Annotated in this window: 54 protein-coding genes, 1 pseudogene, 1 riboswitch and 2 other annotated features (2 of these 58 only partly in view); of the genes and pseudogenes, 46 read left to right on the top strand and 9 right to left on the bottom strand. The window is 27.3% G+C overall.

What is annotated here, in order from left to right; all coding sequences use genetic code 11:
• The 11 genes and pseudogenes from ACH36K_RS14645 to ACH36K_RS14595 form a co-directional block, all read left to right on the top strand.
• On the top strand, positions 1-991 hold the 3' portion of the coding sequence (locus ACH36K_RS14645) for a cation:proton antiporter (RefSeq protein WP_411168347.1). Its footprint begins 257 nt before the window's first position; 991 of the gene's 1,248 nt are visible here — the last part of the coding sequence; its start codon lies off the left edge, out of view; its stop codon occupies positions 989-991.
• 312 nt (positions 992-1,303) lie between these two features.
• Positions 1,304-1,726: a HutP family protein gene (locus tag ACH36K_RS14640; protein ID WP_411168346.1), complete on the top strand. Its 423-nt coding sequence runs from the start codon at positions 1,304-1,306 to the stop codon at positions 1,724-1,726.
• A gap of 300 nt (positions 1,727-2,026) precedes the next feature.
• Positions 2,027-3,028: an ABC transporter substrate-binding protein gene (locus tag ACH36K_RS14635; protein ID WP_411168345.1), complete on the top strand. Its 1,002-nt coding sequence runs from the start codon at positions 2,027-2,029 to the stop codon at positions 3,026-3,028.
• On the top strand, positions 3,028-3,924 hold the full coding sequence (locus tag ACH36K_RS14630; RefSeq protein ID WP_411168344.1) for an ABC transporter permease: 897 nt from the start codon (positions 3,028-3,030) through the stop codon (positions 3,922-3,924). Before ACH36K_RS14635 ends, ACH36K_RS14630 begins: the two co-directional genes overlap by 1 nt.
• Entirely contained in the window at positions 3,899-4,693 is a 795-nt protein-coding gene (locus ACH36K_RS14625; protein WP_411168343.1) for an ABC transporter ATP-binding protein, read from the top strand. Before ACH36K_RS14630 ends, ACH36K_RS14625 begins: the two co-directional genes overlap by 26 nt.
• Before the next feature lie 251 nt (positions 4,694-4,944).
• A pseudogene (locus ACH36K_RS14620) lies at positions 4,945-5,175 on the top strand (ATP-binding protein); the annotation flags it as partial.
• Between the two features lie 342 nt (positions 5,176-5,517).
• On the top strand, positions 5,518-6,309 hold the full coding sequence (locus tag ACH36K_RS14615; RefSeq protein ID WP_411168342.1) for a Tim44 domain-containing protein: 792 nt from the start codon (positions 5,518-5,520) through the stop codon (positions 6,307-6,309).
• Positions 6,310-6,434: 125 nt separating this feature from the next.
• A complete protein-coding gene (locus ACH36K_RS14610) occupies positions 6,435-6,599 on the top strand; it encodes an NAD-binding protein (RefSeq protein WP_411168341.1) in 165 nt (54 codons plus the stop codon).
• A 171-nt stretch (positions 6,600-6,770) separates the two neighbouring features.
• Entirely contained in the window at positions 6,771-7,538 is a 768-nt protein-coding gene (locus ACH36K_RS14605) for an SDR family NAD(P)-dependent oxidoreductase (protein WP_411168340.1), read from the top strand.
• Between the two features lie 140 nt (positions 7,539-7,678).
• A complete protein-coding gene (locus tag ACH36K_RS14600; protein ID WP_411168339.1) occupies positions 7,679-8,230 on the top strand; it encodes a cysteine hydrolase family protein in 552 nt (183 codons plus the stop codon).
• Between the two features lie 131 nt (positions 8,231-8,361).
• A complete protein-coding gene (locus ACH36K_RS14595; RefSeq protein WP_411168338.1) occupies positions 8,362-8,721 on the top strand; it encodes a hypothetical protein in 360 nt (119 codons plus the stop codon).
• A 274-nt stretch (positions 8,722-8,995) separates the two neighbouring features.
• Here the strand turns inward: ACH36K_RS14595 and ACH36K_RS14590 are convergent, their stop codons facing one another.
• Complete coding sequence (locus tag ACH36K_RS14590) at positions 8,996-9,874, bottom strand: LysR family transcriptional regulator (RefSeq protein WP_411168337.1); 879 nt, start codon at positions 9,872-9,874, stop codon at positions 8,996-8,998.
• Positions 9,875-10,096: 222 nt separating this feature from the next.
• On the opposite strand from ACH36K_RS14590, the gene ACH36K_RS14585 reads away from it, so the two are divergent.
• Both ACH36K_RS14585 and ACH36K_RS14580 read left to right on the top strand, forming a co-directional pair.
• A complete protein-coding gene (locus ACH36K_RS14585; RefSeq protein WP_411168336.1) occupies positions 10,097-10,639 on the top strand; it encodes a DUF4865 family protein in 543 nt (180 codons plus the stop codon).
• Between the two features lie 276 nt (positions 10,640-10,915).
• Positions 10,916-11,359: a hypothetical protein gene (locus ACH36K_RS14580; RefSeq protein WP_411168335.1), complete on the top strand. Its 444-nt coding sequence runs from the start codon at positions 10,916-10,918 to the stop codon at positions 11,357-11,359.
• Positions 11,360-11,519: 160 nt separating this feature from the next.
• Here the strand turns inward: ACH36K_RS14580 and ACH36K_RS14575 are convergent, their stop codons facing one another.
• The gene (locus tag ACH36K_RS14575) at positions 11,520-12,161 is read right to left on the bottom strand and encodes an undecaprenyl diphosphate synthase family protein (protein WP_411168334.1); all 642 of its coding nucleotides are present in this window, start codon (positions 12,159-12,161) and stop codon (positions 11,520-11,522) included.
• A 232-nt stretch (positions 12,162-12,393) separates the two neighbouring features.
• Between ACH36K_RS14575 and ACH36K_RS14570 the strand changes: the two genes are divergently transcribed.
• The 7 genes from ACH36K_RS14570 (at position 12,394) to ACH36K_RS14540 (ending at position 25,212) form a co-directional block, all read left to right on the top strand.
• Complete coding sequence (locus ACH36K_RS14570) at positions 12,394-15,276, top strand: ABC transporter substrate binding protein (protein ID WP_411168333.1); 2,883 nt, start codon at positions 12,394-12,396, stop codon at positions 15,274-15,276.
• Between the two features lie 542 nt (positions 15,277-15,818).
• Positions 15,819-20,444 carry a phosphodiester glycosidase family protein gene (locus ACH36K_RS14565; protein WP_411168332.1) on the top strand — a complete coding sequence of 1,542 codons (4,626 nt, stop codon included), beginning with the start codon at positions 15,819-15,821 and terminating at the stop codon, positions 20,442-20,444.
• 352 nt (positions 20,445-20,796) lie between these two features.
• Positions 20,797-21,138 (top strand): zinc ribbon domain-containing protein YjdM, encoded by a 342-nt coding sequence (locus ACH36K_RS14560; protein ID WP_322545785.1) that lies wholly within the window; start codon positions 20,797-20,799, stop codon positions 21,136-21,138.
• A 119-nt stretch (positions 21,139-21,257) separates the two neighbouring features.
• Positions 21,258-21,516: a binding site (T-box leader), on the top strand.
• Between the two features lie 110 nt (positions 21,517-21,626).
• Positions 21,627-22,973, top strand: coding sequence for a branched-chain amino acid transport system II carrier protein (brnQ, locus tag ACH36K_RS14555; RefSeq protein ID WP_411168331.1), 1,347 nt, complete (start codon positions 21,627-21,629; stop codon positions 22,971-22,973).
• A gap of 238 nt (positions 22,974-23,211) precedes the next feature.
• A complete protein-coding gene (gene tlp, locus ACH36K_RS14550; RefSeq protein WP_411168330.1) occupies positions 23,212-23,442 on the top strand; it encodes a small acid-soluble spore protein Tlp in 231 nt (76 codons plus the stop codon).
• Positions 23,443-23,902: 460 nt separating this feature from the next.
• On the top strand, positions 23,903-24,355 hold the full coding sequence (locus tag ACH36K_RS14545; protein WP_411170712.1) for a GNAT family N-acetyltransferase: 453 nt from the start codon (positions 23,903-23,905) through the stop codon (positions 24,353-24,355).
• Positions 24,356-24,600: 245 nt separating this feature from the next.
• Positions 24,601-25,212 (top strand): cyclase family protein, encoded by a 612-nt coding sequence (locus ACH36K_RS14540; protein ID WP_411168329.1) that lies wholly within the window; start codon positions 24,601-24,603, stop codon positions 25,210-25,212.
• A gap of 66 nt (positions 25,213-25,278) precedes the next feature.
• Here the strand turns inward: ACH36K_RS14540 and ACH36K_RS14535 are convergent, their stop codons facing one another.
• Entirely contained in the window at positions 25,279-26,013 is a 735-nt protein-coding gene (locus tag ACH36K_RS14535; protein ID WP_411168328.1) for a GntR family transcriptional regulator, read from the bottom strand.
• 362 nt (positions 26,014-26,375) lie between these two features.
• Between ACH36K_RS14535 and ACH36K_RS14530 the strand changes: the two genes are divergently transcribed.
• Both ACH36K_RS14530 and ACH36K_RS14525 read left to right on the top strand, forming a co-directional pair.
• The gene (locus tag ACH36K_RS14530; RefSeq protein WP_411168327.1) at positions 26,376-27,566 is read left to right on the top strand and encodes a phosphopentomutase; all 1,191 of its coding nucleotides are present in this window, start codon (positions 26,376-26,378) and stop codon (positions 27,564-27,566) included.
• 93 nt (positions 27,567-27,659) lie between these two features.
• Positions 27,660-28,265 (top strand): YczE/YyaS/YitT family protein, encoded by a 606-nt coding sequence (locus ACH36K_RS14525; RefSeq protein WP_411168326.1) that lies wholly within the window; start codon positions 27,660-27,662, stop codon positions 28,263-28,265.
• Between the two features lie 111 nt (positions 28,266-28,376).
• Here ACH36K_RS14525 and ACH36K_RS14520 read toward each other — a convergent pair whose 3' ends face one another.
• Positions 28,377-28,889 carry a flavin reductase gene (locus ACH36K_RS14520; RefSeq protein WP_411168325.1) on the bottom strand — a complete coding sequence of 171 codons (513 nt, stop codon included), beginning with the start codon at positions 28,887-28,889 and terminating at the stop codon, positions 28,377-28,379.
• Between the two features lie 126 nt (positions 28,890-29,015).
• Between ACH36K_RS14520 and ACH36K_RS14515 the strand changes: the two genes are divergently transcribed.
• Entirely contained in the window at positions 29,016-29,378 is a 363-nt protein-coding gene (locus ACH36K_RS14515; protein WP_411168324.1) for a winged helix-turn-helix transcriptional regulator, read from the top strand.
• A 26-nt stretch (positions 29,379-29,404) separates the two neighbouring features.
• On the opposite strand, the gene dusA is transcribed toward ACH36K_RS14515, so the two are convergent.
• Positions 29,405-30,454: a tRNA dihydrouridine(20/20a) synthase DusA gene (gene dusA / locus ACH36K_RS14510; protein ID WP_411168323.1), complete on the bottom strand. Its 1,050-nt coding sequence runs from the start codon at positions 30,452-30,454 to the stop codon at positions 29,405-29,407.
• Positions 30,455-30,612: 158 nt separating this feature from the next.
• On the opposite strand from dusA, the gene ACH36K_RS14505 reads away from it, so the two are divergent.
• The 9 genes from ACH36K_RS14505 to ACH36K_RS14465 all read left to right on the top strand — a co-directional run bounded on the left by ACH36K_RS14505 (position 30,613) and on the right by ACH36K_RS14465 (position 41,825).
• On the top strand, positions 30,613-31,314 hold the full coding sequence (locus tag ACH36K_RS14505) for a DNA alkylation repair protein (protein ID WP_411168322.1): 702 nt from the start codon (positions 30,613-30,615) through the stop codon (positions 31,312-31,314).
• 166 nt (positions 31,315-31,480) lie between these two features.
• Positions 31,481-32,122 (top strand): ABC transporter permease, encoded by a 642-nt coding sequence (locus tag ACH36K_RS14500; protein ID WP_411168321.1) that lies wholly within the window; start codon positions 31,481-31,483, stop codon positions 32,120-32,122.
• On the top strand, positions 32,122-33,027 hold the full coding sequence (locus tag ACH36K_RS14495; protein WP_411168320.1) for a glycine betaine ABC transporter substrate-binding protein: 906 nt from the start codon (positions 32,122-32,124) through the stop codon (positions 33,025-33,027). Before ACH36K_RS14500 ends, ACH36K_RS14495 begins: the two co-directional genes overlap by 1 nt.
• Before the next feature lie 17 nt (positions 33,028-33,044).
• Complete coding sequence (locus ACH36K_RS14490) at positions 33,045-33,773, top strand: ABC transporter ATP-binding protein (protein WP_411168319.1); 729 nt, start codon at positions 33,045-33,047, stop codon at positions 33,771-33,773.
• 483 nt (positions 33,774-34,256) lie between these two features.
• Positions 34,257-35,681: a 6-phospho-beta-glucosidase gene (locus tag ACH36K_RS14485; RefSeq protein ID WP_411168318.1), complete on the top strand. Its 1,425-nt coding sequence runs from the start codon at positions 34,257-34,259 to the stop codon at positions 35,679-35,681.
• A 286-nt stretch (positions 35,682-35,967) separates the two neighbouring features.
• The gene (locus tag ACH36K_RS14480; RefSeq protein WP_411168317.1) at positions 35,968-37,680 is read left to right on the top strand and encodes a methyl-accepting chemotaxis protein; all 1,713 of its coding nucleotides are present in this window, start codon (positions 35,968-35,970) and stop codon (positions 37,678-37,680) included.
• Positions 37,681-37,906: 226 nt separating this feature from the next.
• Entirely contained in the window at positions 37,907-39,277 is a 1,371-nt protein-coding gene (locus ACH36K_RS14475) for an MATE family efflux transporter (RefSeq protein WP_411168316.1), read from the top strand.
• A gap of 91 nt (positions 39,278-39,368) precedes the next feature.
• The gene (locus tag ACH36K_RS14470) at positions 39,369-40,115 is read left to right on the top strand and encodes a YoaK family protein (protein ID WP_411170711.1); all 747 of its coding nucleotides are present in this window, start codon (positions 39,369-39,371) and stop codon (positions 40,113-40,115) included.
• 146 nt (positions 40,116-40,261) lie between these two features.
• Positions 40,262-40,363: riboswitch (purine riboswitch) on the top strand.
• Between the two features lie 112 nt (positions 40,364-40,475).
• On the top strand, positions 40,476-41,825 hold the full coding sequence (locus tag ACH36K_RS14465; RefSeq protein WP_411168315.1) for a uracil-xanthine permease family protein: 1,350 nt from the start codon (positions 40,476-40,478) through the stop codon (positions 41,823-41,825).
• A gap of 86 nt (positions 41,826-41,911) precedes the next feature.
• Here ACH36K_RS14465 and ACH36K_RS14460 read toward each other — a convergent pair whose 3' ends face one another.
• Positions 41,912-42,148, bottom strand: coding sequence for a hypothetical protein (locus tag ACH36K_RS14460; protein ID WP_411168314.1), 237 nt, complete (start codon positions 42,146-42,148; stop codon positions 41,912-41,914).
• Between the two features lie 225 nt (positions 42,149-42,373).
• Here ACH36K_RS14460 and ACH36K_RS14455 point away from each other — a divergent pair, with 225 nt between their 5' ends.
• From ACH36K_RS14455 to ACH36K_RS14415, 9 genes are all read left to right on the top strand, one after another.
• The gene (locus tag ACH36K_RS14455; RefSeq protein WP_411168313.1) at positions 42,374-43,261 is read left to right on the top strand and encodes a hypothetical protein; all 888 of its coding nucleotides are present in this window, start codon (positions 42,374-42,376) and stop codon (positions 43,259-43,261) included.
• 1 nt (position 43,262) lies between these two features.
• Positions 43,263-43,820, top strand: coding sequence for a hypothetical protein (locus ACH36K_RS14450; protein ID WP_411168312.1), 558 nt, complete (start codon positions 43,263-43,265; stop codon positions 43,818-43,820).
• Positions 43,821-43,872: 52 nt separating this feature from the next.
• Positions 43,873-44,157, top strand: coding sequence for a hypothetical protein (locus ACH36K_RS14445; protein ID WP_411168311.1), 285 nt, complete (start codon positions 43,873-43,875; stop codon positions 44,155-44,157).
• A gap of 218 nt (positions 44,158-44,375) precedes the next feature.
• Positions 44,376-44,702, top strand: coding sequence for a PadR family transcriptional regulator (locus ACH36K_RS14440; protein WP_411168310.1), 327 nt, complete (start codon positions 44,376-44,378; stop codon positions 44,700-44,702).
• Complete coding sequence (locus tag ACH36K_RS14435) at positions 44,692-45,993, top strand: DUF2812 domain-containing protein (protein ID WP_411168309.1); 1,302 nt, start codon at positions 44,692-44,694, stop codon at positions 45,991-45,993. The genes ACH36K_RS14440 and ACH36K_RS14435 overlap by 11 nt, the downstream gene beginning before the upstream one ends.
• Positions 45,994-46,194: 201 nt before the next feature.
• Positions 46,195-47,031, top strand: coding sequence for a PhzF family phenazine biosynthesis protein (locus ACH36K_RS14430; protein ID WP_411168308.1), 837 nt, complete (start codon positions 46,195-46,197; stop codon positions 47,029-47,031).
• Between the two features lie 151 nt (positions 47,032-47,182).
• Complete coding sequence (locus ACH36K_RS14425; protein WP_411168307.1) at positions 47,183-47,758, top strand: hypothetical protein; 576 nt, start codon at positions 47,183-47,185, stop codon at positions 47,756-47,758.
• A 211-nt stretch (positions 47,759-47,969) separates the two neighbouring features.
• Positions 47,970-48,530: a hypothetical protein gene (locus ACH36K_RS14420; protein WP_411168306.1), complete on the top strand. Its 561-nt coding sequence runs from the start codon at positions 47,970-47,972 to the stop codon at positions 48,528-48,530.
• A 135-nt stretch (positions 48,531-48,665) separates the two neighbouring features.
• Positions 48,666-50,663 carry a fructose-1,6-bisphosphatase gene (locus ACH36K_RS14415; RefSeq protein ID WP_411168305.1) on the top strand — a complete coding sequence of 666 codons (1,998 nt, stop codon included), beginning with the start codon at positions 48,666-48,668 and terminating at the stop codon, positions 50,661-50,663.
• A 152-nt stretch (positions 50,664-50,815) separates the two neighbouring features.
• On the opposite strand, the gene ACH36K_RS14410 is transcribed toward ACH36K_RS14415, so the two are convergent.
• Positions 50,816-51,295: a hypothetical protein gene (locus ACH36K_RS14410; protein WP_411168304.1), complete on the bottom strand. Its 480-nt coding sequence runs from the start codon at positions 51,293-51,295 to the stop codon at positions 50,816-50,818.
• A 443-nt stretch (positions 51,296-51,738) separates the two neighbouring features.
• Between ACH36K_RS14410 and ACH36K_RS14405 the strand changes: the two genes are divergently transcribed.
• From ACH36K_RS14405 to tyrS, 3 genes are all read left to right on the top strand, one after another.
• A complete protein-coding gene (locus ACH36K_RS14405; RefSeq protein WP_411168303.1) occupies positions 51,739-52,350 on the top strand; it encodes a C40 family peptidase in 612 nt (203 codons plus the stop codon).
• A 90-nt stretch (positions 52,351-52,440) separates the two neighbouring features.
• Positions 52,441-52,821 carry a hypothetical protein gene (locus ACH36K_RS14400; protein ID WP_411168302.1) on the top strand — a complete coding sequence of 127 codons (381 nt, stop codon included), beginning with the start codon at positions 52,441-52,443 and terminating at the stop codon, positions 52,819-52,821.
• A 113-nt stretch (positions 52,822-52,934) separates the two neighbouring features.
• Positions 52,935-53,203, top strand: a binding site (T-box leader).
• Positions 53,204-53,334: 131 nt separating this feature from the next.
• Complete coding sequence (gene tyrS / locus ACH36K_RS14395) at positions 53,335-54,540, top strand: tyrosine--tRNA ligase (protein ID WP_411168301.1); 1,206 nt, start codon at positions 53,335-53,337, stop codon at positions 54,538-54,540.
• Positions 54,541-54,635: 95 nt separating this feature from the next.
• Here the strand turns inward: tyrS and ACH36K_RS14390 are convergent, their stop codons facing one another.
• Both ACH36K_RS14390 and ACH36K_RS14385 read right to left on the bottom strand, forming a co-directional pair.
• Positions 54,636-54,806: a hypothetical protein gene (locus ACH36K_RS14390; RefSeq protein WP_411168300.1), complete on the bottom strand. Its 171-nt coding sequence runs from the start codon at positions 54,804-54,806 to the stop codon at positions 54,636-54,638.
• Positions 54,807-54,923: 117 nt separating this feature from the next.
• Positions 54,924-56,108, bottom strand: a complete 1,185-nt coding sequence (locus ACH36K_RS14385; RefSeq protein ID WP_411168299.1) for a YibE/F family protein — start codon at positions 56,106-56,108, stop codon at positions 54,924-54,926.
• Positions 56,109-56,285: 177 nt separating this feature from the next.
• Between ACH36K_RS14385 and ACH36K_RS14380 the strand changes: the two genes are divergently transcribed.
• Together ACH36K_RS14380 and ACH36K_RS14375 are read left to right on the top strand one after the other, a co-directional pair.
• Entirely contained in the window at positions 56,286-56,975 is a 690-nt protein-coding gene (locus ACH36K_RS14380) for a response regulator transcription factor (RefSeq protein ID WP_411168298.1), read from the top strand.
• Between the two features lie 70 nt (positions 56,976-57,045).
• A protein-coding gene (locus ACH36K_RS14375) for a sensor histidine kinase (protein WP_411168297.1) crosses the window boundary here: on the top strand, positions 57,046-57,671 show its beginning. 709 nt of this gene lie beyond the right edge of the window; 626 of the gene's 1,335 nt are visible here — the first part of the coding sequence; it begins with the start codon at positions 57,046-57,048; the stop codon falls past the right edge of the window.

Genomic DNA, 57,671 nt, shown 5'->3' with positions numbered 1-57,671 from the left:
TAAACAACTTATAATAACAACTTTAACTCAATCCTTAGGAACATTTTTTATAGTTAGTTTAGTTTTTGCAGTTGTATTTTACTTTGCAGGTATCCCATTATATCTTGCGTTTATTTTTGGAGGTATTGCTCTTGCAACAGCTCCAGCACCAGCATTATCAATTGTAAGAGAGTTTAAAACAGATGGGCCTGTAACTAGAACACTAATTCCTATGGCAGCACTTGATGATATGGTGGGAGTCGTTGTTTTCTTTTCAACTATTGGAATTATATCTGCTAATATTTCGGAACAAAAGGTTCCTATATATATAGTTTTATTTGTTGTTTTATTACCAATCATCATTGGAGTAGCTACAGGATTCTTGGCAGGATTGTTACTTAAAAAAGAGAATACATTACAAAAAACTATGTTTATTTTAATAGTAACTATATTGATATCTGCAGGTATAGGATTTATATTTAATAATATAATTTTACCTAAGCCAGTATTAAACTTTATGTTAATCGGAATGGCTTTTTCAGCTACATTTGCTAATATGATTTCAGAAGAGAGATTAAAGGAAGTAATGAGTGCAGTTAGTCCTATTTTAGATATATCTATGATTATAGTAATATTAAATTTAGGTGCACCACTTGATTATCATTTAATATTAGGCGCAGGTTTATTTACTGCAATTTATATTATTTCAAGAGCGATAGGAAAGTATAGCGGAGCATTTTTGGGAGCATCTATTACTAATTCACCACAAACTGTAAAGAAGTATTTAGGATTTACATTATTACCACATTCAGGAGTATCATTAGTATTTACAGGAATAGCAGTTTCAACTTTAGCAGGTCCAGCTCCAGAATGTGCAAAAATTGTGCAAGGTACAATAGCAGCAGCAGCAGTAATCAATGAAGTAATTGCAGTAATTATTGCTAAGAAAGCCTTTGAATGGTCAGGAGAATTTAATAAGAGAGATGATATTGAGCTTTGTGAAAGTAATTAATATAAATATAAAAGGCAATTAGTTTATTAATAATAAATTTTTAAGTATAAGGATTTTAAGTTGTAAGTGAATTAGATTTGCTTACAACTTTTTTTGTTTATATTTATTTTCGTGTTAGCGATACTAGAAAATATATTATTTAGTAAAGGTTATGATTGAGAAAATAAAACAAAAACATAATTATAAATTAAGTAAAATTCAAGACGTAATTTTTGAATAATTAAAAAAGTTATATAGTAAATATGTTTATTATATATTATGATATAATGAAACATAAAAAATAATTTTATGATTGAACGGAGTGTGAAATTGATGGAAAACAAAAGTACAGATGTTGCAAAAGCATCTATTATGATGGCTATATCAACAAGAGAATCTGAGGAGGTATTAATAAAAGATTTTAAAAATAAAGAAATATTAGCTACAGCTGTAGATATAGGTGGTGATTTTTCTAAGTCAACAGCTAAAATAATAGAAAGAACTTTGGTTGCGGCTAAAAGAAGTGGATTAATTTATGATTGCCATCTTCATGATGGAGCAGTAGCAGGAGCTACTAAAGAAGTGCTTATGCAAATAGCACCTAAGGCATATGGATTAAATGTTGGAGGGAAAATAGGAATTGCACGTTCACATGAACATATAAGTGTATCCATATTTTTAAGTGGTGGATTACTTCATTTAAATGAGGTAATTATGGGAGTTGCTCATAGGTCTATTCCTGAATTACATATATAATTTAGTTTAAATTAGCATTAAAAATAGAGATATAGATAAACATTTATTGTATAATATTTTCAAAATAAAACAAAAAAATTCAATAATTATTTATTGACAATGATTATAAATTGATATATTATAAGTCTAACAAAAATACATCAATATTTATTATTGAGATTAATAATTACTGATGTAAATAGAAAAGTAGTTTTGTAGTATAGAAGAAATGTAGTTTTGTAGCATATTGTGTTTAAAAAGTTGTCTTTTTCAAGATAGCTTTAATTTTATAAAAAAATTATATATATGGAGGATGGTAGTATGGTAGGAAAGAAAATTCTTACATCAATTTTGGGTGCTGTAATTAGTACCTCTATTCTAGTTGGCTGCAGCAATGATAACGCAGCAAAATCAAAAAAAATTGCAAATATAGGAGTTCTTCAGTTTGTTGAACACTCAGCTTTGGATTTATCCTTAGAAGGTTTTAAAGCTGGACTTGAATCAAAGGGGCTTAAAGAAGATGTTGACTTTACAATAGATCTTCAAAATGCTCAAGGTGATATACCTACAGCTCAAACTATGGCAAACAATTTTGTGTCAAATAAAAAAGATTTAATATTTGCAATAGCTACTCCAGCTGCACAAGCAGCTTATAATCTAACAAAACAAATTCCAATATTATTTACAGCTGTTACAGATCCTGTTAAGGCAGAACTGGTAGAATCAATGGAAAAATCTAATACTAACGTTACTGGGACAAGCGATGAGTTACCTTTAGATAAGCAGTTTGATTTAATAAAAAAACTAATACCTAATGCAAAAAAAATAGGAATATTATATAACACAAGTGAAATAAACTCTGAGCTTCAAGTAAAAAAAGCTACAGATTTAGCTAAGGAGAAAGGGTTTGAAATAATTTCTTTAGGTGTTAATAGTTCTAATGATATGTCTCAAGGATTGGCTAATATATTGCAAAAAGTAGATGTATTATATACTCCAACTGATAATTTAATAGCTTCATCTATGCCACTTATAAGTGAAAAGGCTATAGAAAAGGGTATTCCAGTTATAGGTGCTGAAAAAGCTCATGTAGATGGTGGAGCTTTAGCTGCAGAAGGAATTGATTATTACAACTTAGGATTCCAAACAGGTATAATGGCTTCTGAGATTATTGCAAATGGAAAGAATCCTAAAGATATGTCTGTAGAAACTTTAAAGGAAACAACTTTAGTTATAAATGAATCTACAGCTAAAAAATTAAATATTGAAATACCTGAAGACTTAGCAGCAAAAGCCAAGTTTGTAAAGGATGGTGAGAATTAATGCAAGATATTCTTATAAACATCCTTGAACAAGGTTTAATTTTTGGAATGCTTTCTATTGGAGTATATATAACTTATAAAATTTTAGATTTTCCTGATCTATCTGTAGATGGAACTTTTGTTTTAGGAGGCGCTGTAAGTGCAGCAGCATTACTAAAGGGTTTAAATCCATATTTATCTCTATTATTAGCATTACTTTCTGGGATAATAGCAGGTGGGGTAACTGGATTTTTAAATGTAAAGTTAAAGATAACTAATATTTTATCAGGAATTTTAGTTATGATAGGATTATACTCTATTAGTTTAAGAATAATGGGTAAGGCAAATATAGCTTTATTTTCTAAAGACAATATATTTGAAGGTTCAAACTCTAAAATTATAATTATTTTAATAATGGCAATAGTAGTAAAATTAAGCATGGATTTATTTTTAAAGACTAAATCAGGTTTTTTACTAATAGGAGCAGGAGATAACCCTCAAATGGTAACATCTTTAGGGGTTGATGTTGGAATGATAAAAATTTGGGGACTTATGATTTCCAATGGAATAGTTGCTTTTTCGGGAGGGCTAATGGCCCAATATCAAAAATTTTCCGATATATCAATGGGAACAGGAACAATAATTATAGGGCTTGCTTCAATAATATTAGGTGAATCATTATTTAAAAATGTTAAAATTTTAAAAAATACTTCTATTATTGTATTAGGTGCTATTTTGTATAAATCAACAATATCAATAGCTTTAGCTCTTGGATTACCACCAACGGATTTAAAACTTATAACAGCTTTAATAGTAGTAATTGCACTTAGTTTTAATAAAAATGCAATTAAAATTAATATAAGAAAGCTATTTACAAAAGGAGGTGAGGATCTTGCTGAAGTTAACGAATATAACTAAAGTAGTTAATAAAGGAACTGTAAATGAAAAAACAATTTATAAGAACCTTTCATTAGAGATAAATTCTGGTGATTTCGTAACTATAATAGGTAGCAACGGAGCTGGTAAATCTACACTTTTAAATATTATCTCAGGATTAACTAATCATGATAACGGCAATATATTTTTAGAGAATAAGTCTATAGGAAGTTTACCAGAGTTTAAAAGAACAAAGAAAATGGGTAGAGTTTTTCAAAATCCTGAGCTTGGAACAATACCATCTATGACAATATTAGAAAATATGTCTATGGCATTTAATAAGAGTAATCCATTTGGATTTTCATTTGGGTTAAGAAGTGATAAAATTGAATTTTTTAAAGACCTTTTAAAAACCTTAGATCTAGGACTAGAAAATTCTTTAAATACTAAAGTATCATTTTTATCAGGTGGGCAAAGACAAGCTCTTACTTTATTGATGGTAAGTTTATCTGAACCTAAGCTTTTGCTTTTAGATGAACACACAGCAGCATTAGATCCTAAAACTTCTGAAATTATAATGAGACTTACTGATAAAATAGTTTCAAAAAATAATACTACAACCCTTATGGTAACACATAATTTAAGTCATGCTATAAATTATGGCAATAGAATTATAATGTTCCATAATGGGGAAATTATATTAGATTTATCTGGTGATGAAAAAAAGCTTTTAACTAAAGAAAAGATTTTAGAAATATTTAATTCTGAAGAAAATAATAAAATCTTAAATGATGAAATTGTGTTAAACTAATATACTAGTGAAATAAGGCTAATGGGCTTTTTCTAAGGGAAATTAATACTAAATTAGTAGGATTTAATAATATAATTAAAGAATAGTATAAAAATTTAAAAGATGATTTCTATATTTTTAGAAGTCAACTCAGAGTGTCGACAAAGTCGACACTCTTTTGTTTTGATGTAAAATACTGATAAAGAAAAACAATGAAGGAAGAAATAAAATAGTATTGTAAGTTAACTACATAGATAGCTTTTAATCAATAGGCATTAGTTCAAATTATTAACTATGACCAATCCATACCACAAGTGGATTTACCATATATATTTGATAGATTTTATAGAATAGAAAAATCAAGAAATAGTAATATAGGAGGTTCTGGATTAGGCCTATCAATAACCAAAAATATTATAGAGCTCCATAATGGAACTATATCTGCTTATAGTGATAATGATAAAACTATATTCGAAGTTAGATTGCCAATAGAACTAATTTAAAATAATATTTATTTAATCAATTAAGGTATTTCGAGGTTATCATTTTAAATACCTTTCATATTTAAATAAATTTGTATTTTAATATTTATATAAGAGAAAGAAAAAAACTAAATATTGAATATAGTAGATTCAAATATAATAATTAAATATAAATATTTAATTATTATATAAGTAAGCTATTTTGTAAAAAAATAGTATGTGATAAAATATACATAAGTTACAATAAATATTTTATATGTTATTAAGACATATAACTAATTAATAGTGTTCAAGTAAAATTAGTGTTTTAAAAACTTATGTAAAGTAAATAGTAAAGTTTATACATTTAAAGGGATGAGAATAATGAACAATTTTAAGGTTAGTGATTTTCTAAAAAGGGTTTCAGTAATAATACTAGTAATTTTATTTGTTAATGGACCACTAGTTGCTTATGCTAGAGCTGGCGGTGGAGGCGGCGGAGGTGGTGGAGGAGGTGGCGGAAACAGCAGCTCATCTCACGTTGGTTCACCAGGTGGAAGTTATAGAGGAAGAAGTAATCCAATAGCTTCAATAATTAATATTAGTATGTTTGTTATTATTGGATCAGCAGGAACAATTGTTTTAAAAGTAAGGCTTAGTAAAAAGAAAGTAAAAAGTATTTCTGCTATAAAGAGTTTAGCTAAGAATGATCATAATTGGGATTATGATAATATAAAGAATGACATAGAAGAAGCTTTTTATAAGGTTCAAATTGCTTGGATGGAGAGAAATCAAGATTTAGCTAAAGAGTATATGAGCGAAAAATTATACATAAGACATAAATCAAAAACAGGATGGATGAAAGTAAGAAAAGAAAAAAATATTTTAGAAAAAATGAAATTATTGAGTGCTACTCCTATTGCATTAAAAGATCAGGATGGAACTAGTAGTGATTGTTTATGGATTCATATAAGAGCAAAATCAATTGATTACACAATAAATGAGGAAACAAATGAAATAATAGAAGGTAATAAGTATAGAGCTACTCATTTTGAAGAATATTGGAAATTTATAAAAAGCGAAAAAAGATGGGTATTAGATGAAATAAAACAAATTGATGATATTAATGATTTGGATTTCTTTGATATAAATATGAAAGATAAAGAATCTAAGTGATAGTAAAATATTTATAAAAAGAAGTTTAAGTTAATAAAAAGAGATTTAAAGTAGTTGCTTTAAATCTCTTTTTAAATATTTCTAGTAAATTTAATGACTAAGATCAGTTAACAAGGAGAATTAAAATGAACATTATTATAGTCGGTGTAGGTAAAGTGGGATATACTTTGGCTAAATATCTATCCATAGAAAGAGATAATATAACTGTTATAGATAATAAAGATAAAGCTTTAGAACATATTAATAATAATTTGGGTGTAGTGTGCATTAAGGGAATTGCATTATTTTAAAAGTGTTTGATGAAGCTATTTATATGTCCTTATATTGCAATATCCATAGTTGTATTTGATGGTTTTGACTTAATAACAATATTTTACAAGACTTTTTTTCTATTTTGATATATAATAGACTAAATGGTAAAAAGTGTAAAATGGTATGACGAGGGTATGGGAGGTATAATTATGTTTGATTTAAAAGGTAAAATAGCAGTTGTTACAGGTTCATCAAGTGGATTGGGAAAGGATGCAGCAATTGCATATGCTAAAGAAGGTGCTAATGTATGTTTATTGGCAAGAAGAGCTGAGAAAATAGGAGAATTAGCTAAAGAAATTGAAAGTTTAGGAGTAAAGGCTATCGCTGTTAAATGTGATGTTACAGATGAAGAAGAAGTAAAATCAGCAGTAGAAACTATAGTCAATAAGTTTGGTAGAATTGACATTTTATTAAATAATGCAGGTATAGCAGTTCGTGGTGGTGTAGATACTCTTAGCGAAGAAGATTGGAATAAGAGCATGGATACTAATGTAAAAGGTATTTATTTAATGAGTAAGTATATTATTCCAGTTATGAAGAAACAAAATTATGGTAAGGTAGTTAATGTAAGTTCAATTAATGCATTATTAGCAGATAAAAATGATGTGTTTATTAGACATTCTTATAATGCTTCCAAGGCGGCAGTTTTAGGGCTATCAAGAGGTATGGCAGCATCTTATGCTCAATTTGGTATAACAGTAAATTCTGTTTGTCCAGGATTATTTGAATCTGAAATGACTGAAGATACATTATTTAAATCTCAAGAATTTTTAGCTAAGTATAATTTACTTTGTCCAACATCTAGACCAGCTAAAAAAGGTGAGTTAAATGGAACTATTTTATATTTTTCTTCTAATGCATCAAGTTATGTAACAGGACAACATATTGTAGTAGATGGTGGATTATCAATAGTATAATATAATAAATATTAAAGGGTGAAATATCACCTTTTAATTTTTTACTTAAAATGTATAAAATATTAACAGAGAACTTCGATAGAAATATGAATGAGAAATAAGATAAAAAATAAAGGTGTTAGAATCTAGGGGGGATTACATTGAGAAAATTATTAGTAGTTATTGATTATCAAAAGGATTTTGTTGATGGAACATTAGGGTTTGAAAAAGCTATAACTTTAGAAGCAGGAATATATGATAAAGTAAATAAATATTTAAATAATAATGATAAGGTGTTATTTACTTATGACACACATTTTGAAGATTATTTAAAAACTAGAGAGGGAAAAAACTTACCGGTTATGCATTGTATAGAAGGTACAGAAGGTCATAAACTATATGGAAAGTTAAAAGAGTTTTGGGGTAGAGAAAATACGATACATTATAAAAAACATTGTTTCGGAATGTCTCCAAGTGATATGCTAAAGTTAGCTGATGAAATAGGAGAAGATATTGAAGAAATTGAGATTGTCGGAGTAGTTACTAATATATGTGTAATAAGTAATGTTGTAATGTTTCAATCACAATACAAAAATGCTAATGTTATAGTTGATGGAAGTCTTTGTGCTAGTTTCAATGAATCCTTACATGAGAAAACTTTAGATGTAATTGAAGGATTACAAGGAAAGGTAGTAAACAGAGAGAAACAATAACAATAAATTAAATAAGAAAACATCTTTTTAATGTTAATGCCTTCTGACAAAGTGCCAGAGGGCTTCATTTTATTTAAAAGAATATTTATTAACTTTATGGCACATTTTTTATGTAAGAGAATAGCATATTATTGGAAGGGAGGAATTCAAAAATGAATTTAGAAGGAAATAATTATTATAGGGACCTACAGTCTTTACATGATGAATGCAAAAGATGTTTACACTTTCATGTTGTTGTAACAATGGTAGACGGAAGTACGCTTGATGGAATTATCCAAGATATGGATAAGGATCGTGTTATAATATTAGTTGGTGAGGATGTAATGGAGCAAGATGATGGAATGCAGTTTGATCCACAACGACAAGGTGGACGTCAGCAAAGAAGATTTAGGCGTTTTAGACCTAGAGCGTTTCCATTTAACTCGATAGCTGGATTAGCTCTATTAGGATATCCTTTCTTTGCACCACCATTTTTCTTTCCTGTTTGGTAATTATTAACAAGTGATATTGTAAATAAATGCGTAGTAGCATTTTTCGTTATATGTAATTTACCAAGTTGTTTTTTTAATAACGAGGTTTCTAAAATAATAACTGGAAGTGAATTTTAAATAAAATAATCACTTCCAGTTATTATTTTTATGGTGATAATTAGAATTATTTAAGTTTATAGTTAGTAAGTTATATAAAATTCAATTATATTAAAAGTAATAGATATTATCCAAATGCATTTTATAGTTCAAGAATATAAACCTAAAAACATAAAAATTATTGAAAAAAATTTGTTATATATTTATTAGATATAGCAATAAAGCTTTTAAGAGAATCATTAATTTGTATATTTTTATTTACTACAAATTTAATTGTTAGTTCATTAAAATAATCTTTTAAATCATAAACATTAAAATTGTGTTTTTTAGGTAGAATACTTTTAGGCAAAAGTGATACCCCCAGTCCCTCAGATATACCTTTAAGAATAGCTTCTAAAGTATCAAACTCAATTATATTAGTAGGCTTAGCATTATTAATAGTAAACCACTTTTTTAGAATGTTACGATAGGGACAATTACCATCCGTAGCTACTATTATTGGTGCTGTAATATTACTAGTGTCATCAATATTTATAGAGGATATTAGAGCAAATTCTTCTTTGAAACTAAAGACTTCCATAACTTGTGCAGATGTATAATTATCATATATAAAAGCACCATCTAGATCACCTTTTATAAGATTATCTAGAAGAGCCTCTTTTTTTTCTGTTTTTAATTCTAAAGATATTGTAGGATTTTCTTCGTGAAATAAAGTAAATAATTTAGGTAATTGAGATGCAGAAATAGTCTGGGTAGCACCGATTTTAAGTTTACAATTAATTTTAGGAATGATGAATTCTTCATAAGCTTCATCTACTAAATTAATGATTTTATCTGCATATTTAAGTAGCTTTTCTCCTTGGGAAGTAATAATGGCACCTTTATTGTTCCTTATAAATAAAGTAGTTTTCAATTCACTTTCAAGCAATTTAATTCTCATCGTAATATTTGATTGTGCATATCCAAGATTTAAAGCCGCTTTTGATATAGATTTTTCATAAGCAACCATTTGGAATATTCTTAAATCGTTAATCTCCATACTATAAATACCTTTCAAAATAGTAATTTATATATTTAATATCACTAATAATGATATTAAATATTATTTATAAGTATTATACAATTTTTATATAGCGAGTTAAACTATAAGTGTCAAAACTAATAAATAAATTATTAAATCATTAAATCATATAATTAAAATTATTAGCAATTGATTTGAAAATCAAGTTTTAGTTGAAGTATACAAGTGAAATAGAAAGCAAAGGGAGGATATAGTTAAATGATAGCAACTCAATATAATATTGTATTACCAAGTAATTATGATATGAAGATAATAAAGGATAGAGTAAAGAATAATGGATATAAAACAGATGGATTTGATGATTTGAAATTTAAACTATATTTAATAACTGAAAAAGGAAAAAATAAAAACTTACAGAATAGTTATTGTCCTTTATATCTTTGGAAAGATAGCAATGGATTAAATAAGTTTTTGTTTAATGGATTTTATGATAATATAATAAGTTCTTTTGGATGGCAGCAAGCAAATATAGGAGTACCATTAATTGATACAACAACATATAAAATTAAAGATATTAAATATTTATTTGAAATAACAAGAGAAATATCACCACAAGAAAGTTTAAGGAATATAAAATATGAAATAGAAAAAGAAATGCCTAAGATTGAAAATGTTGAATATGTAGTCATTTATAACCCAGATAAATGGAAATATAATATTTTTTATTTTATAGATGATCTAAGTAAGGTAAAAACAGAAAAAGGGATAGTTTATAATATACTTCATGTATCACAAGAATAACACCATGATTTTTATATCGATTTAAAGACTTATTAAATAGATTATAAAAATTTTATTTTTATAAATTAAAAGGATATTTAAAGTAATTTGCTTTAGATATCCTTTTTTTACCAAAGTTATTTAAATTATTAAGAGAAATATATATCAAAAATAAAGAAAAGTGTGATGAATTATGAACTAATTGATTATTGGTGGAATAAAATAATATATATATAATATTTTTTTACGTCTATAGTTAGATTATTATAAACAAAAGATAGAAATGAGTGATAAATTATGTTCAATATGAGACAAGGGAACTATAGATATATTGGTTCAGGTTCATCACGAAATGTATTTGACTTAAGAAATGGATATGTTATGAAAGTGGCAAAAAATAGAGCTGGAATTGCACAGAATAAGACTGAATATAGAATCTCATCAATAGATTCCTCTCATTTATTTGCAAAAGTTATAAAAGCTTCAGAAGATTTTAGTATCGTAATAATGAAGAAAGCATATAAGATAAATGATTTTGATGAGGTACTTGATTATTTTAGAGTTAGAAGCATTGAAGAACTCTTTAGTTTAAGGAAATTTAAGAATATTAAATACAAATATAATTTATTATCTGGTGATTTACGTAGAGCCAGTAGTTGGGGCATAATTAATGGAAGACCAATAATTATTGATTACGGTTTTACAAGGAAAGTTAGACAAAAGTATTATGATGATTTTTAAAAGTAGAGTAGTATTCTATTAAGAATGTAAAATAGTCTGTGAATATTTTATAATAATAATTTATTATAGCATCTTCTGAAGCTTACACAGGCTATTTTACACTACCTAAAAGTGGTTAAATTCTAATAAAAATTAATTACATTTTCATAAAGTTAGTTTTTTAACCGCCAAGAGTAACATCTTGTTCGTTATACCACTCTAAAGCATTATAGAAATCCTTAGAAGTGAAATCAGGCCAATAAGAGTCTATTACATAAAAGTCAGAGTAAACAGACTGAACTGGTAAAAATCCACTAAGCCTTCTTCTACCTCCCCATCTTACAATAAGGTCAATTCTAGAAATGTCCTCTGAATGTATATAAGGTAAAATGTGCTTTTTGGAGGAATGAGATTCTTTTAATAAATTCAAATCCCATTCCCAACCATAGTGAATTAAGAAGTTTACTTTAATACCACCAGATCCAAACTTTTGCCTAGTAGTAAATAAAAGCAACTCTTTTGGAAAATTTTTTGATTCAGTATTTCCAATTACTAATATTTCACAATCTTCTTTTGTCAAAAGCATGACAGAGTCAATACAAGCTTTGATAAATGCAAGCTTCTGCTCAGAAGGTCGTTTAGTATTATCTACAGTAAAACCATAGAATGTTATTTCTTTTATATTTTCTTTCTGACAAAGTTTAAATAATTCTAGGCCAGGATTTATCCCATACTCATATCCTCTATCTTTTGTTAGATTATTTGATAAAGCCCAACGTCTATTACCGTCAGGAATTATTCCAACATGTTCTGGTACTCTCATATTTCCTCCATAAAAGTTAAAATTTATAATAGTAGTTTATCCAGAAGAATGTGAAATAAACGTAAATTTATGTTTTTTATTGTAGAAAAGAATGGATATTTTAAGTATAATTAAAATGATTAGTTATGGTAAAAAATGTATTAAAATGGAAAAGTGATTTACAATTTAATAAAAATAAATAGAAATTATAATTTAAATAATTAAAATCTATATCTTTATAGGGAGGGATATTTTGGAGGGGAAATTTAAAAAAGTTTTTATTTTCACTATAATATTTTGCGGGATATTATTCAGTTTTAAATTACCTGTAAAAGCTGAGGAAAATAAAAAGGTATTAATTTTAAATTCTTATAGCGAAGAACTTCAGTGGACTAGGGATATTCAAAGGGGTATAGAAAGCGAATTAGACACTAATAATAGTGTACTTTTATATTATGAATTTATGGACTTAAAAAACAATAGAAGTGACAAATATATAAATATGTTATATAAACTTTATAAAAATAAATATAAAGATACTAAATTTGATGTAATTATATGCTCAGATAACGATGCATTAAATTTTATGGTGAGTTATGGAGAAGATATATTTCGAGATTCACCTATAGTTTTTTGTGGGATAAATGATTTTAATGAAGATATGCTTAAAGGTAAAGCTAATTTTACTGGAATAGTTGAAGAAATAGATGTTAAATCCACTATAGACAGTATATTATATATGCAGCCATATATAGAAAATATAGCTATTATATGTGATAGTACAACCACTGGAAAAATTAATGAAGAACTAGCTAAGAAGGTTATATCTAAATTTAGTCATAATGTTAAATTTTATTTTTATAAAGATTTAGAAGTAACAGAAGCTTTAAAAGAAATAGATAACTTAGGCGAAAAAACAGCAGTATTAAATATTGGACAGTTAAAAGAAGAAGATGGAGAATATATAGCATATGAAAGACTTCAAAATTCATTAGAAGGATTTAATAAGCCTATTTACGTTTGTTGGGATGTTTTGTTAACCGATAAAATAATGGGTGGAAAAGTTATAGATGGATATAGTCAAGGTAAAGTAGCAGCGCAAATGACAGCTGAAATTTTAAAAGGAGAAAAAGTAGAAAACATACCAATTATTAAAAAATCTCCAAGTGAATTTATTTTTAATTATAATGAATTAAATAAGTATAAAATAAATATAGATAAATTACCAAGCAATTATAAAATAATAAATAAGCCATTTTCTGTTTATGAGGATTATAAGCTAGAAATACATATAATAATAGGATTAATTATTTTTCTTTTAATAGTAATAATATTATTAATTTCAAATATTAGAAAAAGAATTTTAACAGAAAAAGAGTTAAATAGAAATTATGAGGAACTAAATGCAGTTTATGAAGAACTTGCAGCTACAGAGGAGTCTCTTGAAAATCAATACAATGAACTTCAAATAATTGAGGAAAGATATAAACTTGCTATTGACGGTTCAAATGGTATTATATGGGAATATAGTTTTAAAAATAAGGAATATTATGTATCAGATAAATTTGAAAGTTTAATTGGCTATAAAATTGATTATAGTGATGATATAAGTTTTATACTAAAAAAATTAGTAATTAAAGAGGATATATCAAAAGTAGTAAACTTATTTTATGAGCATTTAAATAAAGAGGCTCAATATTTTAAAGTGGAGTGTAGGATATTAGATAACTTAGGTGGAATAAAGTGGGTTTTTGTAAGGGGAAAGGCTTTAATAGATAGTATGGGAAAACCTGTGAAAATGTCTGGCTCTATATCTGATATTACTGAAAGAAAAAAAACAGAAGAGAAAAACAGATTTTTAGCATTCTATGATCAATTAACAGGTTTGCCTAATAAGCATATGTTTTTAGAGACCATTGATAATGAATTGTTAAAATGCGTAGAAGGTGGTAATGAAGGGGCAGTATTTCTAATAGATATTGATAATTTTAAAAATATAAATGATACATTAGGACATGACTATGGAGATGAATTTTTAAAAAATGTTTCAAGAAGACTTTCGGAAAGTTTAAAACATAATGAGTTTATATGTAAGCTTGCTGGAGATGAATTTCTTATATTAAAATTAGGAATTAAAGACAAAATAGAAATAGAAAAGGTTGCTATAGAAATATTAGATTTGTTTAAAAAGCCATTTTATATAGGAGATAAAAAGGTATTTACAACAGCAAGTATTGGAATAAGCATGTTTCCAAAGGATGCTTTAACCAAAAATGAGTTGCTTAAAAATTCAGATATAGCAATGTATAAAGCAAAAGAAAAAGGGAAAAACAGACATTTGTTTTATAGTGAAGAAATGTCTAAAGATATAATAAGAAAATCACAATTAATAGATGGGCTTAGAAATTCTATTGTTAGATCTGAGCTTAACTTATTATACCAACCGCAAGTAGATTTAACTGATGGTAAAGTTAAAGGAGCCGAGGTTTTACTTAGATGGGCAAATGCTAAATTTGGAAGTATATCTCCAGTTGAGTTTATTCCATTAGCAGAACAAACAGAGCTTATAGTTCCAATAGGGGAATGGGTTCTTAAAAATGCATGTATAAAAACTAAGTATTGGATTGATAAGGGCATTAATTCTGTACACATATCTGTTAATGTTTCTGTCACTCAACTTTATCAGAAAGATTTTCTAAATACAATAAAGGAAATATTAAATGAAACTAAATTGCCACCTGAATATTTAGAGATAGAAATAACAGAAAGTATACTTATGAACAATATAGAAGAAAACTTGAAAATTCTTAAAGATATAAGAGATTTAGGAATTAAGATTGCTTTAGACGATTTTGGAACAGGATATTCTTCATTAAACTATTTAAGATTGCTTCCAATTAATAAATTAAAACTAGACAAATCCTTTATAGATAATATACATACAAATAAAAATGATAAGGATATAGTTGAATGTATAATTAAACTTGCACATGAAATGAATATTACTGTAGTTGCTGAAGGAGTAGAATTAAAAGAGCAACTAGATATATTAAATGAAATTGAATGTGATAAAATACAAGGTTACTATTTTAGTAAACCAATTTCTCCAGGAGAATTTGAATTACTTATAAAATAAAGGGCGTTAGTTTACGTCCTTTATTTTTTGTCCTTATTTAGTAGGATTAAAAGTGATTTAAATTAGGTTAATGCTAAGTAACACTTATGTATTTAATATATTTTTGAATGATATTAAAGTATACAATATAGAATGAAATAATTTTTAGGTAAAAAACTGTGGAAAATATTTACAAATGAGAACAGTATATGATAAACTAATATATGTAATTACATTTCATTAAAAAAATAAAATTATGAAATACAAAAACGGAAATTTTTAAAAATATAATATATCAAAGAAATTTAAAATAAGTTTCAATTTATATAAATTTTCAAAAAAACTAGCAATAATTTAGCATATATTTAATTATCTGTTAAGTTCAAAATAGTATCGTAAAATATAAGTTATTCTCTTTTTTTAGATGATTTATTTTATATTTAATTAATGTATTCCACATTGAGTGATGAAAATGATGTATTTAAAAGTATTTAAAGCTCTATATCGTTAATTATATAGAGTTTTGAAATAGATTAATAAATATTTTTATAGGGGGATGTTTTATGAACAAAAAAATAAAAATGAGAATTGCTAGTTTATTAGTTTCTCTTTCTGTTTTAATTAACTTTATACCACCAACTAGTGTAAAAGCATTAGGTGATTTTGGAATATCATCACCAGCAATTTCTAAGCCAATAAATAATTATAGTGTAAAGTTGGCACCAGGAGTAACTGAAAAGGGGTATACCTTTGAAGATATAACTGGTAAAAGAGTTGAAAGCTTTATAATAGAAGTAGATATAAATAATAAAAATGTGAGTATAGAAGCAGCAACTCCGAATGATGAAAGTGCATATGGTTTACAACCGGTAAGAAAACAAGCAGAGGCTCTTCTAGCAAAGGGAGAGCAAGTAGTTGCAGGAGTAAATGCTGACTTTTATAATATGGCAACAGGAGAGCCTGTTGGGATTTTTGTAAAGGATGGAGTTGTAATTAAAGAACAAGCACCTGGATGGAAATTTTTCGGAATATTAAAAGATGGAACCCCAGTAATTGGAGATAGTAATAAATTTAATGAAGTAAAAGGAAATCTAGAAGAAGCTCTAGGTGGAAATGCTATTTTAGTCAAAAATGGACAGGTTTTTGAAACTACTGATACTGGAGCAAATAAGGAGCCTAGAACAGCAGTAGGTATAAAATCTAATGGAAACGTATTCTTCTTAACTCTGGATGGAAGACAAGAACCATATTCAGCAGGAGCATCAATGAAAGATTTGGCAGAATTGATGATTTCTATGGGAGCTGTTGAAGCACTTAATTTAGATGGTGGAGGTTCAACAACGCATTTATCTAGAATACCAGGAACAGATACTTTAGATGTTAAAAATAGACCATCTGATAATTCAGAAAGAAGTGTTGCTAACTCGTGGATGATAGTATCTAAAGAAGCTGTAACACATGAGTTTAATTCAGCTTATATTGAACCAAATGAAAAGAGCTTTACTCCAAATTCTACTATACAATTTACTGCTAAGGGAATGGATTTTGCTGGGACTTCAGCAACATTACCACAAGAAGGGTTATCATGGAAGGTTTCTGATAATTCCTTTGGGGAGGTAGATTCTGCTACAGGCTTATTTACATCAACTGGAAAAGAGGGACAAGCTAAAATATTATTAAACTATAATGGAAACGTAGTAGGAGAAACAAATTTTGAAATATCTAAACCAGATGAAATTTGCTTTTATAGTAAAGAACTAAGTATTGATAAAAATCAAAGTAAGAATCTGGGGTTAAATACTTTATTTAATAAAAGAAATGTTAAATGTGATGAAGATGATATAATTTGGGAAATTCCAGAAGGAATGGGTACTGTAGATAAAGATGGTGTACTACACTCATCAGACAAGAATTCTTCAGGTGAAATTAAAGCTATATTAAAAGGAACAAATTTATCTGCCAGTATAAATGTCACTGTAGGACAATTGCCAATAATGTTAGAGGATTTTGAAAAAGGTTTAGGTGAGTGGAAAACGTCTACAGCTAATCGTGGGGAAAGTGCTTCACTTGGACTAACAACATATCCAAATGAACCTACAAGATTTGATACTCATTCATTAAAACTAAATTATGATTTTACTAATGCACAAACAGGAACTACTCTTGGAGTTTATGCAGGTCCAGGAAAAAATATTGAAATTCAAGGTAGTCCAAAGTCTATTGGAATGTGGGTTCATGCTACAAAAGAAGCTAATGGCTATTGGCTAAGAATGAACTTAATAGCTGGTGATGGTAAAAGTAAAACTATAGATTTAGTAGATCAAAGGCCAGGGATAGATTGGGAGGGTTGGAAGTATATAGAGGCTGAAATACCAGAGACATATATAGGACCATTTTCTATACATTCTACTCAAGCAATAAGATTGATGTCATTAAAGTCTGGACTTCCAGGAGAAGGACCTATGACAAAGGGAACAATTTATGTAGATAACATTAGAGCTGTGTACGGAAATAAAGTGGATGATTTATATTCACCAGTAATAGAGTCAATTAATATAGCAAATAAAGATTATACTAATAATGCTGTTAATATTACAGCTAAGCTATATGATTATGAAAATGATCAATATAAGAGCGGTATTAATTGGGATAGAGTAAGAGTAAAAGTTGATGGGATTGATTATACAGAAAAAGAAGGACATTTTTCTTATGATAAGGATGGAACAGTTTCTTTATCAGGATATAAGTGGGCAGATGGTACTCATAGAGTAGATGTAATAGCTCAAGATAATTTTGGAAATGAAACTACAAAAACAGAATATTTTACTGTAAATACAAATTCACCAAAGATTATTATTGAAGCTAAAGACAATAAGGCAGTATTAGGTGGAAGTCTTAATTTGGTTTTAAAATCAAATTGGGGGAAGGATATAAAGAAGCTAAATACAAAAATTAAGATAGATAATAAGTTTCCTGTAGAAGAAGTTAATTTCTCAAGCTTAACACAAAATGGAGGCTGGAAATATAATAAAGATACTGGAGAATTAGAACTATATTGTGAAAATATATCAATGATAAATAAGGAAGATATAATAGCAGATATAAAAGTAAATATATCCAATACAGTTCAAATTCCTTCAGATGTAAGTTTTGAAGTTATTAATTCCACAATAGAATATGTTACAGAAAAGGATAATAATTTTGTAGGAACATCATCTTCTAAGATAACAAGCATACCAGTAATTAGTCCTTTTAATATATTTATAGAAGAAATATTAGTAGGAAAACCAGGTATTATTAAGGTTGCAGATACAGATGGAAATGCAGTAAAAGATGCAAATTTAGTAATGGAAAAAGAAGATGGAACTAAAGTTGATTTAGGAAAAACTAATGTTGAAGGTATAGTTGAAAGTAGTGAACTGACAGATGTTGTTAAGAAAATTTCTATATATGCTGAAAAGGATGGCTTAAGCTCTACAAAGATAAAAACACAATCTTATGCACCATTAAAAGATAAAAATCCATCAAATATATTATTTGGAACTAGTGAAGATGCAAAAACAGAAAAATCAATTTCATGGATGTCAAATCCCTTAACATCAGAAGATAAAGTAGTGGTTGAATATATATTAAAGTCTAAATATAATTCTAAAGGGTTATTCAATAAAATAAATACAAAAGAAGTTGAAGGTGAATATAAAAATCTTACTTTTGCTGGTAATAGCAATATTGATTTAAATGGTATAGTAAGATCAAATACAGCAAAAATAACAGGACTTGAGCCAGGTACAACCTATATGTGTAGAGTTGGTGATGGCAAGAATTGGTCCGGATTTATGGAGTTTACTACATTAGAAGATAAAGAAAATATGAAGTTTATTATTCTTGGCGATACTCAATCACCATCAGAACAAGGTTTATCAGAATTAGATAAAATCCTTAATGTTCTTGAAACAGAGCATAGTGATGCGGATGCAATGATACATTTAGGAGACTTTATTGACGATTCATCAATATTTCAACAATGGGACTGGGTAACATCACTTTTCCAAAAGTACAGTAATATTAATTCAATTGATACAATACATCTTTTAGGAAACCATGAATATATGGGGGATCCTAATGGAGATAAAGGAAAAGCAATATTTAATAACCCAACTAATGGAGTAGATGAGAATATTGGTGGTGTATATTCGGTGGATTATAATGATGTTCATTTTAGTGTAATTAGTTTTACATCAGACAAGGAACTCTTAAAGAAAGAATTAGAGTGGCTAAAAGAAGATGTTAAAAATTCAGATAAAAAGCTAAAAGTTTTATTAACACATCAGCCACCATATTATACTAACCCAGATGGGGGAAATGCTTTGATTAAAGAAATGTTACCTCCAGTAGTGGATGAGCTAGGAATAGACTTAGTATTCTCAGGACATGATCATGCTTATGGAAGAACAAAGAAGTTAAAAAATGGGGTAGAAGATAATGAAGGAGCAATATATATAGTTGGTGGTACAACAGGGCAAAAACATTATCAAGCTGTTAACGATGGAAGCTTTGAAGTGTATAACGATGAAAACACAGGAATATACACTACTTTAGAATTTAACAATGGTGAAGCTAGAATAGTAGCAAAGAAAGCTGATGGAACAATAATAGATGATTTTAGTTTAGATAAAAAAGCTCCTGAAATAACTATAAATGGTGTAGAGGATAATAAAGTATATACCGACTCTAAGGTTAAAATTCAAGTATCTGTTGATGAAGAAGCAGAAGTATCAATGACTTTAAACGGAGAAGTATATAATGGAGAAGAAATATCTAAAGAGGGTAAATATGAACTTACTGTAGTTGCAACTGATAAATTTGGAAATAAATCTACTAAAACAGTTAATTTCACAATTTCAAAGTCAGAAGAAAATGGTTCTGGCAATGGGGAAAATAATAACGGGAACAATGGTAATGAAAATAATAATAACGGTAATGAAAACAATAATAACAATAATAACAATAATGGAAATAATAATGAATCGATAGAGAATAATACAAATAACTCAGAAGGAGAATTAGGAAAAGGAGAGTTGGTTCAAACAGGAACACCATATAGCTCAAATACATTAGTTATAATAGCTGTAATATTAGTAGTGTTAGGAGCCTCTTTAAGTAAGAAGGTTAAGAAGGATATAATATAAAAATTACTTTTCTCATTTTAATTCAATTATTATATTATAAATTTGAGTTGTAGACTGTAGGAAGAAATTCTTCTTACAGTCTTTTTTGATTCCAATAGTATTTAAAAGAGAATAAATGTAGTTGTAGCTGTAGTTATTCTGATAAAAACAAGTGTAATAAATTATAATTGGTACTATTAGTAAAGTATTTGTCAATATAAAGGGACTATGATAGTATATAACCATATAAGGAATTCCTTATATATTTTTTTGCAAATTTTAAGATATTAATTGTATTATTATAAAATTGCAAAAAAATTTAAAGTAATTCTTATAATTAGAATTATTAACAATGAATGGAGGAAATGAAAATATGGCTGATTTACCAAATTGTCCAAAATGTAGTTCAGAATACACTTATGAAGATGGAAGCCTTTTAATTTGTCCAGAATGCGCTTATGAGTGGACTTTAGATTCAGGAAATGAAAATAGTGAAGATAAAAATATTGCAAAAGATTCAAATGGAAATATTTTAAATGATGGGGATTCTGTAACAATAATTAAAGATCTTAAAGTAAAAGGAAGCTCAGCACCATTAAAACAAGGTACAAAAGTAAAAAATATACGTTTAGTTGATGGAGATCATAATATTGACTGTAAGATTGATGGTTTTGGTGCTATGAAACTAAAATCAGAGTTTGTTAAGAAGATATAAAAGATGTAATTAACTAATTCAATAAAATATCTAAAAATAAATGTTAAAATTTTATTAATAAAAGTATTGACATGAAATATAAACAGGTATAGTATATTAAGAAATAAATGGAAAATAAAATAAATTCTATGAAGAGAAAAAGTAGGTTATTATTTTGTTCAACAGAGAGTTGGTGTTTTGCTGAAAGCCAATGTTCAAGATTTAACTGAATATCATCTCTGAGAAGCAGTGCTGAATTTTTAGTAAGTATTGCCGGAGTCTTTCACCGTTAAAAGATAAGCGTATTGATAGATACGTAACTAAGAGCTATAAAGGACTTATTTATATAAGTTTAATTTATAGAATTAGGGTGGTAACGCGGATAATTCCGTCCCTTGTTTTTCAAGGGACGGTTTTTTTATTTTTAAAAGGGGGCTTTATATGGATATCGAAGGTGAGATTATTAATTAAAAAATGAAAGTAAACTATTAATTAGGAGGAAATTTAATATGAAAAATTTATCAAGAAAAGATTTATTACTTATAGGACTTATGCTTTTTTCTTTATTTTTTGGGGCTGGAAACTTAATATTCCCTCCATTTGTAGGTCAAGCAGCAGGTGAAAAAACATGGATAGTTATGAGCTCATTTTTTATAACAGCAGTAGGCTTTCCAGTGCTTGGAGTAGTTGCCGTTGCTAAATCAGGAGGTTTAACTAACTTAGCTAAAAGAGTAAATCCTGTATTTGCAACTATATTTACTATATTAATATATTTATCAATAGGACCTTGCTTAGGGATTCCAAGAGCAGGAAGCTTACCCTTTGAAATGGCGGTAGCACCATATTTACCAAGTAGTATATCAAATACCGTAGCTTTATTATTATATACATTAGTATTTTTTATAGTGGCATATTGGCTTTCTTTATCACCAAATAAATTAGTAGATCGTATGGGAAAGGTATTAACTCCTGCTTTGCTACTTTTAATTTTAGTTATGGTAGTTGGTTCTTTCTTTAAGCCTTTAGGAGGTTATGGAGCTGCTACAGGAGAATATGCTACATCTTCCTTCATTAAAGGGTTTTTAGATGGATATTTAACTATGGATACAATAGCAGCTTTAAATTTTGGTATAGTTATTGCATTAGCAATAAAATCAAAAGGAGTTACTGATGAAAAATTAGTAGTATCTTCATCAATAAAGGCAGGAGTAATTGCGGGGATTTTATTAGCAGTTATATATGCTTTACTAGCACATTTAGGGGCAGCTAGTGGAGGTAGATTCGCAATGGCTGAAAATGGGGCACAAACTTTAACCAATGTTACAACTTATATATTTGGAAAGCCAGGTGCTTTATTATTAGCTCTCATATTTACTTTAGCGTGTTTAACAACTTGTGTTGGACTTATAACTTCATGTAGTCAATATTTTGCAACATTAAGTAATAAAATATCATATAAAAATTGGGTTAGAATATTGACTATTTCTAGTATGCTTCTTGCTAATATGGGATTAACAAAAATTCTTATTGTATCAGTACCTGTATTAAATGCTATTTATCCAATATCAATAATGCTTATAGTACTTTCAATGTTAGATGTTGTCTTTAAAGAAAGTCATACAGTTTATGGACTAACTATATTATTTACTGGAACTGTAAGTGTAATTGATGCATTAGGACAAGTTGGGATAAAATTAAGTTTTGTTACAGGACTTGTTAGTGAACTACCTTTTTATAGTGAAGGTTTAGCATGGTTTGTTCCAGCATTAATAGGAATGGGGTTAGGACTAACTATTAAGCTTGCACAAGATGCTTTTAAGAGAAACAAAGTTTTAAGTGAGGAAAGAAGTATTTAATATATATTATAGAAAAATCTCTTTAGCTATAGAATAAATATATCTAAGGAGATTTTTCGCTTTGAAGAAAATTATAAAAAATTTAAGAGCCTTTTAGGGCTCTTTTAAATTTCTTAATTAAGTAAAAGTATATAAATAATTAAATATTTGCTAAAAGTTTTAGTAGACTAACTGCGAATAAATAGATGGACATTGAACAAAATATTAATGAAATTTAATTATGTAAGGAGGAATTAAAATGAAGCACAACCCAGATGATAGAAGAGATAATGTAGATAGAATTCAACATAATATTAGCAATACAATAAGAAATATTGAGTTAGCTAATGAAATGATTGAAAAAACAGATGATTCTAAAACTAGGGAAAATTTAGAAGAAAGAAATGAAAGAAGAGAAAAATCTCTAAAAGGTCTTCGTAAGGAAATTAAAGATGAAGCAATAGCTAATGAGGTTAAAGAAGGTTTATAATTAAATAAAAATTCTTAAAAATAGCATTATTCATCAGATTATTAGATAATAGTTATAGTAGTAAAAGCTGTACCATAAAGGTTCCTTAAAAATTTATATTAACTTAGAACTTCTTGTAAGATATAAGATTTTAAGCTTTAGTTATATAGGTACAGCTTTTACAGTATCTTTATACGTTTTATAAATGTATAGCAAAACTAACTTAAGCACATTAGTACTATTAATACAGTATAAATAGCAATGAAAAAAATATATTATTTCTATATAATAAAAGCATACAGTTAATAAAATTTCTGTATGGGAGGTAATAAATATGGAAAAGAATAATATAAAAATTAGAAAAGGAACATATCAAGATGTTGATGCAATAGCTAATCTTATTTATTGCACAGAAGTTCACCCTGATTATGTTTGAGGGGGAGAATCTAAACAGGAAAGTTTAGATAACTTAAAAACTTTAATAAAAACAAAAGGTTCAAGATATAGCACAGAGTATATAACAGTGGCTGAAGTGGATGAAAAAATATTAGGTGCTATGATACTAATACCTTATGATGAACTAGATAGATTAAGTATAAAAACTGACTTTAAGCAACTTAAGAAAATGGAAGGTTTTAGCGAAAAATTCTATTATATAGTTACTAGAATAAAATACATGCTATTTAGAGAGTGCAGAAGAGGAAATCTATATATTTCAAACATAGCTACAGATGAAAAAGCAAGAGGCCTTGGAATAGGAAAAATGCTAATGAAATATGCAGAACAAGTTGCTAAAAAAGAAGATTATGATGGAATATCGTTACTAGCTAAAAATGAAAATGTAAGTAAATTCTATGAAAAGCTAGATTATGATAAAGTATTTGATAAAGTACTTTTAGGTGAAAGAATAATAAAAATGGCAAAATGCTTTTAATATATATGTTTTTAGTTCTTTAGAATATTTCTAAGGAACTTTAAAATTAGCGGCTGATGATTTAATAAATAGCATATTTATAAATGATGCTAAATTTTCAGTATTACAAAGATAGTTATTATAAAGTCAAGAATATAACATAAATATTCTTGACTTTATTTTTATGGTAAAATTAAGATAATAATGAAAAGTATGATTTTTTATTAATATTTATTTTATAATAATTAACTAAAGGAGAGGTATATATGATAGTTGATATTACACAAACAACAAAAATAGGAAGAGTTTATAGAGATGGATCAGAACCTTTAAAAGTCGAAACTGTTAAAAGATATTCAAAAAGTGGTAGTGAGTATAAAACAATATCATTTTCATGTGATACACATAATATGGGAACTCATATAGATGTAATGGGAGTAGATGTTTTTATTGAAAATGAAAGGTTAATATCAGAAGGGATAAAATTTGATGTTTCTAGTATAACAGATAGAGAAATTAAATTAATAGATCTAGATCTTTCTCTTGTGAAAGAAGGAGTATATGTATTTTTTCAAACTAACTATGATAAGTATTTTGAAGATGAAGATAAATATAATAATCATCCTGAAATATCTATGGAGGTAATAGAATACTTAGTAGATAAAAAAGTAAATATGGTAGGAATAGATGCTTTAGGATTAGGAAGAGGAAGAAATCACGGATTAATAGATGTATACTTAGGAAAGCATAAGTCTTATACTATAGAAAATTTAGCTAATCTTGATAAAATACCAGAAGAAGGATTTAAAGTGTATTGTTTACCGATGAAAATAGAAGGAATTGATGGATTACCAGCTAGAATATTAGTTGATTTTTAGACAAAAAATGAACTATCATTACATTGCTTTGTTTTGTAATGATAGTTCATTAATTATTGTATAGATTTATTTTGATGTATGAATTTTAATTGATGTATTTAATAAAGGTAAATAATGCTTATTAAAAGCAATTGGATGTTCACTATTTTTATATATAGATTCTTCAATTAAATAATATTGCTTTTCAGATGAAATAGAATATTTTTTAGTTGCAAACTTACCTGAGGATGAAAATTTAATATCTATAGAGCTATGGCTACATTGAGTATAAATATCATTTTCTATAAATTTAAGAAACTCATCATTATTATTTAAATCTATGTTAAAGGCGGAGATAGTTTCAATAGGTATAACTGTATAGGTGTATGCAAGAGCGTTTCCATTAGACATATACCATCTATCAATATTTACTGCTGCAACAGGCTTTCTACCTAAAACCTTTATAAAATAATCAGATGGAGGCTCTATATGAAAATCCATTTCTACATAATCTATTTTATCTTCTAAAGATTTGTATACAATATGTCCTACTTTCTCAAGTCCAACACTTTCATTTTTTTGATTTTTAATAATAAAATTTCCTTTTCCACGAATATTTTTTATTAACCCATCATCTTGTAATAATGATAATGATTGACGCAGGGTTGTTCTACTGACCCCTAAATCTTTTGCTAAATCAGGCTCAGAAGGTAGTCTACAATTATCAGGAAAGGTTCCCTCATTTATCATCTTAAATAATTTATTATAGACTTCAACATATCTTAATTTTTTTGATTTTTCAATAATATTGATTTTATTCATAATGTAACCTCTTTCTATATAAATAAACAAGTTTAATACAAGTTTGAATTGATATTTATTATAATATAATTATAGAATAGTTTATCAAATTTATCTAATAAAACCGCAAGAAATTTCAATAAAATCACAAGAAATTTCAATATGAAAACGTTGACCGGAATGTGTAGGATGTAGTATTATAAATATATAGAAAATAGACAAGTTAATAGACAAGTTTGATGGTGTATTATACATTCTAGTATGGTATAATTTAGTTAATTAAAAGTTTCAGATTAATTAATTTAATTAAAACAAATACTAATATAAAATAATATTATTAACTTATAGTATTAAATGAAGTCACATTTGAAAGGAGTAATAACATGAAAAAATATAAAAGAATTTTTACAGTTGTAATAGACTCATTAGGTGTTGGAGAAATGGAGGACGCAAAGAAGTATGGAGATGTAAATGTTGATACTATTGGACATATTGCAGAATCAGTAGAATCCTTCAATATTCCTAACCTTGAAAAATTAGGAATTGCAAATTTACGTCCAATAAAGCATTTACAAAAACAAGAAAAACCATTAGGATATCAAATGAAAATGAAGGAAGCAAGTACAGGTAAAGATACTATGACAGGCCATTGGGAGATGGTTGGGCTGCATATTACAAAGCCATTTCAAACATTTACTGATACAGGATTCCCTCAAGAATTATTAGAGGAATTAACTAAAAGAACAGGCCACAATATAGTTGGAAATAAAAGTGCTAGTGGTACAGAGATTTTAGACGAGTTTGGAGAACATCAAATGAAAACTGGAGATATGATTGTATATACTTCAGCAGACTCAGTATTACAAATATGTGGACATGAAGAAACTTTTGGATTAGATGAATTATATAGATGTTGTGAAATTGCAAGAGAAATAACCTTAAAGGATGAATGGAAGGTTGGTAGAATAATTGCAAGACCATATGTTGGAGAGAAAAAGGGCGAATTTAAAAGAACTAGTAACAGACATGATTATGCATTAAAGCCATTTGGAAAAACAGTATTAAATGTATTAAAAGATAATAATTATGATGTTATTTCTGTAGGAAAAATTAATGATATTTTTGATGGTGAAGGAATAACAGAATCAAATAAGTCAAAAAGCTCAGTACATGGTATGGAGCAAACATTAGAAATTATGGATAAAGACTTTGAAGGATTATGCTTTGTGAATTTAGTTGATTTTGATTCATTATGGGGACACAGAAGAAACCCACAAGGTTATGCTAAAGAGTTAGAAAATTTTGATGTTAAGTTAGACAATTTATTAAACAAGCTTAGAGAAGATGATTTATTAATTATTACTGCAGATCACGGAAATGATCCAACATATACTGGAACAGATCATACAAGAGAATACGTACCATTTTTAGCTTACTCACCTTCAATGAAAGGTAATGGGGTATTAGATGTATGTAATAGTTTTGCTTCAATAGGAGCTACAATAGCAGAAAACTTTGAAGTGAAAATGCCACAAAATACTATTGGAGAATCCGTTTTACAAAAATTAAATTAGATTAAATAAAATTAAATAGATTAGTTTCATTCGTTACCTAAATAATGCTTTTAAATCAATTTTACAAAAGATAAATCAAAGGAGAGTATACCTATGAAGGGATTTAAATTGTTAATGGTTGTTTTAGGTTCTATATTAGTAAGTCTTGGTGTATCAATTGCAGTAAATTCAGGTTTAGGAGTAGATCCAATTACCTTATTATGGACTGGAATATCACAGGTGTTGAATATAACTTTAGGTCAAGCATCAATGTTGACCTCAGCTATTATGTTAGCTATTGTATTAGTAATGGATCGTAGTCAAATAAATATCGGTACAATAGTAAATCCTTTTATAGTTGGTGTAGCAACAGATTACTTTATTGCTCATGGATTTAGAAGTAATAATATGGCTGTTAATATAGCGTTACTTTTAATTGGTTTAATTTGTTTAGGGGTGGGACTAGGAGTATATACTTATGCTAATTTTGGAAGAGGACCTTATGAGGCTTTAGTTTTAGCTTTAGTTAATAAGTTTAATATTAAATTAGTATATGTAAGATATATGTTTGATTTATCATTTTTAGTTATAGGAATTCTATTAGGGGCTAAGCTTAGTATTGGACCAATAATAGCTTTAATGATAATGGGATATATAATTCAAGAAACTATGAAATCTCTTGGAAGAATAGAAAAATTAAGATTAATAAATGAATATTAATTTAAGTAAAAATAATATTTTTAGAGATAAATCCGATAGATATTAAACACATTTTATATAAAAACAAACTATTACTATATTAAACTTTTATAGTAATAGTTTGTTTTTTATCTACTCTTCTTTTATAAATATTTTTTCAACTTCAGCTATATAAAGAGTATGATAGTCTTTTTGAGGATACCATTTTTTATCTAGTTCTTTTTCTATAAAACACTCAGGTTCAAGATTTTGAGCATATAACTTCTTACATATAATAGTCAGTTTAGCTTCTTCAAAGTAAGGCGTGTCCTCTAAGTAGCTTACTGTTAAATTAGTTTTAGAAAGCTTATCTTCATCTCGTCCAGATACAGTTCCTAAGTAGTTTAGATCTTTTCTAAAGCTATTATCAAAGAATGTAAGTGAAAATGTAGAAGAAGCATCTATAAACTCTTTAGTAAAGCGTTGAGGTCTTAGAACTATAGAAACAACGTTTTTCCCCCACATAATGCCAAAACTACCCCAGGAAGCAGTCATTGTATTAACTTTACCTTCCTTTTCAGCTGTAATAAGCATCCAGTCATTACCTATTAATTGAAATGCACTTTCATTTAAATCTTCAGGTCTAATTTCTTTAATAGTATTCATAATATGTTCCCCCTTAGTGACTTATTTTATTTTGAAAATATTGTCTATATACATTATTATATAGATATAGTAAAAAAAATAGTATGCACTTTAAAGTAAGATACTTACCAAAAGGAGAGTAATGAAATGGATAAAAAAATAGAAGTTAACACAGAACCTTTTGAATATACATTATCTATAATTGGTGGCAAATGGAAAATGGTTATAATGTTTTGGCTATCTAAATGCGAAGTTATGAGATATGGAGAGCTAAAGAAGTCCATTAAAGGTATTACACATAAGATGCTAAGTAGTCAATTAAAGGAACTTGAAAATGACAATATAATAATACGTAAAGAGTATAGTCAAATTCCTCCTAAAGTAGAATACTTCTTATCAGAAAGAGGATGGTCTCTTATGCCAATTCTAAATGAAATGTGCCATTGGGGAGGAGAAAATTTTAAAAGTAGATCTTCAAATCAAATAAATAAAAAAGAGAGTATGATATAAAATCCACTCTCATCTAATAAGATACTTTAATTATTTTCCCATAAAATTGATTGAGGCATTATTTCAAGAATATTATTAAGTATTTCTGCTATATTTTCTTTTTTTACATTAGAAGAAGATAATAGCTGCTTATATTTTTTACTTCCTTTTTGACCTTGAAATAAACTTTGAAGTGGAGCAATTAAAGCATGAACACTACTACCTTTCTCAAGTTCTTCTAAAATATATGGAGTATAAGCTTTTATAATTTCTCCCCTTGAAATAGTTTTTATGTTTTGATTATCTTCATAAAGTTTATGGAAGTTAGCTAAAAGATAACAATCTTCATAGGAAGCTCTTCCTATCATTACTCCATCTACTATAGTAAGAGCAGCTTTAATTGAATCTAATGTTTTAAATCCACCGTTAATTTCTATATTTAAATAATCAAATTCTCTTTTTAATCTATAAACCATATTATAATCAAGAGGTGGTATTTCTCTATTATCCTTTGGACTTAGTCCTTTTAATATAGCAGAACGTGCATGAATAGTGTATCTATCAGGTTTTGCTTTAGATACGGTATCTAAAAATTCTAATAAATCTTCATATCCATCCATTATTGTTTTAGACTTAGGGTCATCTATTACACCTGTTCCATCTATTCCTATTCTATGTTTTATAGTAATAGGCTTATTTGTTGCTTCTTTCATTGCGGAAAGTATTTCATAAACTAACTCTTTAGATGACATTAAAGCAGCCCCCATTAAGTTGCCTGAAACTCTATCTGATGGGCAACCACAATTTAAGTTAATTTCACTATAATTATAATCATCAGCTAATTTAACTGCCTTATAAGCATCTTCAGGATTAGAAGCTGCTATTTGAAGAGCAACAGGACCTTCTTCTTTTCTAAAGTAAAGAATCTTATCTCTATCGCCTTTTATTATTGATTGTGCTGTAGCCATTTCTGTATAAAGTAGGGCATCTTTAGTTATAAGTCTAGAAAAATATCTAAAATGCCTATGGGATTTATCTACCATTGGAGCAATACTTATCTTAGGAGTTTTTATATTTGAAATATATTTTTCCATCATTTGTTTCCTTTCTTATAAGTTAACTACTATAGTTTTTATTATTATAGCATATAGAATTAATAAAATAGCAATGTAATAAAAGTAAAATATGATAAAATATAAGATAATAATATAAATTAAGATGATAGTAGTAAAAACTATTTTATAGGAGAAAACATATGAAATTAAATGAAGTGATGAAGAAGCTTGAAGAGCTTGGAACAGAGCAAACTAAAAAAACATTAATGAATCATGGAATTTGTGAGCCTTTATTTGGTGTTAAAATAACAGACATGAAAAAGTTAGTTAAATATATAAAAAATGACGATGATTTAGTTAAGGAACTTTATAATACAGGAAATTACGATGTTATGTATTTAGCGGGACTATCTATAAATCCAAAGAATACTACTAAGGATCTATTAGAAGATTGGGTCAAAAAATCTAATTGTTATGCTACTTCAGAGTATACAGTGGCTAGGGTGGCAGCGGAAAGTAAATTTGCAGTAGAGCTTGCAAAAGAATGGATAAATTCAGAGAATGAGATGATAGCTACTTGTGGATGGAGTACATACAGTAATTATATATCAATTAGTAATGAAATTAATTTAAATGAAATAGAGGAACTTTTAGAATATATATCTAAAAATATATATAATCAGAAAAATAGAGTTAAATACATTATGAATGGATTTGTAATTAGTGTTGGAGCTTATATAAAAGAATTGAATACTAAGGCGCTAGAAGTTGCTATTAATATAGGAAAAGTTGAAGTAGATATGGGAAAAACTAGCTGTAAAGTACCTATTGCCAAGGATAGTATAGAAAAAATAATAAGTATGGGTAGAGTGGGAAAAAAGAGAAAAGGATGTATATGTTAATGTAATTTAAAAGGGGCTACTGAAACTATAGCTCCTTTTTCTGTATACTAACTTAATTAGTAATATATTTTATATTTTTATCATATAAAAATGAGAGGAAAGTTTCTAAGAATAATAAAAATATAATGATTATAAAAAAAATTTACTAAATAAATGGAGGAAATTTATGATTGAAGACTTAGTTAAGTTGTATATTGAAAGAAGTGATTTCTTTTTAAAGCTTACTTTAGAGCATCTAAAGATTTCAGGCATTTCAATTATCATAGCAGCAACAGTGGGACTAGCTCTTGGAGTATTCATAAGTGAGTATAAAAAAACATCATCTTTTGTAATAGCAATAACTAATTTTGTTTATACAATACCATCTATATCATTTCTTGGATTTTTAATACCATTTTCAGGAATAGGAAACACCACAGCTATAATAGCACTTTCAGTATATGCATTACTTCCAATGGTGAGAAATACTTATACAGGAATAAATAATATAGATTCATCAATTATAGAATCAGCTAAAGGTATGGGAAGCACTAAGATTCAAATACTTTATAAAGTTAAACTGCCACTGGCTACTCCAGTAGTGTTGTCTGGATTTAGAAATATGGTTGTAATGACTATTGCATTAGGAGGAATATCATCCTTTATTGGAGCAGGAGGCCTTGGAGTTGCAATTTATAGGGGGATAACAACAAATAACTCAACTATGACAATTGCAGGAAGCTTACTTATTGCAGTTTTAGCCTTATTTATAGATTTTATAATAGGGACTATTGAAAAAATAATTAAAAGAAAATGGAGGTTAGAATAATGGCTAAAAGATATTTGAAAAAAGTTTCATTTATAGTTATATCCATAATTCTAGTAAGTCTTGCTGGGTGCTCTAAATCTAAAGGGAATGGAACTATTAAAATTGCAACAAAGCCAATGACAGAACAGCTAATATTAGGTGAAATGATATCCTTACTTATTGAAGAAAATACAGATTTGAAAGTAGAAATAACTAAGGGTGTTGGAGGTGGAACAAGTAATATTCATCCAGCATTACTTAAAGGGGATTTTGATTTATATCCAGAATATACAGGAACAGGATGGAGTTTTGTACTAAAAGAGGAGGGAATACCAGATGATGAAACTTTGTATAAGGAATTATCTGAAAAATATGACAATGAATATAAGTTAAAATGGGTTGGATTATATGGGTTTAATAATACCTATGGCCTTGTTATTAGAAAAGATATCGCTGAAAAATATAATATAAAAACATATTCAGATTTAAAAGATCATGCATCTGAATTAAATTTTGGAGCGGAATATGATTTTTATGAAAGAGACGATGGTTATAATGCACTGTGTAGAACCTATGATTTAAAATTTAAATCTGCATCAGATATGGACATAGGTTTAAAATATAAAGCTATAAACTCAGAAGATATAGACGTGATGAATGTTTTTACTACAGATGGTCAATTATCTAATTCAGATGTAGTAGTGCTTAAAGATGATAAGAATTTTTATCAAACATATTATTGTGGAACTGTAGTACGTAATGATACATTAGAGAAATATAAAGAACTTGAAGAAGTTTTAATGAAGATGAAAAATATTATAAATGATAGTGAAATAGCAAAGTTGAATTATGAAGTAGAAACAAATAAAAAAGATGAAAGAGAAGTGGCAAAGGAGTTTTTAACAAGTAAGGGATTATTAAAATAAAACAAGAGGGATTAGCTATGGTAAAAGATATAATGATTGAATTTAAAGGCGTTTCTAAAAGTTATGGAGAAAATATAATATTAGATAATTTCAATTTACAAATACAAAAAGGAGAATTTATAACTATTATAGGAACTTCAGGATGTGGAAAAACTACTGTTTTAAAATTAATTAATGGATTGATCCTTCCAAATAAAGGAGAAGTTTATGTTGATGGGAAAAATATATCAAATTTAAATCAAATAAATTTAAGAAGAAACATTGGATATGTTATTCAAGGAGTTGGTTTATTTCCACATATGAATATAGCTAAAAATATAAGCTATGTATTAAATTTAACTAAAACTAATAAAATTAAAATAGAGGAAAGAGTAAAGAAATTAATAAAAACAGTTGGAATGGAAGAGGAAGTATTAAAAAGATACCCTGGTGAACTTTCAGGGGGACAAAGGCAAAGGATAGGAATTGCAAGAGCTTTAGCTGCATACCCAGATATACTTCTTATGGATGAACCCTTTGGTGCAGTAGATGAAATTACAAGAAAATCTCTTCAAGAAGAGATATTAAAAATTCATAAGGAATTTAATATGACAATTGTGTTTGTAACTCATGATATTAAAGAGGCTTTAAAGCTTGGAACTAAGGTAATAGTTATGGATGATGGAGAAATAATTCAAATTGGAACTCCTGATAAGATAAAAAATAGTCCTAAGACACAATTTGTAAGAGATTTGATTGGAGCTTAGGTAAATACTATAAAAGTACTATAGAGTCTTATAATCTGTAGTACTTTTGTAGTAAAAGAGTAGAATAAAAGTATTGATACAAAGACATCTAGGAAAATTTCTTTAGAAATATTAAAAATTAACAGCCCTTAAATCTAAAGGTGAAAGCGTTGACAATAATAAGATAGTATCCTATAATAAAGCTATAGTAAATTGGATGGTGATTGTTTACTTACAAGCTAGACCTATTTACATGTAAAATAATCAACTTTTAGGTTGGGACTATTTTGCATGTAAATGGGTCTTTTTTATTAATAAGAGTTTTTAAAAATACATTAGTATTTTCATATAATCCCGCCATAATTACAAATAGTTCAGAGTATCTTGATTTTATAGAAACAGAAAAAATAAGTTAAGCAAAATAGTGGATTATTAACAGTTATTAATTAAAAGATTATAAAAATGTAATAACGAGTTATTACAAATAAGAAAGGAAGATGAAAAATGGGATTTAGAGAAGATTTTTTATGGGGTGGAGCTACTGCTGCAAACCAATGTGAAGGCGGATATAATCAAGGGGGAAGAGGTCTTGCAAATGTTGACTTAGTACCAATAGGCAAAGATAGATTTCCTATTATAGCTGGAGAGATGAAGATGTTTGATTTTGATGATGAGCATTTCTATCCAGCAAAAGAAGCTATAGATATGTATCATAACTATAAAGAAGATATAAGATTACTTGGAGAAATGGGATTTAAAACTTATAGATGTTCAATTGCTTGGAGCAGGATTTTCCCAAATGGAGATGATGAAACTCCAAATGAAGAAGGTCTTAAGTTCTATGAAGATTTATTTAAAGAGTGTCATAAGTATGGTATTGAGCCGTTAGTTACAATTACCCATTTTGACTGTCCAATGAACTTAGTTGAAAAGTATGGTGCATGGAGAAATAGAAAGATGATAGAATTCTATGAACGTCTTTGCAAAGTTATTTTCAATAGATATAAAGGACTTGTTAAGTATTGGCTAACATTTAATGAAATTAATATGATACTTCATGCACCATTTATGGGAGCTGGTATATGCTTTGAAGAAGGGGAAAATAAAGAGGAAGTTAAGTATCAAGCAGCTCATCATGAATTAGTTGCAAGTGCTTTAGCTACAAAGATTGCTCATGAAGTTGATCCAAACAATATGGTTGGTTGTATGTTAGCTGCTGGAGACACATATCCATATACTTGTAAACCAGGTGATGTTTTTGAAGCTATGAATAAAAATAGAGAAAACTATTTCTTTATAGATGTTCAATCAAGAGGAGCTTATCCATCATATGCGTTAAGGGAATTAGAGAGAAAAGGTATTAATATTAAGATGGAAGATGAAGATGCAGAAATATTAAAGAAATATACTGTAGATTTCATATCATTTTCTTACTATTCTTCAAGATGTGCAAGCTCAGATCCTGAGGTTAACAAGTTAACAGCAGGAAATATATTTGCTTCACTTAAGAATCCTAATTTAGAGGAAAGTGAATGGGGATGGCAAATTGATCCACTTGGACTTAGAATAACTTTAAATTCATTATATGATAGATATCAAAAGCCATTATTCATTGTAGAAAATGGACTTGGTGCAGTAGATATGCCAGACGAAAATGGATATGTTGAAGATGACTATAGAATTGCTTATTTAAGAGAGCATATAAAAGCTATGAAAGATGCAGTTGAGCTTGATGGAGTTGACTTACTTGGATACACAACTTGGGGATGCATTGACTTAGTAAGTGCAGGAACTGGGGAAATGAAGAAGCGTTATGGATTTATTTATGTAGATCGTGATAATGATGGGAATGGAAGCTTAAAGAGAAGTAAGAAAAAGAGCTTTGATTGGTACAAAAAAGTTATTGCTTCAAATGGAGAAGAGATTTAGTTATTAGAATAAGGTTAAAAAACTAATGTAGATAATAGATATAATAATGGGCTATATCAAATTTATTTTGATATAGCCCATTACGATTTGGAAAGTAGAGGAGTATAATAATTAAATTTCAAAAAAAATAGTAGTAAATTTACTACTATTTTTAAAATTTATTAGTTAGTTTATCTATTTTACATATTTATCATAATTAAGTAGAAGTTTTTAAACTTTACAATTATAATATCGATATTAAATAGTAGACATAAACAAATGAGTTAAAGAATTAGGAGGAAAACCAATGAAATTTTATAAAAACCTAAAATTATCTACACGATTAGTAATCTATTTTTTAGTTACTATTTTTTCAACAGTAACTATTGGAATTATAGGTATAAGAAACATGAATGAAATTAATAAATCAGCTCAGTATTTATACTATAATACTATTAAGGCGATGAATTCAATTAGTAAAATAGATAAAGATCAATTAAACATTTTTAAGAACACTGAATTAATAATAAATTCTAAAGATGAAAATGAAATAAAAAAATTATCTGAAGAAAATGACAAATTATCGAAAGAAGTTAATGATCAAATTGCTATTTATGAAACTACTATTGATGACGATACTGAAAGGGAAATTTTTAATCAATTTCAGGAAAAGTTAAATGTGTATAGAGAAGTTAGATTAGATTACATAGAATTAGCTAAAAATAAAAAAAATGATGAAGCTGCAAGTAGGGTATCTGATGTCATAAATACAAGAAATGATATGAGAAGCGAATTAGATAAATTACTTAAATTAAACGACGAGTGGGCATTAGAATCTATAAATGATAGTAATTCTACTTTTCATAACGCAATTAAATTAATTGTAGTTATTCTTATCTTCTTAATTATAATATCAAGTATATTGGGAATTACAATTCAAAAAACAATAAAAAAATCTTTAAATATTATAAAAGAATTATCTAATAGGCTATCTAATTATGATCTATCAACTTCTATGGTAATAGAGAATAATGATGAGTTTGGTGAAATAGGACAAAGTTTAAATAAAGCACAAGAAAATATTAGCTTAATGATAAAGGGAATAATGAATAGCTCTCAAGATATGAGTGCTTCAAGTGAAGAGTTATCAGCAACAGTTGAAGAGATGACTTCAAAGCTTGAAATTATAAATGACTTAACAAAGGAAATTAATTCAGCAGCACAGGAAAGTAGTGCTACTGCAGAGGAGATATCTGCATCAGTACAAGAAGTCGATTCAAGTGTTTCTATATTATCAAGTAAATCAGTTGATGGAAGTAATAATGCAATTGAAATAAAAAATAGAGCCACTAAAGTTAAAAAGGATAGTAAAATTGCAAAAGAAAATACAAACGAAATTTACATTGAAATAGAAAAAGATGTTCTAAAGAATATAGAACAAGGAAAAGTTGTTAATGATATTAAGATTATGGCAGATTCTATTGAAAATATAGCAGGCCAAACAAATTTACTTGCACTTAATGCAGCTATAGAGGCAGCAAGGGCAGGAGAACAAGGAAAAGGCTTCGCGGTGGTTGCAGACGAAGTAAGAGTACTAGCAGAACAATCCTCTGTTGCTGTAAAAAATGTTAAGGCTACTATAGACAAGGTACATGAAGCTTTTAATAACTTATCAGAAAATAGTAATAAGTTATTAAGATTTATGAATGAAAATATTAGTCCACAATTTGAAACTTTCGTAGAAATTGGAGAAGAATATGAGAATGATGGAAACTTTGTAAGCAATATATCTGAAGAATTAGCTTCAATGACTGAAGAAATTTCAGCAACAATAAATCAAGTTAGTGAAGCAGTTCAAAACATGGCAGAGATATCACAAAAATCATCAGAAAACTTAGATGGAATATATGGAAGTGTAAATGAGTCAACTAAGGCAATGGAACAAGTTGCAAATGTAGCTCAAGGACAAGCAGAGCTTGCACAGGATCTTAATGAAATGATTTTAAAATTTAAGGTTTAAATTATATTATATGTAAATTAAAGTGTGATATAATTGTATAATATAGATTTAATATGAAGAATTGTTAAATAGATTTTTATGAGTTTAATAAACTTAGATTGTATATTTAAATTTTAAATATACAATCTATGCTAAGAATATAAATGTATTTAATCTTTATAAAAGTGTACCTAAGGGTACGCTTTTTATAATGAAAAAATAAATTATTGGCGGGAGGATGGATTAAATGGTAATGACATATTTAAATGATTTATTTAATGATAAAAAGTTTTTAAGGAAGACCATAGCTATTGGAATTCCAATAGCTGTTCAAGCTCTTCTTAATACAACTTTAAATCTTGTAGATACAATGATGATTGGGACTTTAGGTCAAAGTACTATAGCAGCAGTTGGTCTTGCAAACAAAGTGTTTTTTGTTTTTACTTTATTGTTATTTGGTATTGTTAGCGGATCTTCAATATTGACTGCTCAGTATTGGGGAAAAAAGGATATAAAAAATATTAGAAGAGTTTTAGGGATATCACTTATCATAGGGCTTTTAGGAGCAATTATTTTTATGTTAGCAGGATTATTTATACCTAAAGCTGTTATTAGGATTTTTACTCCAAGTGAAGGCACAATAAAGGTCGGAGCAGCTTATTTAGCTATAGTAGCTTTAAGTTATCCCCTAACTGCAATTACAAATTGTTATATATCGCTTTTAAGAGCAACTAATAAAGTTAAGGCGCCTGTTTTTATAAGTATAATTTCTATTGGCGTTAATGTCATATTAAATTATGCACTTATATTTGGTAATTTTGGAGCACCAAAGCTTGGAGTAGAAGGTGCAGCCATTGCTACAGTTATTGCTAGATTAGTTGAATGTATATCAATATTATCAATTGTGTATATAAGCAAAGGACCAGCAGCTGCCAAATTAAAGGAACTTGTTAATTTTGATAAGGAATTTATCAAGAAGTATTTTGTTACTGTATCACCTGTTATAGCTAATGAGTTTATGTGGGGTCTCGGAGTTACTATGTACTCATTAGTTTATGGAAGAATGGGAGACGAAGCAGTTGCTTCAATAACAATAACTCAAAATGTTGAACAAATATGTATTGTTATATTCCAAGGCTTAAGCACAGCTACTGCAGTTATTTTAGGTAATGAACTTGGCGCTAATAAACTAAAAGAAGCAGAAAAACATGCTAAAAACTTTTTTGTATTGCAAATGATGTTAACTTTATTTATGGGGATTATATGTTTTATGATAAGAACTCCTCTAATTAGATTATTTTCTGTTCCAGATAATGTGGCTTCTAATATAACTAAATGTTTAAATGTATTTATATGTTATTTGCCATTTAGAATGTTTAATTTAATTAACATTGTAGGTGTACTTAGAAGCGGCGGAGATACAAAGGCATCACTTCTTTTAGATATTACAGGAGTATGGTGTGTTGGAATACCACTTGCTTTCTTAGGGGGAATAATTTTAGGACTACCTATATATTATGTTTATGCAATGATAACATTAGAGGAAATTTATAAATTTATTCTAGGATTTAGAAGATATAAGCAAAAGAAATGGGTTAAAAATATAGTTGGAGCATAGGAATTAAAAATAAACTTTATTTAATAATTATAAGAGTTATAATTTTATTGTAGCAAATAGTAGTAGAACTAAAGGGGGCTTTTAATTGCATATAAAAGAAGTTATTACTAAAAACATCATATATAAAATAAGAAGAAGAATACCAAGTCATAAAAAAACATCTGAATCATTAAGATTAGGAATACTTCTTGCAGCAGTAGGTGGATTTTTAGATGCGTACACATTTATATGTAGAGGTGGAGTATTTGCAAATGCTGAGACCGGTAATATAGTACTAGTTGCACTTGGAATCACTAAGAGAAACTATAAAGATGTATTCATGGCAGCACTGCCAATTTTAGCATTTGTGGCTGGAGTTTTAGTGACTGAAATAATAAGAGAAAAATCTATAAATAATTATGAGGAATCCACAAAGGCCGAAAAGTTTATTTTAATTATTGAAGCAGTTGTACTTTTTATAGTTGGATTTATACCAACTACTACACCACATATATTTGTAACAACTACAATAGCATTTGTTTCATCAGTACAAATATCATCATTTAGAAGGCTAGTAGATTCTCCTTATAGCACAACTATGTGTACAGGAAATTTAAGAGTTGCTTCTCAATCAGCTTATATAGCTATAATTAAAAAAGATAAAAGTGCATCTTCAAGGTCTTTTAGATATATAATAGTAATATTTTCATTTTTATTTGGTGCATCCTTAGGTGGGATTTTAACTACAAGGCTAGGAGTAAAGTCAATATGGATTTGTTCTTTAATATTAATAGTATCAAATATTTTATTTAGTATAGATGAATATAGATTTATGGAAAAAGGTATTATTTCGCACTAATTTATGCGAAATAATACCTTTTTTCATTGAAATTTTATCTACGTTATTATTTTAATTGAATTTCTAAACTATATATTTTTTAAAACTATATATGCCATTACAAATAATTAAAAGTTGAAATAATATTAATGTTTGTGTATAATACCAATATAAATTAGGAATAAACTCGTATATCGTCGGTAATATGGACCGAAAGTTTCTACCTGCTAACCGTAAATAGGCAGACTACGAGGTAGTGTATTTAAAAAGGATATTAGTATAAATAAATTTTTACATAAATTTATAGGCTTACTTCTATTTTTAAGGACAACACCTCGATTGCGAGGTGTTTTTTATTACTTAAAAATGGAGGATAAGGTTATGGATAAAGTAAAAACAACAGATGAAATTAACTTAGTGTATGGAGTTGATGATAATCCACCAATATTAGAAAAGATATTATTTGGAATTCAACATATATTTGCTGCTTTTGGTGGGATAATAGTTGTTCCACTAGTTATATCTAGTGCTTTAGGCTTTGATGCTAAAACAGGAACAGCTTTAATAAGCGCATCAATACTTGCAGCAGGTCTTGCAACTATAATACAAGCTAGAGGAGTAGGACCAGTAGGATCTAAAGTAGCTTGTATAATGGGAACAGATTTTACATTTGTTTCACCGTCTATTACAGTTGGATCAGTATTAGGACTTCCAGGAATAATAGGAGCTACAATTCTAGGAGCTATCTTTGAGGTAATTCTTAGCTATTTTATAAGACCATTAATGAAATTATTTCCACCATTAGTCACTGGTACAGTGGTATGTTTAATAGGATTAACATTATTACCAGTATCAATTGATTGGGCTGCAGGAGGAGTTGGAGCATCAGATTATGGTAGCATAAAAAATATATCAATTTCAATGCTTGTACTTATTGGAACATTATTATTAAACCGTTATGGGAAAGGTATGCTTAGTAGTGCATCTATACTTATAGGAATGTTAGTTGGATATATTGTATGTATTCCTTTAGGATTAGTAGACTTTACAGCAGTTAAGGAAGCAAGCTGGATTTCAATACCTAAGATATTTGAATATGGTGTAACTTTTGATTTAAAAGCACTTATTGCATTTATTCCAGCATATTTTGTAACAGCAATAGAAACCGTAGGATGTTTAAAGGCAATTGGGGAAGTTTCAGAAGTAGATATGAATGAAAAACGCATTGGAGCAGGCGTATTATCTGATGGAATTGGAAGTATGATAGGTGGAGTTGTAGGTACATTACCAAATACAACTTTTAGTCAAAACGTTGGGCTAATACCATTAACTAAAGTAGCTAGTCGTTATGTTGCTGTAATGGCAGGTATTATATTAGTTATTTTAGGATTCCTACCTAAGCTCGCAGCAATAGTAAATGGCATTCCTCAACCTGTTTTAGGTGGTGTTGGAATAGTTATGTTTGGAACAGTTGCAGCAGCAGGAATTAAAACATTAAGTAAAGTTAAAATAAATGAACGTAATCTTTTAATAATAGCTACATCAATTGGCTTAGGACTTGGAGTAACATTTAGACCAGAATTTATTTCACAATTACCAGAGGCATTAAAAATGATTTTTGCATCAGGTATATCAACAGGAACAATAACAGCATTAGTTTTAAATGTAGTTTTAAGAGAAGATAAAGAAGAATTAGAAGCGATGAATGAAAATGATGTAGGGGCAGCATAATATATAAGCATAACAATAAAAACTCCAACAACTTGAGTTGTTGGGGTTTTTATTTCGTAATTTAAGAAAACTATACTTAGAGATTCCTAAAAAAATGTTGTATATATAGAAACAAATACTATGAATAATCCACTTGAAATTAATAAAATAGATTCTCCTTTTTTATCATTAATATATGAGGAATATCCATTTGATATATTCAAGATACCTAATATTATCAATATAATTGGTATTGTAATTTTAGAATTTATAATATTAAATAAACCTAAAACTGCCAATATGATAACGATAATTGACATTAATATCCTACTAACCTTTCTCAATTAAACCACCTCCTAATAGAATAATCTTCTCAAATATAATACGATTGTTCATTAACTATACTTTAATTATATACCATAAAAAGGCAAAAAATCTATGATGTTATGGTATATTTAAAAGAGTATTTTAGTTTTTTAAATATTGTTGTGCAAATAAAGGATAATTTGTAAATTTAGTGTATAATTAATTTGAGGATATTATTTAGATTAGGTATTTAGGGGGATAAAATGAAAAATATTGATAAAGCTTTAAAGATTTCTATTACATTAATAGTTATATCTTTTTTGATATCACTTTTAATTTTAAGTAAGTTGAATTTAGATAAGCCTGTATTTTTGAAAAATTATAAAGAAGTTGAAATTATAGAAAATGAGGGTTCTTTATCTACTTCAGGTTATGATATTGAACTAAAATACATATCAAATAGAGAAGATAAAAGAAAAGTATCATCTATAACCTTTAAAGAGGAACCCAAATTGAATTTTTATGCAAGTGAAAATAATTCAGGAGGATTGATGAGGTTTTATAATTATAGTAATGATAACATTGAAAATCATGGAAGATATGGTGTTCATACAGTTTTTCTGAACTTAAACTCACAAAACTATGGATATGATTTATCTAATAATATCGTGTTAAGTGAAGCAACTATAACTTTTAATGATGGTCTTACTATAGATGTAGATTTAGGGAAGATAATACTTTATAAGAATGATAGAAATGAAGGTCATCTTACTAGTATGGCTGATATTAACGATACTAGCGGAGTTTCTAAAAAAGGAATATTTGTTAGTGAATATATAAGGGTATCAAATGTATATTCATCATTATTTTCAGAGATAGGAGAATTTTTTAATTTTAATATAAATAAGGTAGGAAATTTAGACTCAAGGGATACAATTTATAATGGAAATGAAAATCTATATTTCACATATAAGTTTTCTGATATAAGTGATATATCAATGAAGCTTTATAGTTATGATATAAAACCAGTTATTTATTTTAAAGATAGAAATGAGAAAGAATATAAAAAAAGAATAGACAATATAATGTATAATCCTAACTTTAGTTTTTATGATATATATAAATATCTAAGAGTAAAGGGGGAAATATAAAATGATTCATGGTTATAAAAAGATATTTTGGGGGATGTTTTTTACAACTTTTCACTTCAATTTAGGATCAATTAAGCTTTTACCAAACTTTATTGGAATATTAATTATATGCTCAGGAATAAAGGAAATATTAATTGAACATGACAATATTTCACTTAATATATCGTTGAAATTAAACAATATAAAAGCATTTATTGCTTTTATAACTTTTATATTACCATTTATGAGTATAGAAACCTCATCTAATAATATAATTTTAAATACAATATTTTTTAATATAGGCAGTATTTTAGAATTTTTAAGTATGTTAAAGCTTTTAGAAGGAACTTCACAAATTTTATCTGAAAAATATAATAGTTATCTAGGAATAGAATATGAAGATAAGGCGATAAAGTATATTTATTTATATCCAGTTGTAGTAATTGTAAGTAATATTAACTTTATATTTATGTCAGAATTGGTAGGAGTAGTAATTGTAATATATGCATTACTAATAATAATATGGATAATGTTATCTTTTAAAAGGTTATATAAAGATGATTTGCAAATAGTTAAATAAATTAATATAAACTTACAAATAATACTTTTATAGAGATATGGAGGTGTTATTAATGATTAAAAATATATTAGATGAGTTACAACTTAAAAAATCTGAAAATTTATCAGATAATAATTTCAATAGAAATACAGCATTAGGTATGAACAGAGATTTAGATAAATTAAAAATAAATGATGATTTTTCTAATGAAGATGTAATATTTGATGAGTATTCATCAAAAATAACTAACTCTTATATAGAATTAAATAATGTTGTAAAAGAAAAGGACAAATATAAAAACTCAAAAGATGATAAAAACAAGGTGAGTTTAAGCTCTTTACCCTTAGATAATAAATAATATTAAAAAAGTTCTTCAGTTTAATTGAAGAGCTTTTTTTATTTTAGAGACTATGAAGCTATTGAAGATAGTATACATTTAGTAGATTTAATGAAAATAAAACCTACTAAATATATTGACAATATTGATACTCGATATTACAATAAAAGTAAGATTATCCAATAGTTATATTGTATTTTGTTAACAATATCGAGTATCGATGTTAGGGGTGATTTCAGATGGCAAGAGAACAGTTTCAGAATTTAACTGAACCAATGTATTATATTTTAATGTCTTTGCTACAAGAGAGATGTGGTGTAGATATTATGGTGAGCGTGGATGAAATATCTAATGGCAGAGTTAAAGTAGGACCAGGAACTTTATATGCTTTACTCGGAAAATTTGAAAAGGAGGGTATGATTCGGGAAACTGAAGTAATTGGGAGAAAAAGAAGCTACATTATTACAGATAAAGGCCTAAATACATTAAAGGAAGAATATAGTCGTTTAATTACTTTGGTTGAAGATGGTAAATTGCTTTTAGGGGGAGATAGTTATGATGTTTAGGGATAGCAAATGGGTAATATATAACTTTTTGCCGTATGAATATAAATCTTTGGAAAAATATTTAGAAAGTATGGCATTAAAGGGCTGGAGGTTAGAAAGTATAACTGGTATTTTATTAAAGTTTAAGAAAAGAGAACCTAAGGTAGTAAAGTACTCAGTCGATATAATGGATAGTATATCTTTTTTTGATGGAAAAGATAGTGATAAAGCTTTAGGCTACAGAGAATACTGTAAGGAAGCTGGATGGGAATTTGTCTGCGAAAGAGAAAAAATACAAATTTACAGCAGTGAAAGTGAGAAAGGGAGGATAGATATTCATACTGATGAAGGTGAGAAGTTTAATACTATCCGTAAAGCTTCATTGAAATATGTTTGTTTAAACCTAATAACTTTAATAAGTCTTCTATATACTCAATATATTATAACTATTGGAAGCCCAAATGCACATTTTTTAGCAAGCACGTTAGCTCTAGGAAGCTTATTATTGGTAATGGTTTTTACTATACACGAGTTTATGGGGTTAATTAGATTTATTATATTTGATATTAAGGGAAGAAATAGTTTAAAAAGAAATGAAAAGGTATCTTATGATTTTCAAGTTGGCGTCTTAATAAAAAGAGTGATTTACAAAGTTCAATTAGCAATAATTATAGCAATTATAATAGGTTTTACTATAACATCAGATTTATGGGTAATAAAGTTAATAATTGTTATGTTATTATTAGGAATTTTATCTAACTATATAATAAATTTTATAAAAAATAAAAATTACAAAAATAATAAGTGGATAATTATTGGAACTTATACAATAATAACATTAGTATTTTTTGTTACAATATCAAATATGATTTTTGCAAGCGTATTAACAAGATCATATAGAAGTAATGAAAAATTAAATGAGGAAAATCATATATTAAGCCTTAGAGATTTCAATGATAAAAATAAAGATGAAGAAGTATTTTTAGGAGAGGAAAAGAGTCCTTTAGCATCTTATTTATTTTATAGTAACTCAGGAGAGAAGGTTCATTTAAGATATAGCTTATTTGAAAGTAAATACCAATGGGCAGTTAGATATAACTTTAATAAAGAAATGAGCTTTGCAAATAAGATAGATGTAGAATATATAGAAAAAGAAACTAATTTACCTAAAGATATTAAAGTTTATATGAACGAGCATGGTCATCAATATTTTATAGTTTCTCCTAATAAAATGATGGAAATATCAACTATAGAGGAGATAAGTGAAGAAGAATTAATAGATATTGTTTATAAAAAGTTATTTAAATTATAAGTTTTTAATTAAAAGCTCCAAGTTTAGTGGGTTCATATTATTGAATCCACTTCTATTTATATTTAGTTGTAAGATTTTTCTTCAAAAGTAGCAGCGTTTAGTGATATATTTAAATTATTATTTTAAATATTAATTCATGCAAAGAATATATAATGTAAAGTAGATTTAATTATTAAAAGTAAAATTATCTGGAGGAATAATATGAATAAGGAAATTAAGATATATCAAGTTGATGCATTTACAAATAAAGCTTTTAAAGGAAATCCAGCAGCAGTTTGTATTTTAGAAGATGATATAAATGATGAATTAATGAAAAGTATTGCACAGGAAATGAATTTGTCAGAAACAGCATTTGTTAAACCATTAGAGTGTTCTGATATAAATGGTTGTAATTTCTTTTCTTTAAGATGGTTTACTCCTGAAGTAGAAGTAGATTTATGTGGACATGCAACTATAGCAACTTCAAAGGTACTATTTGATAAATTCAACATAAGTGGGCAAGAAATAAAGTATCAAACTAAAAGTGGAACTCTTATTGCTAAAAAGGAAAATGAGAAGATAGGTTTAGATTTTCCAATAGACAAGCCTTTAAATTTTGAATTAACAGAAGATATTTTAAAAGCTATGGGAATAAAAAAATATTTAAAAGCTATTATAGGTGAAAAAACAAGAAAACTTGTTATAGAACTAGAAAGCGAAGAAGAAATAATTAATTTACAACCAAACTTCGAAAAACTAAAAGTGTTAAGTTTTAATACTAATGTAAAAGGAATAGGGGTTACTTGTAAAGGAAGTGAAAAATACGATTTTATATCGAGATACTTTAATCCTTGGGCAGGAATAAATGAAGATCAAGTTACAGGATCAGTACATACTCTATTAGCAAGTTATTGGAGTAGCATATTAAATAAAACTGAAATGTTAGCTTATCAATGTTCAAATAGAGGTGGAGAAATTTTAATAAAAGTATTAGAAAATAACAGAGTAGAGTTAAGTGGTGAGGCAGTTGTAGTGTTTAAGGGAGAATTATATATATAAATAAATATTTATAAGAATTTTTAGTGAAATCATTAAAAATTAGCACTATTAATGTGTCAGATTAAGTAGATAAACATAGGATATTATATCTAATAAAATATTAAGAATTATATTATAAGGGTAATTCTTTAATAATGGGAGGATATAATTAATGAGAATACTATATGATGAAACTGAACTAGATACAGTTAGCGAAATGGAATATGTAAAAGAGCATTTAGAATTGGAAGAAGATTCAGAAAAACAAATAGGAATGAGTGAAGATGAAAAAGAAATGTGGGAATATGTAAAGAAAACTAGACCTACAAAAAAAGAAGCACACAAAATTAAATGTGAAGAAGAAATGGAAGATAAAGAAGATAGATGTCCAGATTCTAAACACACTCGACTTGAAGCTAATTGTAAATCAGAGATCCACGTTAAACCTAAAAATAAAATAATATATGTATGTCCAAGAACAGCTCAATATTTTTTAGCAACTTCATCAAAATGTTGTGGACAAATTAAGGTCAAATTTATTGGACATGGATTTAATCCAAAATTTAAAAAGGTTTGCGGAAACCTTGGAACTTATTTCATACTAAATGCAGGAATTCTATTTATTCCTAAGAAAGATTTACAACCTGGTGAAATTGATGTATTACCTTTTGAAGCATTTGATGGATGTAATAAATTTAAGTTTGATGTAGTATTTACTTTTGACCCATGTAAATGTTGTAATAAATAAATTATAGGCCGTAAGTATTCAGACATCTTAAATTGGCATTTAAGATGTCTGTTTTGCATAATGCAGTAGTTTTTATTTAATGAATAAAAACTATATTTAAAGTTAATTAATATGTTAGATTTAAATAAAATAGCATATTATATTGTGGGCTTAGTATAGGATTTGAAATTTTATTATAAAATGATTCTATAGTAATGGGAGGATATAATTAATGGAAACATTATATAGTGAAGATGACTTTAATATAGCTATTGAGACTGAATATAGTGAAGATGACTTTAATATAGCTATTGAGACTGAAAATGACTTTAATATAGCTATTGAGACTGAAAATGGGGACGAAAATTTAGAGTTGGTTGAAGATATAAATGATGAAGCAAAGGCATCTATGGAAGAATATGAAGAAAAATGGTCATGTGCGAATAAAACATTACTTCAAGCTAATTGTAAATTAGAAATGCATATTGAATCCAAAAATAAAGTAATATACGTATATCCAGGAAAAGTTCAATATTTTTTAGCATCATCATCAAAGAGTTGTGCACCTGTTAGTGTCAAGTATATAGGTCCTAACTATAATAAAAGGTGTAGCAAAGTGAGAGGTATTCTTGGAAGCTATTATATTTTAAATGCAGGAATATTATTCGTTCCTAAAAAATGTTTGAAGCCAGGTAAAATTGATATATTACCTCTATTAGCATTTGATGGATGTAACTATTATAATTTTGAAGCAGTATTTAATTATGATCCATGTCGATATCGTAATAAATAAATACAAAGTGATTAATAATTAAAATGAGCTGTTTAATTTTCAACAGCTCATTTTAATCTAACTATATTTTTATAAAATTTACAATAGTTACTGAAATTATTATATAATAAAGTTAAATGTATAGGAGGATTTTGAATGGATAGATATAATGAGGAAGTTGATGATGAAAATATACTAATAGAAGATATATCAAGGCAAACTTATTTAAGATTATTATCAAAACAATATCAAAGCATTGCAGAATCGGCTACAGAAATCATTAATTTAGAAGCAATTTTAAATTTACCAAAAGGAACAGAGCACTTTTTAAGTGATATACATGGAGAATATGAGCCTTTCATTCATGTTTTGAAAAATGGATCTGGGACAGTTAAAAGAAAAATAGAAGATATATTTGGAAATACATTAATGGACAGTGAAAAGAAAAGCCTTGCAACTTTAGTTTATTATCCAGAACAAAAATTAGAAATAGTTTTAAAAGAAGAAAAAAATATTGGTGACTGGTACAAAATAACCTTATATAGGCTTATTGAATTATGCAGATATGCGTCATCTAAGTATACAAGGTCAAAAGTGAGAAAGGCACTGCCAAAAGATTTTACTTATGTCATAGAAGAGTTATTACATGAACAAGTAAATGGAATAGACAAACAAAAGTATTATGATAAGATAATTACTACAATTATTGATATTGATAGGGCAAATGAATTTATAATTGCACTAGCTAAGCTTATACAAAGATTAGTTATTGATAGACTTCATATATTAGGAGATATATATGATAGAGGGCCAAGGCCAGATATAATTTTAGATACACTTATAAATTATCATTCAGTTGATATACAATGGGGAAATCATGACATACTTTGGATGGGAGCGGCATCAGGTTCAAGAGTATGTACAGCTAATGTTTTAAGGATTTCAGCTAGATATTCAAATTTAGATATAATAGAAGACATTTACGGAATTAACATATTGCCATTAGCAACCTTTGCACTTAAGTATTACAAAGATGATCCATGTAAAAATTTTATTCCTAAATTAAATGATAAAAGTAGCTATAATAATTTTGAGATAGATTTAATAGCTAAAATGCATAAAGCTATAACTATTATTCAATTTAAACTTGAAAATGAAGTAATAGAAAGAAATCCAGAATTTAAAATGAAACATAGGTTATTATTAAATAATATAGATTATGATAAGGGAATTATTAAATTAAATAATAATATATATGAACTTAATGATAAAAAATTTCCTACTATAGATAAAGGAAATCCATTTAAGCTTACAAGGGATGAAGAGATTTTAATTGAAAAACTAGAGTCTTCTTTTATTAATAGTGAGAAATTACAAAGGCATATCTCTTTTCTTTTTGAAAAAGGAAGCATTTATTTAAAATATAATGATAGTCTTTTATTACACGGATGTATACCTTTAAATAAGGATAAAACCTTTAAAAGTATGACTATACAAGGAAAAGAATATAGTGGAAAAATTCTTTTAGAAAAGCTTGAATCCTTAGCAAGAGAAGGGTACTTTAGTAAAAGAGATACTAAGGAAAGAGAATATGGAATGGATATAATGTGGTATCTATGGACGGGCTCTAATTCATCACTTTTTGGCAAAGAACAAATGACTACATTTGAAAGATATTTTATAGATGATAAAACTACACATAAGGAATATAAGAATCCATATTATAAATGGAGAGATGATGAAGCAGTATGTAATAAAATTCTTGAAGAGTTTGGAATTAACTCCAATGAGGGAAGAATAATTAATGGACATGTACCTGTTAAAAATAAAAGCGGAGAAAGTCCTATAAAAGCAAATGGTAAACTTATAGTAATAGATGGTGGATTTGCTAAAGCATACAGAAGTCATACAGGAATAGCTGGATATACTCTTATATATAATTCATATGGATTTCAGTTAGTCGCTCACGAACCCTTTGACTCAATAGAAGATGCTATAGTAAATGAAAAAGATATTCTTTCTACAATTACTGTGGTAGAAAAAAATTTAGAAAGAAGAAGAGTTAAAGATACTGATATTGGGTTAGAGCTAAAAAGGCAAATAAGAGACTTAAAGATGTTACTTACGGCATATAGAAAAGGCTTGATAAAATAATTTTCAAATCAGATAAGTTTGTTTTTAAATAAAAAGGAAACATAGCTATCTATCACTAATATGATAGATAGCTATGCTTATTATACAAAGTTTATACACTGTTCTTTTTATAACAATACTTTAATTTCTTTAATTATTATTTTAATTATATATTATTGAATAGTTACTTTAAATATATTAGAAGAGGTATGAGTGCTATCCCAACGACCATATATTTCAATAATATACTCACCCTTCTCACTTGGCAGCTCAATTGAGTACTTATTTGATGAGCCTAACTTCTTTTCATCACAATCTTTTCTAGGCTTGTCTTCCAAATTTACAATATATACTTCCTTAGGTTTTAAAGAAAATGAAACTTCAATAGTATCTCCAGGGTTTGCATAAAAAGTATCCATTTCTTTTCCTATTTCATAAGGACTACCTCTCATTGCAGAATTGCCACCGAATTTAGGATTAAACCAATTTTCATCTCCTGATTTTGTATAAAGTTTATTTCCTTGATACTTAATATTTACAGTAGGTCTTTTTGAAGGAAAGGGTTCTGTTATCTTTTCATAGATATAAGATGATAAGATTAGTACACTAATAATTACACCTATTACAATGTAAGTTTTATTTTTTCTTTTCATATGTCCTCCTTTCCTCCTTTCTTGGCTTAAGAATATTAATGCTTCTTAAGCCAAGAAAATAACTCTGTTATGCTTTTAAGAATTTAGTTAATTTACAAAATAGTCTTTTCTATATATTAAGTTTAACATAATATAAGCAAAAAAGAATATTTTTATATTATATATATTAATTTACTGTTTTATTTAAAATTTCCAGTTAGGATAGTAGAATAAGACTTTCAAAGTGAAGCTCTACCGAATGAAATACTAGGATTTTTTTAAAGCCATTAATATCAATGGGAAGTAAATATGATTTAAATATTATATAAGCAAAAGGACATATTATAAATGAATAGCATGTCCTTTTGCTTATTTTGTAATTAAAACTTAATTATTAAAATTAAGAAAAACAAGGTAAAATTAAATTATATAATGGTAAAAATAGTAATTAGGGGGTGTGTATATTGAGAAGAAAATTAAATAAAAGTAGGATAATAATTTCAATACTTATTATTATATTGATATTAGTAAGTATTAGATTAGTAGTTAATTTAAACTCAAGAAATAAGTATAAAAATGAAGGAATAAATATGACAGAAGAAGACAAGGAAGTAGTAAATAAAGTTATTGAATTAGCAGAAGAAAAAATAGGCTTTCAATACGTATGGGGTGGAAAAGGTGAGATTATGACTGGTGAAAGGCTTGATGAATTAATAGGATACTATGGAGAAAGTTATTATCCATTAAAGAGAGAAACATATATAGGAAATCAAGCCTTCGATTGCTCTGGATTAACTTATTGGATATATAAAGAATTAACAGGAGTTGAAATCGGATATTCAACTTATGATCAAGAAGAAACATTGCAAGGATATGAAGTTGATAAAGAAGATATACAACCTGGAGATTTAATTTTTACTCCAGGACATGTAGTTTTATATAAAGGAAAAGGAAAAATTATAAATGCATATAATAAGTTACCTTATCCACTAGGAGGAGTAAAGAATGGAGATCTTTATTTAGGAGAAGACAGCGTAATATATAGACCTATCGATTATATAAATTCACTAAAATAATTACAAATAGAAGGGAACCTTTTTATCTATATAAAACTCTTAGTTATATACTTAGAATTTAAGGGAATAAGGTTAAAGGGGGAAGAAGCTTTGAACTTAGATATTAATAGAAATGTAAAGGATACTTGGATAAATGATAATTTGTTTATAGAAGAATTAAAATATGATGATCAAAAAGAAATAGTAGATATAGCTTACTGGAGTAAGTATAAGAGAATATGGTTTGATAGATACTTGATTTATGAAATACTTCTGTATGATGGTGTTTTTCCATATGAACAATCAATTCATAAAGCTAATATAAAAGATTATTTAGGCGAAGACTACAGAAAATTTATATTTATGAGAAGACAGCTATACATTGGAGAAGGGGATAAGTTATTTAATAGTAAAAAATTATTTGTTTCCAATAATAAAGCATTAGATATTAAGAAAAAAGATAGGACTATAAATATAAAAATTGATTATTAGTTAATTGAATTTTTAAAAAATATTGACAATAAAGTAAATAAGATATATAATCCATATTAATTAATAAGCATAACGAAGATTTATAAATGTTTATAATTCGGAGTATAAGATAATTAAAAGCTGTGATAAGAACAAGTAGTAGTTAGTAAAGCTTACAGAAAGTAGCCGGTTGATGAGAGGTGCAAGATAAGCTAATTATGAATACATCTTTGAGCTTCACACCAAATGACTTTTAAGGTTTAGTAGGCTGTGACGTATTCCTTGCACACGTTATAGTGCTAGAGTATTACCTGGGTAATAATGGAGTACTCGAAAAGGTAGGCAATGTGAATTGTCTATGAACTTAAGGTGGTAACACGAAGATTTATCTCTCGTCCTTTTGATATAAGGGACGGGAGTTTTTTGTTTTTAAAAATACTTATCTTGGTTCAGATACTTTTATCAAGTAGCTTTTACAAAGTTAGTCTTATAGAACTTGCTTATATTTTAAATAATATAAGAGGAGTGTTTTAGATGAAAAAAACAATTGAAGAGCAAATGAAAATTATTAAAAAGGGAGTAGACACAATAATTAATGAAGAAGAATTAAGAAAAAAGCTAGAAAAAGCTGAAAAAAATAATGAATCATTAATTATTAAGTTAGGACTTGATCCAAGTGCACCGGATATTCATCTTGGTCATGCTGTTGTTTTACGTAAAATTAAACAAATGCAAGATCTAGGCCATAAAGCGGTAATAGTTATTGGAGATTTTACAGGTAAAATAGGAGATCCAACAGGAAAGGCAAAAGGAAGGAAGGCATTAACTGATGAAGAGGTTTTAAATAATGCTGAAACTTATAAGGAGCAAATATTTAAAGTTTTAGATAAAAATAAAACGGAAGTTCGTTTTAATAGTGAGTGGCTTTCAAAATTAACTTTTGACAAAGTTTTAAATTTAGCTGCAACTACTACCGTTGCTCGTATATTAGAAAGAGATGATTTTCAAAAAAGGTATAAAAATAATATTCCAATAGGAATTCATGAATTTTTCTATCCTTTGATGCAAGCTTATGATTCAATTGCTTTAAAGTCTGATATAGAACTTGGAGGAACAGATCAAACTTTTAATATTTTAATGGGAAGAACTCTTCAAAAAACTATGGGACAAGAACAACAAATAGCAATGTTTATGCCTATTTTAGAAGGATTAGATGGTATTGAAAAAATGAGTAAAAGTCTTGGTAACTACATTGGTGTAAATGAACCTGCTAATATAATGTTTAAAAAAATAATGGAAGTTCCAGATAATTTAATTATAAAATACTTTGAACTAGCTACAGATGAGCATCCAGATAGAATAGATAAAATAAAGAATGAACTAATTAATGGCAAAAATCCAAAAGATGTTAAATTAGAATTAGCTAAAATAATAACAAAATTATATCACTCAGAAGAGGCTTTAAATGAAGCAATAGAATTTTATAATTCAGCATTTGCTAAAAAAGAAATACCAGATAATATTCCTAGCGTAAGTGTAGAAAATAATTTGTTGAAGGATATTACTTCTAAATTAATAGAAGAAAAGTATGTTCCGAGTAAAAAAGAATTTACTAGACTTGTAGAACAAGGTGGAGTTCAAATTAATGGAGAAAAAATAAATGATTTGAATATAAATTTATTTTCTGGAGATGTATTAAAAATAGGTAAAAAGAAATTTGTAAAGATAGAAATTAATTAATAAAATTAATTTTTTAAAGTAATCAGAAATAACCCTGTTAATTGGAACAGGGTTATTTTTATAAAGTTATCATATGATAAATTAGCATATTAATGTTATTTATTATGTGATAACTTTGATCTTTTAGTGAACTTTTTACCGTTAGAGTGAGCACCTTTCTTTTTCCCATTCTCAATACCAATTTCAGAGCCAGATTCTGAATACATTTTTCTAAGTTCAGCATTTGATTTAGGACGATCTTTTCTTCTATGTTTATTATTATCCATTTTAGTTCCCTCCTAATATAAGTTGTCTATATTAGCTTTTCCATAAGGTACTGAAAAAATATTATTAAAATGTAGCTTAATATAGTATTTATTATTTATAGAGGTATAACTTGTATCTTATTTTCTAAATTTAATTTGATTTTTACATAAATAACATCCTATAAGTGCAGTAATTGGTACTGCTAAAACTATTCCAATACTACCAGATAAGCCTTGAATAATCTCAATACCTAAAAGATCTAAATTTATCATTTTATTAAAAGGCATATTAGCTGAGAATACTAAAATTAAAATACTTAGTGATCCTCCAGCAAAAGCTAAAATTAAGGTGTTTGTCATTGTTCCAATCGTATCCTTACCAATATTCATAGCACTTTTAAATAAATCATTAAAACTTATTTTGCTATTTACTTTATGAATTTCAAATATAGAGGATGCAATTGACATAGCAATATCCATAACAGCACCAAGAGTAGCTACTAGAATCCCTGTAAACATTATTCCTCTGATTTTTAAACCTGTATCTTCAGCAATATACATTAAACTTTCAGCTTCACTCATATTTAAACCAGAAAGGTTTGTTAATGCACCAAAAATGTAAGCTATTATCCCAGAAATAACAACACCAGAAATAGTACCTAAAATAGCAGTTAGTGTCTTTTTATTGAAACCAGAAACTAATATAAGAGTGATAACTATGCTAAGTGTGCTCATAATTATTCCAGCCATTATAGGATTTACTCCCCTTAACATTAGAGGAACCATCAAATATACACAACATATTAAAGTAAATATTAGTGCAACCAAGGACTTAACGCCTTTAACTCCACCTATTGCTACAACTGAAAGTATAAATATTGCTACTAACAAATAAATCATATTGCTTCTATCATAGCTATATAAATTAAATTGAGTAGTTCCATTTTTTTCAGACACTCCAATTATAACTTTTGTTCCCTCTTTTACCTTTAAGTTATATAGTCTACTTATTGGATTCTCTATTTCTTGTAAAGTTTTAGAGTAAGGGCCAGATGAAACTTCAACAAGTACTTTTTGAAATCCAACTTCAACATTTTCTAGAAAAGGATCTTTTGCTAAGTCCTCACTTAATACTTCTTTAACAACTGCATTATAATATTTCATATTTCCATTATATTTGTCAGGTAAGAAACCACTTTTAAATATAAATTTTGAAATACCTATAAGGAGTAGGCTAAAAAATATAACACCAAGGACTAAAATAACGTTTTCATTTAAATAACCTTTTTTTTGTTTCTTATTCTTCTCAATCTTTTTACCCATTTTATCCTCCAAAGTAATTTATATACAATAATAATTATAGTATAGTATATATGAAAGGTAAATTACATAAGGAAAATATTGTTAGAAATAATTTGATTATTAATTATTTTTAGCAATATGGATAATACTGTATTATAATATGAGAAGGTTTTAATTATAAATCATAGGGGGACATATATGATAAATATATTAATAGTTGATGATGAAAAAGAAATTGTAGATTTGATTGACCTGTATTTAAGAAATAAAGGCTATTCTATATTTAAAGCATATGAAGGAAATGAAGCTTTAAATATTTTAAAATTAGAAAAAATTAATTTAGTAATTATGGATTTAATGATGCCAGGAATAGATGGGTATTCTTTAATAAAGAAAATTAGGAGTACAAGCAATATACCAATAATAATTATATCTGCTAAATGTGAAAATTATGATAAGGTTTTAGGATTAGATGTAGGAGCTGATGATTATATAACAAAGCCTTTTGAACCACTAGAGTTAATAGCTAGAGTTAATGCTCAGCTAAGAAGGTGTTATTCTTTAAATGTGGAAGATAGTGTTGAAAAAATTATAAAAAGTAGAGATTTAATATTAGATAAAGAAAAAATTATTTTAACTAAAGATGGAAAAGAAATTACATTAACTTTAAAAGAGTTTAAAATGTTAGAATTATTTATGGAAAATAGAAACAGGGTTTTAACTAAACAAACAATATTTGAAAATGTTTGGAACGAAGATTATCTCTATGATGATAATGTAATAATGGTTCATATAAGTAATTTAAGAGATAAAATAGAAGATGAGGATAAAGCTAATAAATACATAAAAACAATACGAGGAATAGGTTATAGATTTGAAGATAAATAATTTATTCAAAAGTAAAAGTTTAAGTAGAATTTTTATTATCAATTATGTTTATACAATAATAGTTTTTATTATGGCTTTAATATTATTTATTTTTATTTCAATTTGGGGAATTGCATCTAGAATCCCTTTAACAAAAGAAGAAGAAATATTGATGGAGGAAGAGTTTTTTGTTAAAGATTATAAAGATCTTAATATTGAAGGAATTGTAGAAGTAGGTGGATGGATAGAAGTTATAGAAAATAATAAGGTTATTAATGTAATTGGAGAAAAGAAAGATAATATAAATGATTATTGCCTATTAAATATTGTTACTTCATATGAAGAACAGCTAAAGAGAGAAGAAAAATTTTATGATGCAAAGGTATATAGAGAAGAGAATAATTTATATATAGTTAAAATACCTAATGGTGACTTTTTTTTAAAGGAACAATTTAAAGAAAAGAGTTTAGGAAGAAGAGTTGCTGAAACTTTAAGATATTCAATAGTTTTAGCAGTAGTCTTTATAATAGTAGCTCTATGGGGAATTTATTATAGATATATAAGAAGAATTAGAGAAATTTTAAATGAAATAAATTTAGGATTAGAGAAAATGAGAGAAGGAAATCTATCGGTAAGGCTGGATTTTAAAGGATATAAAGAAATAGATGGAATAAAGGATAGCTTTAACTATATGGTAGAAGAAATTAAGATAGCTAA

It is taken from the genome of Clostridium sp. MB05 (assembly GCF_046581255.1).
In the GTDB taxonomy this organism is placed as follows: Bacteria; Bacillota; Clostridia; order Clostridiales; family Clostridiaceae; genus Clostridium.
This window is presented reverse-complemented; position numbering and strand designations above follow the sequence as displayed.

What these genes read in the sequence shown, in the direction of transcription:
- ACH36K_RS14640 (WP_411168346.1), top strand. Translation starts at nt 1,304, where the DNA reads ATGGAAAACAAAAGTACAGATGTTGCAAAAGCATCTATTATGATGGCT.
- ACH36K_RS14635 (WP_411168345.1), top strand. Translation starts at nt 2,027, where the DNA reads ATGGTAGGAAAGAAAATTCTTACATCAATTTTGGGTGCTGTAATTAGT.
- ACH36K_RS14630 (WP_411168344.1), top strand. Translation starts at nt 3,028, where the DNA reads ATGCAAGATATTCTTATAAACATCCTTGAACAAGGTTTAATTTTTGGA.
- ACH36K_RS14615 (WP_411168342.1), top strand. Translation starts at nt 5,518, where the DNA reads ATGAACAATTTTAAGGTTAGTGATTTTCTAAAAAGGGTTTCAGTAATA.
- ACH36K_RS14610 (WP_411168341.1), top strand. Translation starts at nt 6,435, where the DNA reads ATGAACATTATTATAGTCGGTGTAGGTAAAGTGGGATATACTTTGGCT.
- ACH36K_RS14605 (WP_411168340.1), top strand. Translation starts at nt 6,771, where the DNA reads ATGTTTGATTTAAAAGGTAAAATAGCAGTTGTTACAGGTTCATCAAGT.
- ACH36K_RS14585 (WP_411168336.1), top strand. Translation starts at nt 10,097, where the DNA reads ATGATAGCAACTCAATATAATATTGTATTACCAAGTAATTATGATATG.
- ACH36K_RS14580 (WP_411168335.1), top strand. Translation starts at nt 10,916, where the DNA reads ATGTTCAATATGAGACAAGGGAACTATAGATATATTGGTTCAGGTTCA.
- ACH36K_RS14575 (WP_411168334.1), bottom strand. Translation starts at nt 12,161, where the DNA reads ATGAGAGTACCAGAACATGTTGGAATAATTCCTGACGGTAATAGACGT.
- ACH36K_RS14565 (WP_411168332.1), top strand. Translation starts at nt 15,819, where the DNA reads ATGAACAAAAAAATAAAAATGAGAATTGCTAGTTTATTAGTTTCTCTT.
- ACH36K_RS14560 (WP_322545785.1), top strand. Translation starts at nt 20,797, where the DNA reads ATGGCTGATTTACCAAATTGTCCAAAATGTAGTTCAGAATACACTTAT.
- brnQ (WP_411168331.1), top strand. Translation starts at nt 21,627, where the DNA reads ATGAAAAATTTATCAAGAAAAGATTTATTACTTATAGGACTTATGCTT.
- tlp (WP_411168330.1), top strand. Translation starts at nt 23,212, where the DNA reads ATGAAGCACAACCCAGATGATAGAAGAGATAATGTAGATAGAATTCAA.
- ACH36K_RS14540 (WP_411168329.1), top strand. Translation starts at nt 24,601, where the DNA reads ATGATAGTTGATATTACACAAACAACAAAAATAGGAAGAGTTTATAGA.
- ACH36K_RS14535 (WP_411168328.1), bottom strand. Translation starts at nt 26,013, where the DNA reads ATGAATAAAATCAATATTATTGAAAAATCAAAAAAATTAAGATATGTT.
- ACH36K_RS14530 (WP_411168327.1), top strand. Translation starts at nt 26,376, where the DNA reads ATGAAAAAATATAAAAGAATTTTTACAGTTGTAATAGACTCATTAGGT.
- ACH36K_RS14525 (WP_411168326.1), top strand. Translation starts at nt 27,660, where the DNA reads ATGAAGGGATTTAAATTGTTAATGGTTGTTTTAGGTTCTATATTAGTA.
- ACH36K_RS14520 (WP_411168325.1), bottom strand. Translation starts at nt 28,889, where the DNA reads ATGAATACTATTAAAGAAATTAGACCTGAAGATTTAAATGAAAGTGCA.
- ACH36K_RS14515 (WP_411168324.1), top strand. Translation starts at nt 29,016, where the DNA reads ATGGATAAAAAAATAGAAGTTAACACAGAACCTTTTGAATATACATTA.
- dusA (WP_411168323.1), bottom strand. Translation starts at nt 30,454, where the DNA reads ATGATGGAAAAATATATTTCAAATATAAAAACTCCTAAGATAAGTATT.
- ACH36K_RS14505 (WP_411168322.1), top strand. Translation starts at nt 30,613, where the DNA reads ATGAAATTAAATGAAGTGATGAAGAAGCTTGAAGAGCTTGGAACAGAG.
- ACH36K_RS14500 (WP_411168321.1), top strand. Translation starts at nt 31,481, where the DNA reads ATGATTGAAGACTTAGTTAAGTTGTATATTGAAAGAAGTGATTTCTTT.
- ACH36K_RS14495 (WP_411168320.1), top strand. Translation starts at nt 32,122, where the DNA reads ATGGCTAAAAGATATTTGAAAAAAGTTTCATTTATAGTTATATCCATA.
- ACH36K_RS14490 (WP_411168319.1), top strand. Translation starts at nt 33,045, where the DNA reads ATGGTAAAAGATATAATGATTGAATTTAAAGGCGTTTCTAAAAGTTAT.
- ACH36K_RS14485 (WP_411168318.1), top strand. Translation starts at nt 34,257, where the DNA reads ATGGGATTTAGAGAAGATTTTTTATGGGGTGGAGCTACTGCTGCAAAC.
- ACH36K_RS14480 (WP_411168317.1), top strand. Translation starts at nt 35,968, where the DNA reads ATGAAATTTTATAAAAACCTAAAATTATCTACACGATTAGTAATCTAT.
- ACH36K_RS14475 (WP_411168316.1), top strand. Translation starts at nt 37,907, where the DNA reads ATGGTAATGACATATTTAAATGATTTATTTAATGATAAAAAGTTTTTA.
- ACH36K_RS14465 (WP_411168315.1), top strand. Translation starts at nt 40,476, where the DNA reads ATGGATAAAGTAAAAACAACAGATGAAATTAACTTAGTGTATGGAGTT.
- ACH36K_RS14455 (WP_411168313.1), top strand. Translation starts at nt 42,374, where the DNA reads ATGAAAAATATTGATAAAGCTTTAAAGATTTCTATTACATTAATAGTT.
- ACH36K_RS14450 (WP_411168312.1), top strand. Translation starts at nt 43,263, where the DNA reads ATGATTCATGGTTATAAAAAGATATTTTGGGGGATGTTTTTTACAACT.
- ACH36K_RS14445 (WP_411168311.1), top strand. Translation starts at nt 43,873, where the DNA reads ATGATTAAAAATATATTAGATGAGTTACAACTTAAAAAATCTGAAAAT.
- ACH36K_RS14440 (WP_411168310.1), top strand. Translation starts at nt 44,376, where the DNA reads ATGGCAAGAGAACAGTTTCAGAATTTAACTGAACCAATGTATTATATT.
- ACH36K_RS14435 (WP_411168309.1), top strand. Translation starts at nt 44,692, where the DNA reads ATGATGTTTAGGGATAGCAAATGGGTAATATATAACTTTTTGCCGTAT.
- ACH36K_RS14430 (WP_411168308.1), top strand. Translation starts at nt 46,195, where the DNA reads ATGAATAAGGAAATTAAGATATATCAAGTTGATGCATTTACAAATAAA.
- ACH36K_RS14425 (WP_411168307.1), top strand. Translation starts at nt 47,183, where the DNA reads ATGAGAATACTATATGATGAAACTGAACTAGATACAGTTAGCGAAATG.
- ACH36K_RS14420 (WP_411168306.1), top strand. Translation starts at nt 47,970, where the DNA reads ATGGAAACATTATATAGTGAAGATGACTTTAATATAGCTATTGAGACT.
- ACH36K_RS14415 (WP_411168305.1), top strand. Translation starts at nt 48,666, where the DNA reads ATGGATAGATATAATGAGGAAGTTGATGATGAAAATATACTAATAGAA.
- ACH36K_RS14410 (WP_411168304.1), bottom strand. Translation starts at nt 51,295, where the DNA reads ATGAAAAGAAAAAATAAAACTTACATTGTAATAGGTGTAATTATTAGT.
- tyrS (WP_411168301.1), top strand. Translation starts at nt 53,335, where the DNA reads ATGAAAAAAACAATTGAAGAGCAAATGAAAATTATTAAAAAGGGAGTA.
- ACH36K_RS14390 (WP_411168300.1), bottom strand. Translation starts at nt 54,806, where the DNA reads ATGGATAATAATAAACATAGAAGAAAAGATCGTCCTAAATCAAATGCT.
- ACH36K_RS14385 (WP_411168299.1), bottom strand. Translation starts at nt 56,108, where the DNA reads ATGGGTAAAAAGATTGAGAAGAATAAGAAACAAAAAAAAGGTTATTTA.
- ACH36K_RS14380 (WP_411168298.1), top strand. Translation starts at nt 56,286, where the DNA reads ATGATAAATATATTAATAGTTGATGATGAAAAAGAAATTGTAGATTTG.